Below are 57,671 nucleotides of genomic sequence, written 5' to 3'. Positions count from 1 at the left end.
AAGCGCTATACCACCGGGACTTTTACACCCAGGACCGCGGCCGGTGCCTCGGACGCCCTGGCACAGGTCCTTACCGAAAGAAGGAAGGAACTGGTGATGCGGGGTGAGCGGTGGACGGACCTGAGACGGCTCAATGCCCGTTTTCCCACGACCCTCACGAGGACCTTGCTGGGTGTCACCTATACGTTGCCCCCGAATGATGACCGGTATACGCTTGCCGTGCCGGACTATATCATCGCGGCGTCGAACGGGTCGATCACCCAGACCCCATAACATCATTTCTCATGTCTGTGCCGCCGTGTGTCTACATGGTGGATCTCTTAAACCAGGAATAAATTATATGGAAAAAACCGTTGTAAAAGTAGAGAACCTGTCGCACCGCTACGGGGGGAGCCAATGGGCTATCAAGGACATCAGCTTTGACATCCGGGGCAAAGGTGTGCTGGGGCTGCTGGGCTCCAACGGGGCGGGCAAGTCGACCACGATGAACATTATTTGCGGGGTACTCAACCAGACCGCCGGAAATGTATACATCAATGACATAGATGTCCGTCAACACCCGCTGGAAGCAAAAAGATACCTGGGGTTTTTGCCCCAGAAACCGCCCTTGCATCCGGACCTTACTGTGGACGAATACCTGACCTACACCGCCCACCTGCGGTCCGTGCCCGGGGACGAAGTAAAACGTGCGGTAGGAAGGGCAAAGGAGAAATGCGGGATCACCCATTTCAGCCAGCGCCTTGTCCGGAATCTTTCCGGGGGCTATCAGCAAAGAGTGGGCATCGCCCAGGCCATCGTCCATATGCCCCAGTTCGTGGTCCTGGATGAACCGACCAATGGGCTGGACCCCAACCAGATCGTGGAGATCCGCCACTTGATAAAGGAGCTCGCGACGGATCACGCCGTGTTGCTCTCCACGCATATCCTTTCCGAAGTACAGGCGACGTGCGACCACATCAAGATGATCGAACACGGTCAACTGGTTTTTTCCGGGACCACCCAGGAGTTTGACAACTATATAGAACCCGACGCTTTGGTCATGGGGCTGGAGACGCCTCCATCGCTGGAAGACATCCTGTCCATACCCGGTGTGAAAAGTGCCGAGCCGATAGAGCCGCCGTTTATCCGGGTAAAATTTTCCGGCTCCACCGACGTCGTCAAACGACTCGTGGAAAAAAGTGTACAGGACCGGTGGCAGCTCACCGAGATCCGGGTGGAAAGGAGTTCCATGGACGAAGTATTTGCCGAATTATCCAACAAAAAAAATAAGCCGAAGTGAAGAAGATACGCAAAATCGCCCTTACAGAACTCCAGACCCTTTTCTATTCCCCCATCGCCTGGCTAATCCTGGTGCTCTTTGCCGTTCAGACCGGGTTGATCTTTACCAATGGGATGAAGGGGCAGCTACAATCAGAAATGATGGGGCAGCACTTTGCCGATGTGACCGGCTGGGCTTTCCGGTTTAGCGATATGATCGGGTATTTCTATCTCTATATCCCCCTCTTGTCCATGGGGTTGATGAGCCGGGAATTCAGCAGCGGGTCCATCAAGCTTTTGTACTCGTCACCCGTCTCCAATACCCAGATCGTTCTGGGTAAGTACCTGGCGATGATGATCTACGGTCTTGTGCTGACGGGCGTGCTGGCCTGTTTCGGGATTTTTGGCTTCTTCACCATCAAGGACATGGATATACCGATGGTGGTGACCGCCCTGTTGGGCATGTACCTGCTGATCTGCATCTATTCGGCCATTGGGCTTTTTATGTCCTGCCTGACGTCTTACCAGGTCGTAGCGGCCATCGGCACCCTGGCGCTTTTTGCAGCGCTCAATTACATCAGCCATGTGTGGCAGGGGATTGCATTCGTCAGGGACATTACCTACTGGTTGTCGATCACGGGCCGCGTCGAAAATATGTTGCACGGGTTGATCAACAGCGAAGACATCCTCTATTTCCTGATCATCGTTGCTCTTTTTCTCTTCCTGGCGGTCTTCAAGCTGGACATGGACAAGGTTAAACGGTCCCGGGGATCAAACCTGGCGCGTTTTTCTTCCGTCGTGGTCATCGCCATGCTGCTGGGTTATGTCACTTCGCGGCCGGCCTTGATGGGTTTCTATGACGTCACCAGGACCAAGATCAATACCCTTACACCCAACAGCCAGGAGATTGTCAAAAATGTAAAGGGGCCATTAACCATTACCACCTATGTCAACCTTTTTGAATCGAATTTCGACCAGTGCGTTCCTGATTTTATCAACTTCGACCTGCAAAACTTCAGGGAATACCTGCGGTTCAAACCGGATATCCGGATGAAGTACGTCTACTATTATGCCCAAACCGACCAGTCGTCACCTATTGCGCACTATCCGGGTCTGAATGACCGGCAACGGATGGAACGTGCGTGTGCCATCAAGGACCTGGACCCGGACATATTCCTTTCCCCGGAGGAGCTCAAAAAGAAGATCGATCTTTCCGGGGAGCGCTTCCGATTCGTGCGCGTCCTGGAAACCGAAGACGGTCGAAAAGGCTTTCTGCGTCTTTTCAACGACCCCTACAAGCACCCAGGTGAACGGGAGATCAGCGCCGCCATGAAGCGGCTGGCCATGGACCTGCCTACCGTCGGGTTTCTCGCGGGACACGGAGCCCGGGACATCGATAACTTTGGGGACAAGGGCTATTTTGATTTCACCAACAGCGGTTATACCCGGAGCGCCCTGCTCAACCAGGGTTTTAACGTACGGGAAGTAAACCTCGCGGACAGCGCCGTTCCCACGGACATGAACATCCTCGTACTGGCAGATCTGAAAACACCCCTAACGGACGCCGAAGACAAAAAACTGGATGATTATATTGCGAGGGGAGGAAACCTCCTGGTCATCGGCGACCCGGGAAGACAAGCCTCTATGAACCCGATCGCAGGGCGTTTCGGGGTCAGCTTTCTCCCCGGCAGAATCGTTCAGCCCCATCCGTATTATGCTCCGGACTTTATCCTGGTGCGGCCCACCAAGGTGTCGGAGAAGATGTCCTATGAGCTGGGGGGGATCAGGAAAGAGGAAGGCGTGGTCGCCATGGATGGCGCCTGCGGGTTGAGTTATACAACGGACAAGGGCTTTACGGCAACATCCTGGTTCGGCACCGAGCCAACAGGCAGTTGGAATGAACTGGAAACGACCAATTTCGGAGACGACACCGTTGTCCTGAATCCAAAAGCAGGAGAGGTGGAAACCGCTTATACAACCGTACTCGCCCTTTCCCGAACGCAGAATGGCCACGACCAACGGATCATCGTCATGGGCGACGCAGATTGTGTGGACAACGCAAACCTGTCCACCGGCCGCAGGGGAATACGGCCCATGAACAACACGATGATCGATGGCCTGTTCTACTGGCTGTCCGGGGACAAGGTGCCGATCGACGTGCGCAGACCACCCATGACCGACGATCATGTCTATTTATCCCTAAGCGGCATGAAGTGGGTAAACCTGTCTTTCGTATGGATCCTGCCCGCACTGCTCGCGGTCTTCGGGACGGTTTTATTGATCAGGCGTAAACGGAAATAGAGACCATGCGATTTACTACGGACCAGCAGACCCTGGACGACCTCAGCCTCTTTGGCAAACGGGGCGGGGCCTCCGTATATGCGTTGTTTAACCGTACGGTCACCCTGGGCGGTGCCAAGGTGCTGGAGGACATGTTTCGTTATCCCTTGTCGGACGCGGAGGCCATCAACCGTCGCGTGGGTTTGATCCGGTACCTGTCAGGCGTGGCATTTCCCTTTCGAAGCGATTTGTTCGACGCGGTGGAACCGTACCTGGCGAACACCGACGAGCGGACAAAATTATCCGGAGAAGAACGCAGCCTGGGAGAACGCCTGACCAACGCGGTCGGGGCGGACATGGAGTTCAAGGCCATTCAAAAGGGGGTAGGAGCCTTGCTGGAGCTCCTTCATGGACTAAAAGCCTTTGCCGGTTCGAACCCGTATCCCGGGTTGGACGCGCTGTTGACGAATCCGGCCCTCGAACCGGTGTTCTCCGCCGGGAGCAAACTTCCTTATGCAAAGATCGCCGCACTCGACCTGCTGCTGCGGTTCAGGCACCGTGCACTCGTCCTGGACTTGCTCAAACAGCTTTATTACCTCGACGTGTACATCGCGGTGGGAAAAGCAGCCCTCGACCTGGGTTTCGTCTTTCCCACCGCACTGCCTGCTTCCGCGGGCAGCGTCCGGTTGGAGGCGGTTTATCACCCCTTGCTCAAAAACGCAGTACCCAATTCCCTGGAGATCACACCGGAAAACAATGTCCTCTTTTTAACGGGCGCCAACATGGCGGGCAAGTCCACCTTTATGAAAACCCTGGGCATCGCACTCTTCCTTGCGCACATGGGATTTCCCGTGCCCGCTCTTAAGATGGAATTTTCGGTCCTGGACGGCATCTATACCACCATCAACCTCCCGGATAACCTGGGGATGGGGGCCAGCCACTTTTATGCCGAGGTCCTTCGCGTCAAAAAGGTAGCGCATGAATTATACCGTTCCCGGAACCTCTTTGTCATCTTTGACGAACTGTTCCGGGGGACCAACGTAAAGGATGCGTATGAAGCGACCATTGCCATCACCGAGGCCTTTGCCGGGAAACGGAACAGCATTTTCGTGATCTCCACCCATATCGTCGAGGCGGCCGAAGTGCTGGGCAGGCGCTGTAACAACGTCCGCTTCGTCTACCTGCCGACGCGGATGAACGGCCACACGCCGGTATATACCTATACCCTGGAAGAAGGCGTAACCGCCGACCGGCATGGAATGGTCATTATTCACAACGAAAGGATTTTCGATGTGCTGAAGACGCCCGCCTCCCCGGGCTCAACCAAAAAAGGCTTTATCGCGGACAAACAAACCCTGGATGATTTGAACCTGCCCGGCAGGTACAAACCGCATTCGATATACAGTCTTTTTAACAAGGTACAAACGGTGGGGGGAGAACGGCTGCTGGACCACCTGTTCCGGCAACCCTTGTCCGACCCGGACGCCATCAACCGGCGAAGCGCTGTCTTCCGGCACTTTGCGGACCTGGCCCTGCGCTTTCCTTTTGACAAAGAAGCATTGACCCTCGTGGAAGACTACCTGGGCGGTGCCCAAGGAAATGCGCTGACTGCAAGGGTAGGGGCGCTCAGGAAAAGGATAACCGCCGCCATCATGCGGGACGAAGCCTATCACGTGTTAAAGACAGGCGTGGGTGCCGTCGTCAGGGTTTTAGAGGTGTTGACAAAATTTTTGCCGCTATTACCGGAGGAAGGGCCTTTTGGAGAGGAGGTCCGGTTCCTGAAGGAAATATTGGCGGATAAGCGTTTGGCGGCGCTGTCATTGACCCGGCTGGGTTCCCTCGATCATCTTTTCCGGAATGTGCTGCGCCCCGAATTGGAAAAGCTGCTGCAATGCATTTATGCGCTCGATGTCAACATTGCCGTCGGCAACGTCGCCCGGGAAAAAGGGTTTTCGTATGCCAAGGCGTTGCCAAAGGAGTGCCGGACTTTTAATGCCACCGCGTTGAGACACCCGGGTATCGACAAGGCCGTTGCCAATCCCCTGTCCCTTGACGGGGAAAACAATATGCTTTTCCTCACCGGGGCCAACATGGCGGGTAAGTCCACCTTTATGAAATCCTTTGGCATCGCGGTTTACCTCGGGCATATCGGCTTCCCGGTGGCTGCTGAAAACATGGTCTTTTCGGTCCGGGACGGTCTGTATTCCTCGATCAACGTCCCTGATAACCTCAGCCTGGGGTATAGCCACTTCTATGCGGAGGTCCTAAGGGTCAAACAGGTCGCGGAAGAAGTCAGCGCCGGTAAGGACCTGGTCGTCATCTTTGACGAGCTCTTCAAGGGTACGAACGTCAAGGACGCCTACGATGCCACCCTGGCCGTGACAGAAGCACTTTCAGCCTACCGGAACTGTCTGTTCTTGATCTCCACCCACATCACCGAAGTGGGAGAAACCCTGGGACAGCGCCTCGACAACCTGCGGTTCGTGTATTTGCCCACGCAGATGGACGGCCCGATCCCGCGCTATACGTATCGGCTGGAGCCAGGTATTTCGGCGGATAGACATGGCATGCTCATCATCGAAAACGAACAAATTTTAAACCTGATTACATGAAGAAGTTCTTCTGTTTTTTCTTCCAATTAGCCGTCCCCATGGCTTTATTTGCACAGACATTTACGATACACGGCACCCTCCGGAACATGACCGCCGGCGAGATTTACCTGCTCTATGCCAAGGACGGTCAGCGCACATTGGACAGCGTATCCGTAACAGATGGCGCTTACGTATTCCATGGGGAAGTGTCCGATGAAGGACCCGCCTATTTGCTCGATAGGTCTCCCAACCAGGGGATCCCGCTCCATGAACCCCATTTTGCACAAATCTACCTGACACCGGGTGTGTTGACGGTCGCCCACACCGATTCATTTTCCAATACTGCTTTTACCGGTTCAGAGCTCAACACCCAGTTCAAAGGTCTCCAGGATGCGGAAAAGCCTTACAGCCAGCGCGAGGCCGACCTGGTCACCCGGTACCAGGCCGCCCATGCCGCCGGGGACACCGCTGCCATGGCCGCCCTGGAAAAAGAAAACGAGCAACTGCGCGCGGAAACCAACACGGTATATGGGGCATTTGCCCGTCAACACCCGGCTTCCCCCCTGGCCTTGTATGCCCTCGGGCAATATGCCTCCCGGGATATGGACCCGGATAAGTTACAACCGATCTTCGATGGCCTGAACGCATCCATAAAGGGATCCAGGCAGGGAAAGGCCTTTGGGGAACGCCTGGACATCGCCGCAAAAACCGCCGTCGGCAAACCGGCCCCGGACTTTACCCAAAACGATACGGCGGGCAATCCGGTCACACTTTCTTCCTTCAAAGGCAAATACGTCCTGCTGGATTTCTGGGCCAGTTGGTGCAGACCCTGCCGCATGGAGAACCCGAACCTGGTAGGGGTCTATGCCCAATACCACCCCAAAGGTTTTGCGATCCTGAGCGTATCCCTCGACCGCTCCGGCGACCGGGATAAATGGCTCGCCGCCATTCAAATGGACCACCTTTCCTGGACACAGGTTTCCGACCTCCAATTCTGGAACAACGCGGTGGCGAAGCAATATGGGGTCAACGCCATCCCGCAGAATTTCCTAATCGACCCGCAGGGGAGGATTATCGGGAAGAACCTTCGGGGGGAGGAGCTTGAGAAGAGGCTGGCGGGGATTTTCTTGAATTAACTGTTTCTTGGCATAGGCACAACATCGGTTGTCCTATGTTTGCACCGTCAAATTATGAAGTCCGGCACGGCTGCAAGTGGCATTTTTCCGTTTGCTTCCGCGCCGGCACCATTTATAGCGTCCCATGGCTAGAAGGGCGCTAGCGCCAGTCGCCCGGTTTCCGTCAAATGACCACACCGGTAGATGGCGAAGCCTTCGCGGGGGTCGAGCCATGCATAGTAGAAGAGGCCAAGGACCCGCTTCTGCGCGATATATGGCCGGAGGTTGGACCGGGTCTCATTCACGAGAGCGATCTGATCCGTTTCGCGGGGAGGACAGGAGGTATCATGATTGGGGATGCCCCATTCGGTAATCCAGCAGGGCTTGCCGCCGGCACTGCCTGGTGGCCGGGTCACCGACAGGACATATTTCTGCAATCGATCCCGGCGTCCCGCCGCGGCGCTCGGATTTCCCGGGTTGTCCGTCCAGGGGTAAGTGTGCACACCATAGACATCTACGAGCGTGTCCAGACCGCCGGCGCGCATGAAATCAAGGGTCGCGGCTGCGCTGACGGCGTCCAGCCGCGCTTTACGGGGAGCGTCCGGAGCCTCGTTGAACACCAGGCCCGCGCTGACGATCAACGTATGCCGGTTGAGCTTTGATCGGGAGCGTACATCCTTGATGACCGCCAGCAGCTTGAGATATTGCAGGTAGCCCTTTGCCACCTGCCTGGCTTCGGGGTCATGAGAAAGATCCCAAAGGTTGAATTCTTTGGACTGGTTGGGGTTTTCAGCAGGCAGGCTGAAATCCGCATTGAACATGGGGGAGTTGATTTCGTTTCCCAGTTCGAAGCCGGCCAGTGTGACGCCGGCAGCATCGAGCTTTGCGAGCAGCGGCTCGAAGTACTTGCGGAATTGATCCGGATCGGCCGCAGAGAGGGGAGGTCCGCCCCACACGCTAAACGCATTGGGCCACGGCCGGCTGGGCGCACCCGGCCGATATTGCAACTCGACCAGCCAGTCGATTCCAATACCCTGCGCCTGAGCGCGCCGGGCAAAGTCGACACTCCTATCATCAGGCAGGATGCCCGACCGGATGTAACGAACGCCGGCAGCGTGCAGCTGAGCAAGAATGGCATTCTGCTGCGATACGCTCATGGAAGCGATAGCAGCATTCACACCGAGGATCAGATCCTGCGGCTGCTCTTGCACAGGCCGGGATCCGACGGGCAGGCAGAAGATACAAACTAAAATAAGAACACCAACGATGCGTTTTTTCATAGCCGACATGGCTTTCAATTTATCATATATTTGCCTATATGACCCGGAAATTCTTCGCAAAATTATCTCTCTCCCTTAGCTTCATCGGTCTAGTTTCCCTTCGGGCGGTGGCACAAGTGCCTGAGCCCGCCCAGGTAGGCTTGCCCTCAGCGGATGCCCTACACACCCTCCAACAGCAATTTGAAGACCTGCGTTTCGGGATGTTCATTCACTTCGGGATGCCCACCTATATGAACCAGGACTGGCCGGACCCGGATGCACCTGCATCCCTGGTCAACCCCACCAAACTCGATTGCAACCAGTGGGCAAAAGCCGCGAAATCCGCCGGCATGACCTACGGCTGTATCACCACCAAGCACCACAGCGGTTTTTGCATCTGGGATACCAAGACCACCGACTACAGCATCATGAGCAGCCCGTGCAAAAGGGACGTTGTGGGCGAATTTGCGAAGGCCTTCCGGGCCCAGGGGCTAAAGGTGTTTTTGTACTATTCCATCCTGGATACCCACCACAAAATACGCCCGGGTTTTATCACCCGAAAAGACGTGGACATGATCAAGGCCCAGCTGACGGAGTTGCTGACCAACTACGGCCCCATTACCGCCCTGATCATAGACGGATGGGATGCCCCCTGGTCGCGGATCTCTTATGACGAGGTGCCTTTCGAGGAGGTCTACCGGCTCATCAAGTCCTTGCAACCCGACTGTCTGGTGATGGACCTCAATTCCGCGAAATACCCCGCGGAGGCCCTCTTGTACACAGACATTAAATCCTATGAACTCGGCGCCGGTCAGCGGATCTCGAAAAGCTCGAACCGCCTTCCAGCCCTGACCTGTCTGCCCCTTCAGGAGAACTGGTTTTGGAAGACGGACTTCCCCACCAAGCCCGTCAAGGACCCGCAAAAACTCGTCAATGACCTTATCGTCCCGCTGAACAATGCCTGGTGCAACTTCATCCTCAATGTCGCGCCCAACACGGACGGCCTGATGGATGACAATGCAGTGGAAGCCCTGGCGTCCATTGGGCGCCTGTGGAAGAACCAGGGGCCCGTCTCCCCGGTGCCGGCCGGTCCCTATCCCGTCATTTCACCCAACATTGCCAAGCATCAACCGGCCGAAGGAAGTTGGAGCGATGACATGAACATCATGGATTTCGGGAACGACGACGATTTCCGGAGTGCATGGCAATCCAATCCGACCGTGAAGGCGCCCTGGTACCAGGTTGATTTTGGCAAGGACAGGTCGTTTAACACGATCGTCCTGACGGAAGCGGAGGCGCATACTTCGCACTATCGTTTTGAATACTGTGAGAATGGGGTGTGGCATCCGCTGCTCACGGGGGACCAGAAGGGGAGGGTGAAGATTCACCGGTTTGACCGGGTGTGGGGGGATAAGGTGAGGGTTTGGCTGGATGTGTTTGATGCGCCGCCGGCTATTGCGGAGCTGGGGGTGTTTGATGAGCGGAGATAGATTCTTATCTTTGTATCGTGTACAACAAGGATCAAATATTGTCCATTCTGAGTGCCAAGAAGCCTGACCTCCAGACGCGCTATCCCATTAGCGAACTCGGGCTTTTTGGGTCCTATGCCCGAGGGGACAATAACAGTGCAAGCGACATTGACATCCTGGTTGACTTCAATGGCCCCATAGGTATCCGGTTTATCCGACTTGCCCATGAGCTGGAGGATCTTTTTAACCAGAAGGTCGATCTTATTTCCCGTAAAGGCATTAAGCCCCGATATATGCCTTTCGTCGAGAAAAACCTGATTCATGTCTGAAAGAGATACGCCGTCACTTCTACAAGACATTCTGGAAGCCATTGGAAATATCAAGGCATTTACTCAAGGGCTAACGCTTGACACGTACAAGTCAGACTTAAAAACCAAGCATGCTGTAGAGCGAAACTTTGCCATTATTGGGGAAGCTGTGGCCAGAATCGATGCATCCTACAAATCCCTTCATTCAGACATCGACTGGCGTCAGGTTAAAGATTTCCGGAATATCCTTGTTCACGACTATTTTGGCATCGATGATGCCATCGTTTGGGAGATTATTCAGATGGATCTAAATATGCTGGATGCGCAGATTCGCGGTTTATTGCTATGACAGGCGGTGAGCGATCCTCGCTCCTGCTGCCGCATCGACCAGGATCTCGCAATTCGGATGCAACTGAACGACAGAGGCCGGTATATCCGTAGTCACCGGCCCCAGGATGGCTTTTTGGATGATCTCCGCTTTGTGGGCGCCCTTGGCGATCAATATCAGTTTCCGTGTGTGCATGATGTTCTTTATGCCCCGCGTCAGGCCGCCCAGGACGACGTGGTCGGGTACCTGCGTCTCCCTGCGGACCCTCGCTTCGAAGTCGGGGTCCATCGGCGACACCCATGTCTCGCGCTCAAATGGAGTGCCGGGCTGGTTGATGCCGATATGGCCGTTGAGCCCGATACCGAGCATCTGGAGGTCGGCACCGCCCCGGGAGGCGAGGCGTTGCTCAAAGAGCAGACATTCTGCTTCAAAATCATCCGACAGGGTAGGGGGCATAATAAAATTTTCCGGAGGGATGCCCAGGGGCCCGGCAATCTGGTTCTGGATCATGGTATAACAACTGCCGGCATACGATCTTGGGAGGTTGGTCAATTCATCGACATTGAAAAGGGTGATCCGGGAGACGTCGAAGGGGTATGCGGTATGAATGGCGGACACGATCCGGTGCATCTCCATGGTGGTTTGACCGGTGGACAGCCCTATGACGGCATCGGGTTTTTCGAGCATTTGGGCAATGATGCGCCATGCGGCCATTTGATCAAATTCCTGTTCGTTCCTGGCAATGGTGATTGTCATATATCGGCGAAAAATTTATCTAGTGCTGAGGCAGCCGTCTCTTCGTCTTCCCCTTCGATCAGGAGAGTGATGGTCTCCCCGCCTTTCGCGGCCAGCGAAAGGATGTTCAGCAGGCTGTTGAGCCGGACAATCCTGTCTCCTTTTTTCAGGTTGATCACGGATTGGAATTGTTTGGCCAGCCGGACCAGCCCTGTGGCCGGGCGGGCGTGTATCCCTTCAGGGGCGCTGATTACATACTCTTTGGCGATCATCGGTTTACCTCCTCTAAATAGTGGACGATGTCCCTTGAATTATCCATGGTCATTACTTTTTTGAATACGGCAACAGCCTCGGAACGGCTGGAATGCAGGATGATATTTTTGATCAGTGGGATGGACCCTGCGTTCATGGAGAACTCTTCCAGGCCCATCCCAGCCAGCAGCAAGGTGGCCAAAGGGTCGGATGCCAGCTCTCCGCAAAGACAAACGCCGATGTTGTGTGCATGGGCCTGCCCGATGGTGTAACTGATGAGCCTTAATACGGCCGGGTTATAAGGATCGTAAAGACCCTTGACCCGTTCATTCATCCGGTCCACGGCCAATGTATATTGGCAGAGGTCGTTGGTGCCGATACTGAAGAAATCCACTTCTTTGGCGAGCAGGTCGGCCATGATCGCAGCGGAAGGGATCTCGATCATGATACCCAAAGGGATATGGGGATCAAACCCGGTAACTTCCTTTTTTTCCGCCGCCAGGATCTCTTTGACCGCCCGGACCTCCTGTACGCCCGAAATCATGGGCAGCAGGATACGGAGCCGGCCAAACGCGCTGGCCCTTAAAATGGCCCTCAGCTGGGTGCGTAAAATATCCTTTTGGTCAAGACCGATCCGGATGGCCCGGTACCCCAGCACGGGGTTCTGCTCTTCCGGCAACGGAAAATAAGGCAACTGCTTATCCCCTCCGATATCGAGGGTCCGAATCGTAACGGGTTTGTTTTTTGACAGCAGTGCGATCCATTTATAGTACTCGAATTGCTCGTCTTCCGTCGGGAAAGCGTCCTTGCCCAGGAAGAGCAGCTCGGTCCGTAAAAGTCCGACGCCTTCCGCGCCGTGTTCAAGTGCGGGGGCCATATCTTCTTCCCGTCCGATATTGGCCATCAGGCGTATGGTGATCCCATCGGTGGTCGTAGCCGGGATATTTTTCAGGGATTGCAACAGCCGTTGTTTCTCGGTAAAAGCGGCATTTTTTTGTTGGTATTCGTCTACCTGGTCCTGGCTGGGATTGACCAGAATAAGACCGGTCTCCCCGTCCAGCAGGATGAGGTCATTGTTGGCGATACCCGCGAGGTCATCACCGCAGCCGACGACGGCGGGTATGCCCCTGGACAAGGCAATAATGGCCGTATGGGACGTTTTCCCGCCGGCATTGGTGGCAAACCCACGGATCCGGCTGGTATCTATCAAAATGGTGTCCGAAGGGGAGAGGTCCTCGGCAATAAGGATGGTGCCGGCGTCGAATGTACGGGGACCGGCATTCCCGGGGCCGTCTATATGCTGAAGGATCCGCTGACCGATATCCTGCACATCGGCCGCCCTTGCCCGGAAGTAATCATCATCCGTATTTTTTAGCAACTGGACGGCTTCCTGGATGGCCTCTACGACGGCATCGTGCGCGCTTTTCCGGTCCCGGCCTATTTTGGTGGTCACATCCGTTGCCAATTGAGGGTCATCCAGCAATTCAACCTGCATCTCTAAAATGGCAAGGCCTTCTTCAGGGATGGCCGAATTGACATTGGCAATAATGGCCTTCACTTCATGGATGGATGCCTCTACTGCCTGGTGGAACAGCACGACCTCTTCCTGTACGGCTTGGTCGGAGGTCAATACGATGCCGGTCCGGGCCATGGTATGACTCGCGACGACATAGGCCCTTCCGATGGAAATACCGGGCGAAACACCAATCCCTTTCATATAATTTTTTTTATCGTCATACAAGCCAGTGAAGCATGCTCCCGGCAAAGCCCAACGCCAGCAAGCCTAACAATAGATACGTTATTTTGACACTCTTTTTTACAAAATAATACACCAGGAATGTCAGGCCCAAAGGGATCATACCGGGCATCACCTGGTCCAATACGGCCTGTGAGGGCGCTTTGACGGCCATCAGTGTAGCCGGCATGGCGCCCACCACCATCAATCCCAGGATAGCGGCGCCGGTGGTCAGCTTCTCCATGACGTGGCCCTGGGCAAGCTTTTGCAGGAACCGGGTCCCGGTTTTGTACCCGATAAAAGTCAGTTCATAGCGAAGCCACAGGTGAGGAACGTTGAACAGCAGGATGAAAAGAACGGGACCGGCGATATTCCCTTTCAGCGCCAGGGAAACCCCGACACCTGCAGCGATCACCCTGAGGGTCCCCCAGAATAAAGAATCAAAAACGCCCGCCAGGGGGCCCATCAATCCCAGCTTGATGGAATTAATGGTGCCCGGGTCGACCTGCTGCTCTTCCATGGCAGCCGTTATCCCCAGGATCAGCGTAGATCCATAAGTGCTGGTATTAAACAGTTGCAAATGCCGCTGAAGGGCCGGTGACATCGATTCTTTTGTGGGGTACAATTTTTTCAGGACGGGAAGCATGGCAAAGGCAAAACCGGTATTCTGCCAGGTCTCGAAATTGAAATTCGCTTCAAGGAGCAAGGACCTGAAAAAAAGGTTCCGGATCGTGGCCTTTGCCAGTTGGGGTGTAAAAGGGTCCGGTTCTTCTTCCGCAGGAACGGGCTGGCCGCCTTGTGTGACCAGCAGGGCTATGATGACCCCCAGTCCTCCTACGGCGATCAGCGGCAGCTTTAGATAAGCGGCGAGCAGGAATCCAAGGAAGAAGTAAGGCGCCACCCGCCTGGTGAACATCAGGTTCATCAATAAGGCGAACCCCAGCGCCGGCAGCATATTTCCGGCCACTTGTAGTCCCTCATTCACCCAGGAAGGGATCCGGTCAAGCAGGGACTTCATGGCACCGGCCCCCAACTGAAGGGAGAGAAAGGTGATCAGCCCCATCGACAAAGGCTTTAAGAGGCCCGATAGAATGTGGAGCCGCTGTACCTTGTCAAACCTGCCGGCCCCGGCATACGCCATGAACTTCTTATTGAACGCGGACCTGGATACAAAGAGTGCGCTGAGCAGCATTTCCGCCAATATGGAAATGGGTATGGCCAAAGCCAGCGCTATGGCGGCGCCCTTCCCCGACAGGATGGCAAAAGCAGTGCCCAGGACGCCACCTGTGATCACATCCGGGGGGATCGCCGCGCCGACCTTGATATTGCCCATAAATATCAGCTCCAGGGTGGCTCCGATCACAAGGCCCTGGTGAAGGTCTCCAAGCACCCAGCCTACCAGGGGACCCAGGACAAGGGGCCTGCCTAAGAGGGTGGTCCCCAGGAAATCCTCCGAGTGACCAAATACAACGATTAGCGTAATGAATATATAGGACATCATGGTTACGAGGGAAGTAGCTTTTCCAGCATTTGTTTTTTGTCCGTGGGCACCTGCCGTACTTCGAGCTCGATCCCTTGCCCCAGCAGTTCCCGCGCGAGCAGTACATCGTCCCCGGTTAGGGCAACGGCTTTTGACAGAAGCGTGGCGCCCTCTTTTGCCCGGATACCACCGACATTGACCGAGCGGATGGCCGGCACTTCCTGAGACAGGGCATGCGCATCTTTTACGCTGTCTATGAGCACCAGGATCTTATATCCCTGGCTTTTTGTATCGTTCAGGAAGGCAGCCGCCTCCCGGACCGTCCTGATCAAAAGGGTAACCCCGGCCGGCTTGGCCAGGCCGAGTGCCATTTTCTGAAATTCGTCACCGGCCAGCTTATCATTGGCCACCAGCAGGCAGTCGATACCCAGGGCGGGTGTCCAGGTGAAGGCCACCTGTCCGTGCACCAGCCGGTCGTCGATACGGGTTAGTTTAATCATTGTACTACTTTGTTTACATAGACCAGTTGGTCCTTTGCCCTATTGACGGCCTGCTCCACCACCTCCACCAGGGGGGTGTCTGTATCGGACAGAAGCACTTCGATCAGCAGGGCCAGGTTGAACCCGGCCACGATATGAATGTTATCCAGGATCCCTTTTTCCGCAGCATATCGAAGGACCTGGTTGGTGATGCTGCCGCCGAGCAGGTCTGTAAAGACCACCCATTCATCTTCACACAGCCCCTCAAGTTCTTCCTCAATAGGCTTGTTTTCATGCAAGTAGGCCTGTATTAAAAATACGTTCTCTACCTGGCCCGTAATAAGATGCACGGCCGACAGGACGCCCTCGGCCATAGCGCCGTGGGTGGCGATCAGGAATTTTCTATTCACCGTACAATGCTCCGCCAAAGTCTGCTCAACCGCTAATTTTCAGCCACTACATTTCCCCTACAGCGTTGCCGGCCGGTTTTTTTGCGGGCCGTAGTGGCGATGTAGGGGCAGGAAAATAGCATGGGGTGGGAGGACGGATTAGATTGGGGGCCACGCATAAAAACTGCTCCAATGAGAAGATTGCTCCATCTTTTGCTATTCATCCCGTGCATGGCCATGGGAGCTTGGGCTGCCCCGGTACGGGGTGTTGTCCGGGAGACCACGGGTCAGCCCCTGCAGGGGGTGACGGTCAGTGTCAAAAACGCCCGAACGGCTACGCTCACCGATGCGGGTGGCCGGTTCTCCATTTCCGCCAAACCGGGCGATGTACTGGTATTTACGTTGATCGGATACGGTACGAAGGAAGTGACTGTGACGGTCATTGGCGAAGGCGAACTCACCGTGGAATTATCCCCCGAAGCAAGAAAGCTCGACGCCATCGTGGTCACGGCCCTGGGTATCCGGCGCTCCGAAAAGTCCCTTACCTATTCCACACAGCAAATATCCGGTTCGGAACTGACGAACGTAAAGACCGACAACCTGATGAATTCGCTGAATGGCAAGATTGCCGGGGTGACCATCGCACCCAGCGCCTCCGGGATCGGTGGTTCGGTGCGGGTCATCCTCCGGGGCAACCGGTCTACCAGCGGCAACAACCAGCCATTGTATGTCATAGACGGGGTCCCCATATCCAATGACGGAAATCCCTTCGGACAGCCGGCTGCCAACACGTATGGCGGCAATCCCGAAGGAAGCGACGGGATCTCCAACCTGAACCCGGAAGACATAGAAAGCATGACGGTGCTGAAAGGGGCTTCCGCCTCCGCCCTGTATGGCAGCCAGGCAGCCAACGGCGTCATCGTGATCACCACCAAAAAAGGAAGGGCAGGGAAGACCCTGATCAATTTCTCTTCGTCTCTTTCCATTGACACGAAAGCATATACACCCGAATTTCAAAGCAACTATGGAGAGACCAGCCCCGGGGCGGTCGATAGCTGGGGGCCAAAAATTACCGGGGCGCACGACAACCTGAAGGATTTCTTCCAGACCGGCGGTAACCTGACCAATGCCATCAGCCTTTCAGGCGGCTCGGATATAGCCCAGACCTATTTTTCCTATACCAATACCAGCGCCCGCGGGGTTACGCCTGAAAATTCGCTGGCCCGCAATAATTTCAATTTCCATGAAACGGCCCGCTTCCTGGATAACAAACTGACGCTGGATGGGAATGTCAATTATATTACCCAGACGCTGAAGAACAGCCCCCCCATCGGTTTCAATTCGAATCCGCTGACCGGTCTGTATTTTTTCCCGAGGGGACTGGACATCCTTCCCTATAAACGGCAGTTCGAACTGCCGCCGGTGTCGGGGGGAAACGGCGCGCCTACCCAGAATTGGCCTTTCCACGAGGACATACAGCAAAATCCCTGGTGGATCATCCACCGGAATACGAATGAGAATACCCGCAACCGCATCATGGTCAATGTCAGCGCCAAATACGACTTCACCAACTGGCTCAGCGTACAGGCCAGGGGAAATGTCGACCGGATCCAGGACATCGGGGATCAGAAATATTATGCGGGCACGTTGGCGCCGCTCGCCGCGCCCAACGGCAACGGGAGCTGGAACGGCTTCAATCATACCGTACAAAACCAATATGGCGACGTGCTGGTCACCTTGCATACGCCCGGTAACGGGGCCATCAAAATAGACGGAGTGGCGGGCGCCAGCATCTCTGATAATGTCACGACCGGCATCGGCTGGGGGCCGGGCGCGGGTCAGGGATTTGGTCTTTATTTTCCCAACTTATTTACCATTCAAAATATCGAAGTGGCGCCTGCCGTGCCACTGGGAAGCTCCAGCGGAACCTACGGCAGCAACGTGAGCACCGATCAGCCTTACCACAACCAGATACAATCGGTCTTTGCGAACGCCAACCTGTCTTACAAGGACTGGGCGTACCTGACGGTGTCCGGAAGGAACGACTGGTCGTCCAACCTTGCCTTTACGTCCACCGATCACTATTTCTATCCATCGGTAGGCTTATCTTTTATATTAAGCCAGATGATTCATCTGCCCGACGCTTTCACTTACGCCAAAGTCCGGGGAACCTATTCGCAGGTAGGCAACACCGTAGGACAATACCAGACGAACCCTGTGAACACCACTTCTACCAATTCGACCATCCTGAACCAGGCTGCGCCTTCCACCCTGAAGCCGGAACAGACCAAGACGTATGAGCTGGGTACCGACCTGCGGCTTTTCAAGGACCGGTTGAGCGTCGGCTTTACCTGGTATAAGACCAACACCTACAACCAGGACATCTCCATCGTTCCCCTGCCCGCGTCCGGTTATGCGTCCCAAAATATCAACGCGGGCAATATCCAGAACGAAGGGATAGAAGCCACCGCCGGCTACAATTGGGTAATTTCCCGGAACCTCAGTTGGAACACGATGGTCAACGCCTCCGAGAACGTCAACAGGGTCATCGACATCGATTCCAAGGACGGCGTTACCCTGGTGGACCTGACCCCCGGCAACAACAACTATGATACCTATGTGGCGAAGGGGGGCTCCTTCGGAGATATTTATGTGCAGACCCTGCAAACGGATGCCAAGGGGCGGCTCGTCCTGACACCGGACGGGAATGGCAATTATTTCCCGGTACAGGGCGGCGGAGAGTTGAACGGGTATAGCCGCGTCGGGAATCCGAATCCGAAATTCCAGCTGGGTTGGAACAACAGCTTTAGTTACAAGAATTTCTCCTTCAATTTCCTTGTGGATGGCAAATTCGGCGGACAGGTGGTGTCCGTCATGCAAGGGATGCTTGATTTTTATGGCGTATCAAAGGTGAGCGGGCAGGCCCGCGACAAGGGGTATGTCGCGATCAATGGGGTGGATCCCAACGGGAATTCCGTTTCAGAAATCAATCCCAAAAACTGGTACACCTTCATCGGCGGCCGGAATGCAACCCTGGGTGAATACGTATACAGCGCCACGGTCGTCCGGCTGCGCGAAGTAGCCCTCGGGTATAGCGTGCGCTTTGCAAAAAAGGTGTTGCGGCTTTCCTTGACAGGCAGGAACCTGCTCTATTTCTACCGGAAAGCGCCCTATGATCCGGAAATCGCCTCCTCCACCGGTAATGGCCTGGGCGGCGTGGATGTATTCAACCTGCCCGCCATGCGTACCTACGGACTGAAATTAAACCTGAACTTATAAACAGTAAAGCATGAAATCGATATATATCGCCGGTATCTTGTTCGTTCTGGCCGGGTGTACCAAAAACTTCAAAGATTATAATACGGACCCCACGGGGACGCCCAACCAGGACCTCAACGTAGCCACCTTATTTATTCCATTGGAGCAGGAGATCATGTATATCCAGGACGACGGCTATCAGACCGGTCAGAACCTGAATGCCGATGTCTATGCCGGTTATGCCATGCCGGACCAAACATTCGGCCAGGCCCTGGACAATGCCAACTACGTTTTTATCGATAGCTGGAATACGGAGGCGTTCAGCAGTATCTACACCAAACTGATCGGTCCTATCAAAAACCAGCTCGCAGCGACCGGGGTCAGCACCACCAATCCGGACTACTGGGCCATTGCACTCATCGTGGAAGTGGAAGCCATTGACCGGATCACGGACAAATTCGGGCCGGTGCCCTATAGCAAGGTAGGGACGTCCATGGTCAGCGTCCCTTATGACAGCCAGCAAAGCATCTATCAGCAGATGTTCCTGCAGTTGGATACGGCCGTGGCCAACCTCCAGGCATATATTGCCGCCCAACCGGGCTCGAAACCCCTCGCCAGCTATGACGCCATCTTCGGCGGCGACTATACGTTGTGGCTGAAATTCGCCAATTCGCTCAGGCTACGCCTGGCGATGCACCTGGTGAAAGTGGACCCGGCTACGGCCCAGGCCCAGGGACAAAAGGCGCTGAGCGCCGGCGGCGGGCTGTTGTCCGCCGCTACGGATGTCGCAGCCGTTCTGGCCAGCTCGGCCAACGGGAACGACTACTGGCAGATTACCGACAGTTATGGAGACAATTCCATGAACGCCTCCATACAGTCCTACATGACCGGTTACAATGACCCCCGCCTTCCCGTTTATTTTATGCCGGATACCAACGCCGGTCATACCAGTCAATATACGGGCATCCGCATCGGGTGCAATATCCCGCCGAAGCCTTTTTACTCCGGTTTCTCCAAATACAACTATAACACCACGTTCACCATTTCCGCGCCCGAGGTCATCATGACGGCCGCCGAGGTATGGTTCCTGAAAGCGGAGGCTGCGGTGCGGGGTTGGACAGGGGCCGGAGACGCAAAAACCGACTACGAAACGGGCATTCTTACGTCCATGACCCAGTATGGCGTAAACGGGGCCACCTACATCACGGATTCTACCAGCAAACCTGCCGATTATGTTGATTATCTTAACGCCACCAACAATGCACCGGCGCAGTCCACGATCACGATCAAATGGGACCCCACGGCTTCCAATGAAGTGCAGTTGGAAAGGATCATTACCCAAAAATGGCTGGCGATGTTCCCGGAAGGCCAGGAGGCATGGACGGAATTCCGTCGCACCGGGTATCCCAGGCTGTTCCCGGTCGTGGTCAACAACAGCGGAGGGACGATAGACACCAAAATCCAGGTCCGGCGCCTGGCGTATCCGCACAGTGAAGCCACACAGAATCCGGCCGGGCTAAAGACCGGGCTTTCCCTTTTAGGCGGTCCGGACAACGGCGGCACCCGTTTGTGGTGGGATATTGCAAAAGGTAATTTTTAACCATGATCATACCATTGTTGCTTTTCGTTGTGCATCAGACACTAGCCATAGGCGCTCCCGCGCCGGACTTTCATTTGCGGGGCGTAGACGGCAAGATGTACTCGCTGCAATCCTTCAAGGAGGCCAAGGTGCTGGTGGTCGTTTTTATGTGCAATCACTGTCCCACTTCGCAGGCGTACGAGGGCCGTGTCATTCAACTGACCAGCGATTATAAGGACAGGGGTGTACAGGTGGTGGCCATCAATCCCAACAACCCGAATGCCGTGCGGCTGGATGAACTGGGCTACAGTGACGTGGGCGATTCTTATGCGGAGATGAAGATCCGTGCCAGGAACGCCGGGTTCAATTTCCCCTATCTGTATGACGGGGCAACGGAGGTTGCCTCCAACAAATACGGACCGGTCTGCACACCCCATGTTTTTATTTTTGACAGCGCGCGGAAGCTGCGGTATAACGGCCGTATCGATGACACGGAAGATCCGAAAAAGACGCCCCATAGCCAGGATGCCCGTAATGCGATCGAGGCCTTGCTGAACAACCGGGAAGTCCCGGTGACCGTCACCAAAGTCTTTGGCTGTTCCATCAAATGGGCAGAGAAAAGTGTTTGGAAAGAGAAGGCCGCCGTCACCTGGGCCCAAGAGCCGGTGACCCTGGAATCCGTCGATACGGCTGGGGTCAGGGAACTGATCAAAAACCCTACGGGCAAATTGCGGCTGATCAACGTCTGGGCAACCTGGTGCGGTCCCTGCACAGCGGAGTTTTCGGACCTGGTCACCCTGAACCGGATGTACCGGGACCGGGGATTCGAGCTGGTGAGCATCAGTACGGACGATAGCGCGCACCGGGCCCAGGCGCTGCGTTTCCTGCAAAACAAACAATCCTCTTCACCCAACTTTATATTCTCCGGTAGTGATGTGTACAAGCTGATCGATGCCCTCGACACCCCATGGCAGGGCGCCCTGCCGTATAGCCTGCTCGTGGAGCCGGGGGGCAAAGTCGTGTACCGGCACCAAGGGATCATCGATCCGGAAGAAATGAAGAAGGTCATCTTTGACGATCCCTTTATGGGGAGGATCTACCGGTGACGTCAATCAGGAAATCGTACAGGTTGGTCTCCGTAGCGAGGTTGAATTTTTTGCGAATCCGGTACCGGCTGACCTCCACGCCTTTCAGCGAAATATTCAGCATTTGCGCAATCTCTTTGGAGCTTAAATTTAGCCGTAAGTAAGCACAGAGCTTAAGATCGGTCGCACTAAGGCTCGGGAATTTGGCTTTCAGCGTGGATAAAAAGTTATTGTGTACCTGGTCGAAATGGATGGCAAACCGGTTCCAGTCATCATCACTTTTTTCGGTATCGCTCATCAGCCTGAATACACTTTTGAACTCATGGGCCAGGCTGGAGATGTTGAGTCTTTTGATCACCGACAAAAGCTCTTCCTTGATCGTCAGTAATAACCGGCCGCGTTCGACCAGGTGCATGGTGACGGTAGCCAGTTCTGTCTCCAGTTTGGCCTTTTGTAAAGCGATAAGCTCCAGGCCGTGTAAATAATTCAATCGTTCCTGCTCCTCCTCATGCCGCTTCTGATGGAGGGCGAGTCTTGAGCGCTGTCTTTTCCGGACCCCCCAAACGACAAAAGCCGCCAGTGCTATATAGAGGAGCCAGGCCCAGGGGGTCTGATACCAGGCGGGCGCTATGGAGAACCGGTATTGGACGGGGGCGGAGGCATTCCCGAGGTTATTCCTGGCCCTTACATAAAAGGTGTAATCGCCAAAAGACAGGTTGGTATAGTCCTTCTCGGTCTTTGGGGACCAGTCCGACCATGCTTTGTCAAACCCTTCCAGCCTATAGCTGAATTCGACATTGTTTTCCCGGGCATATACCGGGGACGCATATTCGAAATTAATGGAATTCTTTCCCACGGGCTCAACGGTACTTAGCAGAACGGAGACTCCCGTGTCCGTCTTTATATATTGATTATAGTTTAGGTGGAACAGCCCGTTGTTACCACCTATAAAGATATTCTCGTCGTCATAGGGGTATATATACCCGGCTCCCTTTACCGTCTGCCCGTCGAGTTCCGGGAAATAGATGACGGAAGATTTGTTGAAATCGATGACACCCACCCGCTGATTGGAGATAAACCAGATATGGCCATGGTGATCTTCCGCGAGGTATTCGACGCTGTTGTCTCCGATCAGGGGTTTGAAAAAGGGGGAGGGCATGAACTTCCCCTTTAATGAATCGTACTCGTAGACTCCCTTCTCCGTGGCTATGACAATCTTATTCCGGATCCAAAAGACAAAATTGTTCAGATCCGAAGGCAAACCGTCTTTTGGGGTATAGTGTGTATAAGGGACATCCGCCTCTATTTTGAAAACGCCCCGGTAAGGGTGGGAGGCCCATACCGTATGATGTCCATCCATGGCGAGGCTGCTCAACGATTCATATAAAGGGCTGGCCCTCCCTTCTTCCCGGAATTCACCTTTTTCATAATGGATCCGCTGTAATCCCGTATAGGTGCCCGCTATAATATCAGTATCGTTCGAGGACGGGATAAAGGCGAACCCCCAGGCACCTTGCCCCGTCAGCAACGGGATGGCCCGGTCATGGCGGATGACAAAGGCTCCATCCTCGTGGCCGCACAAAAGCTCATGGTTGACTTCCGCCAGGCTCCATACCTGTCCTTTCGAGCCGGCCACTTCCGTGAATACGCCCTTCCCGGAACTGATATCGTCCTGTGCGGGGTCGAGCGGTACGCTGTACAAGCCGTTGGAGGTTCCGATAAAGAGCTTTTTATCGAATACGCTGACTGCATTACACATGATTTGCCTGTCCTTCACCGGGTAGATATGTTTGACCGCGGTGTTGTAATGGATGCAGGCCATCCCGTTTTTAAGACCCAACCACAGGTTTTTATCACGATCGGGGAAGATAGCAAGGATGCCATTGTTTGCGTATTGCTGGATCAGCCGGCCGGCATGATCGATCATATAGGCTCCACCGTCATTGGTACCAAGGACATACCGGTCATCCTCTATCTTAAAGGCAGTATTGACCAGGTCGCTGGCCAGCAGGTGATCGATGGCCGTTGGCTCTTTGGACAACGCGGACCCGTGCAGCAGGTATAGGCCACTCTTCAAAGTGGCAACCAGCAAGGTATCCTGTGCATATTCCATGATACCCGTTATATGTATCGGGTTTACTCCGCTTGCTTCCCATTGTCCGTTGTGAAAGACCTGTAACCCTTTTACCCTATCTTCGGCATACAGTGTGGAGCCGGCTTTGGCCAGGAACAGCCAGCCCCCGGGTGCGTCAAAGGTCTGTAGGGAATCGTCCTTCAGCTCGAAAATCGATTCAATGGTCCGGAAAAAAACGGCGTTTCCCAGGATAACGATACTCCAGATGTCGGCAAACTGCCGGGCGACCGGCGGAAGACGTTCTTTTAGGGAATGATAGACCAGCATCCCGGTCCCGCCCGGGTAGAAATAACCGATCTCGTCCTGGCCGCCGACAAAGATCTTACCGGAATCATCTATGGCCAGCGACCGGATCGCCGCTTTGTTGGGCAACGGAAAAAGCTTCCAGTAGGCGCCATCGAAGGTCAGCAGGCCGTCGTTATTGGCAAAATAGAGGATGTTGTGCTTATCCTGGCCGATACCCCAGATCTCGATCGCCGCGTGATAGTCGATATTGGTATAGTTTCGAATAGCCGGCAGGCCGATGGTAGACTGCCCCTCAGCGTCATTCATCAGGAAGCGGCACAAGATGACCAGGAGAAGAAACTTTCTCATATGGCAAAGATTAGCCGGATCGGCCCATCTAAAATTCTAAATTATTGAAAATAGGCGATGTAGTAGTAATGTAGGGGTGGGCAAATGGCCGCGATACGGTACATTCGGTCCTCATATATGAAGAAGCTGATTCTCATCTTAGGTGTCTTTTTGTTGTCCGCCGGACTCCGGGCGCAGTCCTTTAAGGTTTTGGTCGTTGCCTCCCGGGCCAAAGACCATCTGAAAATGATCGCGGCGGCCCGGCCGGTGTTGGAGCAGATGGCAAAAGACAATGGTTTTGCCCTCGACTTTACGGATGATACCTCCCGGATCAGCGATGCCGGTCTGGCCGGCTACCAGGTTTTTGTCATGCTGCACCTGGCGCCCTTTGATATGTCCTATAGCCAGCAGGCGGCCCTGCAGAAGTTTGTGGAACAGGGCAAGGGCTGGGTGGGGATCCATGCCGCCGGTCTTACCGGCCGGCAATTTCTGGGCACCGGTACCCGGTACTGGCAATGGTTTGAGGATTTTATGGGCGGGGTCACCTACTCGCCGCATCCCGCCTACCAGAAGGGGACCGTCCTGGTCGAAGACCACAACCACCCCGCTACCCGTCACCTTCCCCCGACATTCGACATTTCGGACGAGTGGTATGAATTTAATAAAAGCCCCCGGTCCACGGTGCGTGTCCTGGCCAGCGCCGATGAATCCACCTACCACCAGAACCGGCCGATGGGGGATCACCCGATTGTCTGGACCAATGAGCGCTACCGGCGGATGATTTATATCGGGGTTGGGCATGATCCTTCGGTGTTTGGCAATGAGAGTTACCTCCGGCTGGTGCGGGATGCCATTGTATGGGCGGGGTCTAACGATTATTCTTATGAAAAAGTGATTCCATCGTCTCTTGGTTTCGACCGGGCCCGGCAATGGCTCGCGGGCGGCCTGCCGGATTCCGGGTCCAGCCTGATCACCGCCGACAGGGCCGCTGGTCGTCTGAGCGGCACCGGCACGTTCCGGGTTGCTACCGGGGACTCCGGTAATTATTACCAGGTGACCTTCGACATTGATATCCGGGTCACGGACAGCAATTATTCCTTCCATGCCTCGCATTTTTATGAAAAGCCCGTTGAAAAAGGGATCACCAACGCGTTTTCGAAAATTGAATACAGGTGGTGGGACTACTGGCATGGTCATCCCTGGTCCTCCGAGGATTCGGCGCTTTTTAAAGGGATCGACCGGAATATAAGCGCTTTCACGGCTTCCCTGGCCAGCGGCGGACGCCGTTTCCGGGTACTGGCGTTGTATGAAAATGGAGGACATCACGTCGCGTTCTCCGCGCGTGCCCGGACCTGGCTGGACCAGTTGGCGCTCGACAGCAATTTTGCTATTGACTATATACAAAATACCGATAAGATCGACGAGGCCTATTTGAGCAACTACCAGCTGATCCTTCAACTGGATTATGCCCCGTATGCCTGGAAAGACAAGGCCGTGGACGCCTTTCAACAATACATCGAACAGGGTAGGGGAGGATGGGTCGGTTTTCATCATGCCACCCTGTTGGGTGAGTTCGATGGATACCCCATGTGGCAGTGGTTTTCCACCTTTATGGGTGGCATCCGCTGGAAGAACTATATTCCCGGTTTTGCCCAGGGCGAGGTGCGGGTGGAGGACACGCTGCATCCTGTCATGAAAGGTGTACCATCGACTTTTACCATCCCAAAAGAAGAGTGGTATACTTATGACAAAAGCCCCCGGGGCCAGGTCCACGTCATTGCCAATGTAGATGAGTCATCCTACACGCCCTCATCGGCCGTAAAGATGGGCGATCACCCCATCATCTGGACCAATGAACAGTACAAGGCAAGGAATGTCTATATTTTTATGGGCCATTCGCCTGTGCTCTTTGATAACGAGGCTTATAAGAAGATTGTAAGCAATGCGATATGCTGGGCCGCGAAGACGGCGCCTCCGCATTTCTTTAAGGCCGTTGCCTTCTATTCAACCACCGTGGAGCCTGACCATGTTGATTTTGCCCGTGATGCCATTCAATTTTATTCCGACCTGGCCGTTCGGAGGCACTTTGTTTTCGATACGACCTCCGACTGGGCAAATATGAACGATGATTTTTTAAAAAATTACCAGGAGGTGCTATGGCTAAACGATTTTCCGAAGACCCAGCCACAGAGAGCGGCGTTTGAAAAATACATGACCGGGGGTGGTGCCTGGCTGGGTTTTCATGTAAGCGGGTACAACGACAAAGACACGCATTGGCCCTGGTTTGTCCGGTTTCTTGGGGGCTCGGTGTTTTATACCAACAGTTGGCCGCCGTTGCCGGCGACATTGGTGGTTGATTCCTCCAACCATTCGGTGACCAGGGGCTTGCCTTCTTCTTACGTTTCCCCGTTGAACGAATGGTATGCATGGAAACCCAGTCCCCGCGAGAACAAAGATGTCAAGGTATTGCTCACACTGGATACGAGCAATTACCCCCTGGGTAAGAAGGACAGGATACCTGGCGGCGATGTTCCTGTCGCCTGGACGAATACACGCTACAACATGGTCTACATGAACATGGGGCATGGGGATCACATATTTACATCTTCCACACAAAACCGGCTTTTTGAGAACGCTATCCTGTGGCTCGGGGCCCCCAAGATCTATGTGAACCAGGTAGGGTTTGATAAGGACGGACCCAAAACGGCTGTTGTCAGTGCGGGTGGTTTTACAACTTTCAACCTCGTCGATGCCGGATCCGGAAAAGTCGTTTATACCGGCGCCCTTAGTGCCCCGCAGCGTCTCGACGAATGGGACCCCGGCAAGCTATTTTACCAGGCTGATTTTTCGTCCTTTAAAAGTCCCGGCAGGTACCGTCTTAGCTTGGGGGACTATAGCAGCGAGCCGTTCACCATCGAAGAAAATGCACTGGCCAGGCTTACGATCCCCTCCATCATCCATTATTATCATAAGCAGCGGGCCAATACGCCCCAGGAGCTGGCCGCCGATGCACACATGCGCTTATTCGGGAGCGACAAGACCGTCGACATCCGCGGTGGATGGTGTGATGCGTCGGGGGACGTCAGCAAATACTTTTCCCACCTTGCCTATGCCAATTTCATGTCCCCCCAGCAAACACCCCTGGTGGTCTGGTCCATGGAGAGCGCAGACGAAAGCATCCCCGGTCTGCTGACAAAATGGGGCATTAAAGACTCGCTGGAAAAAGAGGCGTTGTACGGCGCCGACTACCTGATGCGCGCCCTCTCCAAGGATGATTATTTCTATATGATCGTCTTCAGCTATTTCAATAAGGACCCCAATGCCCGCCGGATCGTGAGGCTTTTGGCCAACAGCGTCACCACCGATCAATACCAGGCCGCTTTCCGGGAAGGCGGCGGCATGGCCATCGCCGCGCTGGCGCGGATTGCCCGGTGGAAAAAGTATGGAGCGTTTACTTCTGAGGAGTACCTCTCCGCAGCCCAACGTGCATTTGCCCACCTGTTGGTCAATAATACCCGGTATGACGACGACGGCAAAGAGAATATTATTGATGACTACTGCGCCTTGATGGCCGCCACGGAACTATGGATTGCGACCGACAGTGCGCTGTACCGTGAGCAAGCGCGGTTGAGGATGCACCATCTGGAGGCTCGGATGACCCCTTTGGGCTATTTCATTGCAGACGATAACCATCGCCCGTTCTGGCATGCCTCCGATGCCGGGCTACCTGTGATTGCCCTTTCCCGTTTTCTGGACAAGGAAAAGGATAGGGGGGAGCGGCAACGCGCGCTGGCCGTTATCCGGAAGGCCCTCGATTATAACCTCCGCGTGACCCGTCGTGTGAGCAACCCTTTTGGCTATGCCCGGCAGACATTTTTGTATCATGGCGCTGTTCAAGACGGGTTCTTTATACCCCACGACAATGAGACCGGCTGGTGGTGGCAGGGGGAGAACGCCCGTTTAGCCTCGCTGGCGACCGCTGCGCTCGTGGGTGGAAGATGGGTAAATTCCGGACGCGTTAGCGATTCGCTCGCACGGTATGCGGCACAGCAGTTGTCCTGGATACTCGGGGGCAATCCATATTCCGTATGTTTCATGTACGGATTCGGTTATAGCAATACACCTTATATGCAGTCCAATTTTGGGCATGGTTCTGAAATAGGAGGGATCTCCAATGGCATCACCGGGGTCCACGCCGATGGCAGCGGGATCGAATACAAGCCCCATGACGAGGGCAACGAATGGCGGTGGACGGAGCAGTGGATACCGCATGCGGCGTGGTTCCTGCAGGCAGTGGCGGCGATGGCGCGGGAAAATCGGTGACATTTGTCCTTGTTTCCGGGGAGCACTATGCGCCAACTTTGTTCAAAAAAGAATATGCGCGTATTTGTTACAGGAGCCTCCGGATTTATCGGCTCAGCCGTTGTCAAAAATTTATTGGCGGCAGGTCACCAGGTGCTGGGTATGGCCCGCTCCGACGCATCCGCCCAAACCCTGACCGATATGGGGATACAGGTGCATAGGGGAGATGTGCATGACCTCGAAAGCCTGCGTAAGGGTGCTGCCCTTGCTGATGGGGTCATTCACCTGGCGTTCGTCCACGACTTTACCACTTACGTGGAAAATTGCGAAACGGACCGGAAAGCCATTGAAGCTATGGGTGCCGTTCTGGCCGGAACCGGTCATCCCTTGCTGGTTACCTCCGGCACCGGCGCCCCCGTTACGCCCGGCCAGCTCCGCGGTGAAAATGAACCGCCCGCCCCCTCCAAGGTTCAACCCCGCATGGCCACCGAAGAAGCGGCTTTCGCCGTTTCCCGGTTAGGTGTACCGGTATCGGTCGTGCGCCTGCCGCCTTCGGTACATGCCCGCGATCGTCACGGCCTGGTGAGCCAGCTTTTTAACCTTGCCCGCCAAAAGGGCTTTTCCGCCTATATCGGCGATGGTCTTAACCGCTGGCCGGCGGTGCACCGACTGGATGCAGCCCGGGTATTCCACCTGGCTTTGGAGAAAGGATCGCCCTTATTCCGGTATCATGCGGTAGGAGAAGAAGGCATCACCCTCAAAGACATTGCCGAAGCGGTCGGCCGGCGCTTGAATGTGCCCGTGACCTCCTTGTCCCCTGAAGAAGCGGTCTCTCATTTTACCTGGATGTCGTCTTTTGTCGGGGCAAATATACCGGCATCCAGCGCCCTTACCCAGGAACATTTGGGCTGGCATCCGGAAAATCAAGCTTCGTTGTTGGAAGACATAGCGCAGGCTATTTTACCACCTTCTGTTGCCTGAGTTGCGCCTGCCTGATGCGGCTCAGGGTTTCCCGGGTGACGCCCAGGTAGGAGGCGACCATGTGCAGGGGTACGCGCTGGAAAACGTCCGGGAAGGACTCCATAAATTCCCGGTACTTTTCCTCCGTGGTATAGCTGATATTCTCCAGGATGCGCTGGCGGCTAAGGTATAGGGTATTGACGATAAGCTTCTCAAAATAGGATTTCAGCGCGGGAATGGTCTCCAAAAGGCGGCCAAAATGTTCTTTGGTCCAAAGCAGCATGGTCGTATCCTCTATGGCTTCGACGGTAAGCCTGGAGGGAGTTTCGTCTTTCAAACTTTCGGGATCGGTGAACCAGGAATTTTCGGGGGAAAAGGCCAGGATGGACTCACTGCCGTCGCTTTTGAGACAAAAGGCTCTTAATAGGCCTTTCGCCACGAAGAGCTTGTGGCGGCAGACCTCGCCTTCTGCCCAAAGCGGCTGGCGACGCCGGAGTTCCTTCACCGTGGCAAGGGACCAGACTTGCTGCAGCTCTTCCGGGGTTAGGGTTGTTTCCCTGTCGGTGAAGGTTTTGAAATGGTCGAATATGGGGGGCATAAGTTTGCTACGGTGTAATTTAAATCTTTTAAATTTATCCAATGAAACTCGACTCCAGCTACATCGGCCGTCATGTATTGTCAATTTTAGCTTTTTCCCTTTATTTTTTTATACATCCTGCACCCGTACATGGACAGGCCGTTTTTATATCCGATGTCGATCATTTCTGGGGCGCATTTGACAGCATTCAAACTACGCATGATAAGGACAGGCAGATCCAGATCATGCAGTCTCTGTATATCGACAAGGGAACGTACGGGCTGAAAAAGTTTATGACACTGAGAAAATTTGACGCGGCCAGATTAGTGGAGTGCATAAACAAATATCCCGGGTTTTGGAAATCTATACGCCCCAATACCTTGACTATATGGCAGAATGAGCCGCTCATTGAATCTTACCTCAGAAAGTTCAAGATTTTATACCCGGATATGCGCACGGCCAACATCTATTTTACGATCGGCGCCATTCGCGCAGCGGGTACTACGCAGGATTCACTGGTATTAATCGGCTCCGAAATTGCCATGGGCGACAAAAACACGGATGTCTCCGAGTTCCCTGATAAAAGACTGGCAAATTTTTTCAATTCGAAAAATTCAGGCAATATTATTCCAGTAGTCATCCACGAATGTGTGCATACACAACAACGGCCTGAAGGCAAGACCCTCCTGGCGGAGTCCATTTATGAGGGCGCCTGTGAATTTATTACCGAGCTCATACTGGCAAAGCCCTTGGAGAATTCTTATTTAGTCTATGGGAGAACGCATGAAAAGGAGCTAAAGCAGCAATTTAAAAAAGACATGTTTTCCGAAGATCTTTCTCACTGGTTGTACAATGGGGCAACGTCAAAGACGATGGGGGATTTGGGGTATTTTATGGGCTATAGCATCTGCAAGTCGTTTTATAGTCATGCTAAAAACAAGAACACGGCCATAAAAGCGATTATCAATTTGAATTATCCGGATTCGGTGGCAGTGAAGGAGTTTTTGAAGGAATCAAGATATTATTGATAAAAGCCGTAGTTTCACCCGATCATTTTATGACCGATATGAAAAATCTATATTTATTCGCATTCATCGTCAGTCCTACCTTTCTTTTGGCGCAGCAAAAAGACAACACTTTAACAAAAAAGGAAAAAAGAGAAGGCTGGCAACTTTTGTTTGACGGCAAAACCACCCATGGCTGGCACACCTACCTGCGCGACACCGTCGGCTCAAGATGGCAGGTAGAGGACGGACAAATCGTGTTTGACCCGACCAAGCCAAAAGAGGGCGGTGGCTACCTGGTCACCAACAAGGAATACGAGAACTTCGAGCTCCGGTTACAATGGAGAATATCCAAAGGCGGCAATAGCGGGGTGATTTTTGATGTACAGGAAGACCCCAAATATGCCCAGCCCTATGTCACCGGCCCGGAAATGCAGGTACTCGATAATATCGACGCCGCCGATAACAAAAAACAAAATCACCTCGCCGGTTGCCTGTATGACATGGCCGGAGATACATCCGTGTCAAAACCCGTACCCGTCGGCGGGTGGAACCAGGTAAGAATTATTCAAAACAAAGGTCACCTGACCTTGTGGCTAAACGGCATACAAACCTATGACGGACAAATCGGAAGCCCCGAGTGGGATTCATTGGTCGCCAAAAGCAAGTTCAGGAATAAAGAATTCTATGCTTTTGCAAAGGTGGCAAAAGGAAAGATTTCGTTGCAGGAGCATCCGGGGGCGAGTGGGTGGAAGAATATTATGATCAGGGAGATAAAATAGCCTCCCGGGTTGATGCCGGGAGGTCTTTGTATTAGTTGTTGGGCGTCAGCTTTCGGATGACATTGTTGTAGGCATCCGAAACATATATATTTCCGCTGCGGTCTACCACCACACCGGCGGGTCGGCTAAAGGTGGCAACGCTTCCCGGACCATTGGCAGATCCCTGTTCTCCGGCAATACCGGCAATGGTCGCCACCGTGTCGGAAGGGCTGATCCTGCGAATAGTATTATTTATAGCGTCACACACATATAAATAGCCAAGTCCATCTATTGCTACATCCCAAGGTCCATCAAAACTGGCAGCAGCACCCGGACCGTCGGACGAACCGAGGGCGCCGGTACCCGCGATAGTGGTGACCACCGCAGCCGGCGTGATTTTACGGATTTTCTGGTTATTAGCATCTGCGAGGTATATATTGCCATAACCGTCCCTGCACATTCCATCCGGAGCGAAAAAACTGGCGGCGGCGCCTGTACCGTCCGCCGAACCAGTCGCGCCACTACCTGCAAATGTGGTCACTACAGCTTGCGGTGTAAGCTGGCGTATCTCAGGATAGATGGCATCAGACACATAGATATTGCCATTGACATTCACCGTGATTCCCAAGGGATCATCGAATTTGGCGGCGGTACCCGTGCCATTTACAGTCCCGGCGCCTCCGCCGGCGAAGGTCGTAACCACGCCGGCCGGCGTGATTTTACGGATCATATTATTGTACTTGGCATCAGTTACGTATACATTTCCGGTAGCATCTATCGCCAACCTAACCGGGTCATAGAATTCGGCTACAGTATCTACACCGTTAGCCGATCCACGCTGTCCATTGCCGGCAAAAGTGGTGACGACACCGTTAGGGGTGATCTTGCGTATTCTAAGATTTTGTACATCCGCTACATACAGGTTACCGCTGCTATCGATCGCGAGGCCCATGGGGTGGTTAAAACTGGCGGCAGTGCCCGTACCATCTGCGAACCCGGCGATACCGCTGCCCGCGAAGGTGGATACGGTGTACGAAGAGGCGGGGTTTTGGGCGTCGCTGGCAACCGCTTTTAATCCGGTGCCGGTTTGTTTGTTACAGGAGAATAGGAGGGCGCAGGCTAGCGCCAGGAACAATGATTTGGGAGTCATATTGGGATTGCTTTCCCGATACAACGGAGAGGGTGGGGCAAATAACTATCCTTAATAATTAAGTCATTTCCGGTGGACCACACTTTTTTTAAGAGACACCTCGCATTTAAAGTTTTGATTATCATTATTTTAATATTTTTTTCCATACTTGATTTGTTCGTTTATTTCGTTTATATAACTTTGTGATATAAAAATCAATGAGATGGACGCCTTAATAGAAAAGACAACCCGGGAAGATCAGCGCATTGCGAAAGGCTCCGTGAACCTTTTTAAAAAGCTATCTCGTTCACTTGGATCGAGTAAGAAAGTGGTAGAAATTTCCTTTCCGGAAAGCGATGAACCATTACGCCTGCCTGCAAAAGTGATTGCGATGATGGCCGAAATTTTATCGGGAATGTCCGTAGGAAGGTCAGTGGCTGTGATCCAAACCGAAATGGAAGTAAGTACCCAGGAAGCTGCGGACTTTTTGGAGGTTTCCCGGCCGCATGTTGTCCGGCTTTTGGAGAAAGGAGAGATTCCGTTTACTAAGGCCGGTACCCATCGTCGAATTAAAATAAGTGATTTGATCGCTTACCAAAAGACCTTGAAAGCTACCAGGAGAAAGCAATTGAAATTCCTTGCAAAACAAGCCCAGGACCTCAAACTGGATTATTGAAACAGGAAAAATGCAATTTATTACGGCAGTATTGGACGCAAATGTCCTGTATCCGCTTTCATTGAGAGATTACTTGCTAAACCTTGCGGTTGAAGGGTTATATGATCCTATATGGACCCCTGAAATACACGACGAATGGATCAGAAACCTTCTAAAAAATAGACCGGACCTCAAAAGGAAGCAATTAGAGGCCACGCGTAAGGCAATGGATAAGGCTTTTCCTGGGGCAAACGTAACAAATGTCCAATCCATCGCAAATCGCCTAGCGCTGCCTGACCCAGATGATCGCCATGTACTTGCCGCAGCCATTAAAGCAGGGGCGGAGGTTATAGTTACTGCCAATCTAAGGGATTTTCCTGAAGTAATGCTAGCCCAACATAACATCCGTGCTGAACATCCGGATAGTTTTATCTTATCCTGCATTGAACGGGACCATCAGAAGAGTGTCCGGGCATTTGAAGAACAGGTTGCAGTATTGAGAAACCCGACTATGACTGTAGACGAGGTTCTGAAAAGTATGGAGAAGAATAGAATAAATTAACTGAAAGCGTAGCCAAGCTGCGATTGCTTTTAACCCAATAAAGATCAAATAGCCAACTTATGCCACATTCAACTCGACAGGATATTCACGATCAACGAGAACAGAATAAAATGGGATTGGACACATATTTTTTAGATAAAAACAACCTTTTTGATCCAGCCATCGACAAACTGATAACTGATATAAAGACTCAGATGGAGACCATTTCGGATGAAATGGAAGGCTGGGACAGTATAAAAGAAGACGATCCAGAAAGATACGCAGAATTGGAGGACCAAATGGATCAGTCTGGAACGTCCATCCTTGAGCAGCAAAGAGATGCGACTATGGATATGATCTATCTTCAAGATCAACTGATTGCCCTGATGGAGATGAAGATTGTCTACGCCGTTAAAAGCCTTGAAATAAATATAAGTAGGCTATTGAGAGCTGCTTTTTACACAAATCAACGCTTTCATCAATGGACTGTTGTTGTTGAATTTATGAAAGGTAAGGGTATCCAAGTGAATAAACTTGACGGTTATACAGAAATCAATCAGTTGCGTAGTGTAAACAACGCCATTAAACACTCCGGCGAAGTAGACGAAAGCACTAAAAATATCCCTGAATTCGAAAGGTGGAAGGTATTCAGTTCACGATCCCTGGGGGACTTCTATGAAAGGATCTCTCGATATCCATCCATATTTCTTAAATCCTTAATCGCTGCTATTCATTCGGAACTATATGTCTTCAGCGACTCAAAGTTGGACGAAATGACGAGATCAATAGTGCTCAGGATGAATAAAGAGGACGCGTTGAAATTTGCAAGAAAGATCTTGGCAGAATATGGGGATCAGAAATAGGATAGCCACAATAATAGCTTTTTATTTTACAAGTATACGGTGTTGGGTGTTCATGAAAATGGAGACGTCTCCAAATATCTTTACTGAATAGGTCTTTCAGGTTCTTTGGAGACTGCAATAGGAGGGGAGCACGTTCATGAAATATGTTCATGAACAGCTAATGCTTGGGCATATTAGCCCACAATATTTACCTTAGATACCGTTTATTTTTAGCCCGTTTGCACGATTATTTTCCAGAAATTTTATTTAAAATATTAAATACCAATTACTTATTACTTTACAAGGGACCCAAAATGATGGCCGAGATTTTATCGGGAATGTCCGTAGGCAGGTCTATGGCTGTGATCCAGACCGTGATGGAGGTCAGTACCCAGGAAGCTGCCGACTTTTTGGAGGTCTCCCGGCCACATGTTGTCCGGCTATTGGAGAAAGGGGATATTCCGTTTACTAAGGCCGGCACCCATCGTCGAATTAAAATAAGTGACTTGATCGCTTACCAAAAAACTTTGAAAGCTACAAGGAAAAAGCAATTGAAATTCCTTACTAAACAAGCCCAGGAGCTTAATTTGGACTATTGAAGTAGGAAAAATGTACTTTACTGCAATCGACCACTTATGATGGAATTCCAACATTTTGCCCTAGCCCTTTCCCAATTTGCCGGCATCAGCGAGCAAGAAATTCAGCACGCCCAGCCATTTTGGAATATCAAGCATTTTGCCAAGGGTGAGTTCTACAACGTTCAACACAGTATCTGCCGGCACCTGGGATTCATCACTAACGGGGTTTTCCGGTCCTACATCATAGACGACAACGGAGAAGAAAAGAACATCTTCTTCTACTCCACCAACCAATTCGTCGTCACTTTCAAAAGCTTCATTAACCAAGCCCCCTGCGGCTACCATACCCGGGCCATGGCAGACGCCACCATCGTTTGTATAACGCTCGACAACCTACTCCAACTCTATAAAACCTCCCATGCCTGGGAGCGTTTCGGCCGGTTGCTGGCCCAGGAGGCCTTTAACGTAGCCATTGATCGGGCAGAGAGCTTTCTGTTCAAAACACCCGAAGAACGCTACATAGAACTCGTATCCAAACATCCAGGACTGATCCAGGAAATTCCGCTGTATCATATCTCCTCCTATTTAGGCATCCAAGGTCCATCCTTGAGCCGCATTCGAAAAAGAATCTCCCGGCGCTGAACCGTTTTTAACTCAGGTTAAAAATAGTGTGTGGCCCAATGGACAACTTTGTTGATCAAAAGCCAAACATATGCGTCCATTCGTCACTACCATGCTATTATTCGTCCTTTTCTTTTCATTGAACACTACCACCTTTTCACAATCAACAGACAGCACCATGCCCCGTGCCGCCATCACTTCAAAGACCATCGTCTTCATCCACGGTTTGTTTGTCAACCCCCAATGCTGGCAAGAATGGAAAGCCTATTTCGAAGCCCGTGGCTATACCTGCATCACCCCAGCCAATCCCTATCACAGCGGTCATCCCGCCGACCTGCGGGCTCATATCGATCCCAGGTTGGGAAAACTGAGCTTTGAGGAAGTCGTCAACAACATCGCTAAACTCATCGACTCCCTACCCGAAAAACCCATTATCATCGGCCATTCCCTGGCAGGACTTGTCGTTCAGAAACTCGTCGAAATGAACAAAGCCGCCGCCGGCATCTGCATTGACGGCGCCACCCCTAAAAATGTACTCCCCGGTCTCCGTACTTTCAGAACCATGTGGCCTGTGATCAATCCGCTCAAAGGAAACAGCACCTTTGTCAGCAGTAGAAAATGGTTCCACCGATCCTTCTGCACCACCCTCACCCTGGATGCCAGCAACCAGGTCTATGATTCCCTGTGCGTCCCGGAAAGCAGGAATATTCCCCGAAATACCCTTTTTAAATCCTTTGCCAAAGTAGACCTCAAAAAGCCCCACAACCCCTTGCTCTTTATCGGCGGAGAAAAAGACATCATCATACCAGCCAAACTCAGCAGGAAGAACGCCCACGCCTACTGGGACAAAAACAGCATTACTAATTTCAAAGAATTCAAAGGACGGTGCCACTACATTTGCGGCCAGCAAGGATGGCAGGAAGTAGCCGACTATGTACTGGAGTGGCTGAAGTAAGCCATAGAAGCACTTAAAAAATTAGCCCTGTAAACACCAGCTTTACAGGGCTAATTCACCAGAGGAAGGCAAAAACTATTGAAGATCTACGGCTCCCTGCGAACCACCGAGTTCATTTGGTTTCTAACCCTGCTGATCCGCTCATATACGATCTTACGCATACGATTGACAACACCCAAAGGCCGGTGCTCCACTATGGCGTGCCAGACGTTGAAGGACAAAGTTTCACCCAGACGATTCAACTCTTCGGTGTCAAAATCCTGTTTGGGTAGGATCAACCGGGCAACTTCGCTGAAGGGAGCCACCGATTCCGGCCATTCGTGCGTGCAATCCTCCACACTAAGATCCTCCGAGGTCTTTGGCTGTATCATAAAACTCAATACCACATCTTCCTTACTTAGGGTATTCTTCATTACCTCCCGCAAAAAATCATCCCCCGGATGATGGGGCATCGGGTCCTTCGCATCGGACAGGGGCTTAATGGAAAACTTAACGGCCAAGCGATCCTTGCCAACCCCATGTTGAAAAGCTGACGCCGAGAAATACTGCACTTGAAATGGATTAGCTATTTTACTACCGGTCATTTCCGCCAGCAGTACTGTGCTTCGTAAACCCAACGCAACCGGTATCGTCAGCTTTGAAAACAAGTTCCCGCCGGCCTTTTCAAAAAGGGTCAAATAGGTCTTGGGATCATTGACAAAAAAAGTCGGCTTATTAATCATCACAAAATCCTGTGTCCTGGCATCTTTATCGGTATCCAACAGCTTTTCTCCCGGAATGTCCAGCACCTTGACGGCCAACCCGCGGACATCACCATGGCTGTCCGAAAGTTGCTTGGGCTCCCCGGAACCGTTTGAAAAACGAACGATGGCTTCATACATCCTACCCGGAACAAAAATACCCTGGGCCAGGTTTGCAGGGATATCCTCATTCATTTGTAAAACAGCCCGCATACATCCAGTCGCCTTAATGTGTACGTCCCGCCTGGCATTCCCTTCAGAATACTGTGTGCGGATATTGTGCTCCAATAAATCGGCAATTTGCGTGGTCAGTGCCGCTTCGTCAGGAGAAGCATGCTCCCCCAATGCTTCATCGATAAAAGGATAGGTAATGTCCACCGGTATTGACTGGTCAAAATTTTCAGGCATGTTCATATAATTTTTTGATGTTTATTATCCTAAATGTCCACCAGTTAATCTGCTAAAATTTTAACCCGGGTTAAAATCCGGTGCCTCCACCTGCAACGAGAGCGGTGCCTTGGCGAAAGTCGCCTTTTTTATCATGAACGGCCGATTGGACGACGCGAGGACCTTTTTCTCATTAATTCGCTCTGGAAATGTGGAATATCTCCGGCCTGTGTCTCATGACGTTGCTATTGCGAGGAAGAAGCAGGAAATTACGCATAGAAGGGAAGGGTTTGATGAAGGGTATTGCGAGGGAATATGAACATTGGGTGCGTTGATTATTACTTAACATAATATTAATTATAGGACCAAAATACAAACCCTTCCTAAAGCCCACCTATAATGAAAATGCCAGCCTTTGCTTGACATTCTTCTTCTCACTATCAATGATTTCCCTATGATGCTTCAATTCGTATGCCCGGTCCTTTTCCAGCAATCTGAACCACATTAATGCGGGAAAATTTCTATTGGAGTGTATTTCCAGCCTAAAAATGAGTTTTTCCGTAGGCTTGCGTCGTTTATTGATCACCTGGCTTAGCTCCGCGGGGTCAACATTTATTTCCTCGGCGAATTGGTTATTTTTCTTTTCCAGACGACTAATGTATTCTTTTAGAAAATATCCGAAAGTATACTCCTTGCTCAGATGATCCGATTTTATATAATCCTCGATCAGATACTTTAGTTGCAGCAGTTGCGCAATAAGCTTTGTTCTTTCTGATTGCTTTTCAGAAACTTTTTTCCTATGCTCACGAAAAGCTTCCAACATTGCATCCCGTTCCGGTGAAGCTTTAGGACCGGGGAAGACAAATGATTCGGCAATCTCTTCGGGGGTGTATTCTTTTTCGATGTTTTTTGACGATTTCATGCTTTAACGATTTGCAATTAATTGCCTTAGTCAATATATCGCTTGATCAGTCGAAGAGAATTGTTGGTATTCAATTCCATAATTCCTTCGGGTTGGCTTGGTGTTTTAATGGGCACCCAAACAAATCCGTATTTTGACGAATAATGTTCCTTCAGGTACGTCTTTGGCTTCAAAAAGACCCATCCTTCATACCCTCGTTTGAATGACTCCCGGCAGGCAAAAGCAATCAGGCAACCGGCAATAAGGGCAAATTTCCTATTGCCTCGCCGGTTTTCCAGGCTCACTTCCAATAATTCGATCTCTATAGCGTCTATTCCTTCTCCGGGATGATCCGTGAGGCACATAAGCCCCAAAATAGTCTCATCACTAACAAGCCTGAGCTTGTAGACCTCCCTGCTTTTATACGCATTCCAGTTAAATGAATCGAATCGCGACTTGTCTCTTTTGATGACTTTGAAGTCATTGAGGTTCAGTGGCTCAATAGTTGCCTCTACTTGTTCCCCGCTGGAAATCTCCTCCAAGACCATTGATCCCGTGATTTACCAGGCAAAAATACAAAAAAATAATTGACAAAATTGTCAATTATTATCAAAAATGTAAAGCAATTAAAAGACCTAATGCGTCTCCGAATACACCTTATCCAGCCTAAAACACTTCTGCTTCTTGTCATAAGACGCCAGATCCCGGTCTGACCGGAACTGGATCAGCGCGTCGTCGAACTTTTTATTGTCGGCAAAGGCGTCGCGGAGGTTGTCGACGGTTAGTTCCTGGATATCGGCGGCGGCGTCCTTGCTAAAGAAATACTTGACGATCGTGTAATCGCCCTTGCCCGAGGAGCCGATGGTGACCTTGTACATCGGGATGCTGCCGCCGGGGTTTAGAAGCATGTAGGTTCCGCCCTGGAATATCCTTACGATATTGCCGTTGCAGCATTTGACGGCATAGATGGCGGCCATTTCGGTTTCGTGGAGCTGGCCGGACAGGTCTACCAGGAGGCGTTTGCTGCCGAGGAGGTCTTCGCCGTTGCTCCAGGATTTGCCCCTGAGCGTTTTGGCGGGATAGGCTTTTCCGGCGAGGTAGTCGCTTGAGGTGAGGTACACGCCCCCGCATTCGTTTTGTGCGCGGGCCGAAGAAAGGATGAGGGTGAAAAGACACCCTATCCAGAGAGAAAGAGTTGACTTTTTCATAACGGAGCATTTCTAACCTAAAGCTAGCAAGGATTCTGCCGGATTCCAGTTAGAATGCTTTAATCCTTTTACAGCGCGAATTTAACGGTCGCGGTCAAATAAAACAGGTTTTGGCCGGGTTCGCCCAGAAGGTTTTGCGGGAGCACATACGCGGGTGAAAGAATTAGATAGAATTTTTGGTAGCGGAAGACGACGGGCAGGCTGAATTCATACGCCAGCACATTAAATTGGCTGCTTTGGGTCGTGATTTGTTGGTCGGATACCGGAATAAATAGAAAGTTCTTTTGTTCGTAATACGTCTGGGTGAAGTGTTGGGTGCCGGCGTAAACATAAGCGGATGGATCGAGGACGAGGATCCCCTTCCCGAATACTTTCTGGAACCTGATGATGTGGTCGAGACCGGCCTGGGCACCGGGATCGACCTGGCTGCTCCATTTGGCGTTGATGCCGACGGTGATGTCGACGATCTTGTTTAGGTTGGTGAGGCTGGCGGTGGCCATTTCATGGATGACCGATTGCACGAGGTCGGTGCCGGGCCGGTAAAAAAACTGGGAGGCAGATAGGTTTCCTGCCCAGTGGCCGCTGTGCCCGGTAAAGTTATACCCGGCTTCGAGTAAGGTGGCGGCGTATTCGGACTGGACACTGTTTTGGATAAAAACAAAGGTGCTGTGCATGTATAAACCGTTCCTGAAGTCGATCCCGACGAAGGGGAGCACGCCTTTGGTGTGGAGGCTGTCTACACGGCCGTAGTAGTTGAGGCCGGAGTTGTAGGTGACGCCCGCGATGACGTGGGTCTTTTCCTTATGAGTGGTATCCTTGCTTTGGGCAAAGGTGGCCTGGCTAAGCAGGATCAGGAACAGGAGGTATATGAAAGTACGCATGTCTATGAATTTTTGATAAATGAAGGGCCGCCCTTGACGGGCGACCCCTGTGCTTTCATAGGTTGCTAGCGTAAACGGCTAGTGTTGAACACTAGTGTTCGTCGAAGCCTTAACCTGTAATCCTGCGTGGGCTGCTGTTGTGCTTTGCCCGGCCTGACTTTGCCCAGTCTGGCCGGAGGCACCGGCGGAAGCGGAAACAGAGGTCTTCGTCGATATAGTAGATGTGCTTGCCTGCGAGGTAGCGCCGGCTACTTTGCCGGAGGCGGCGACAGCGGCTGTCTGGCCGGTCTGTACGGTGGAGCTAACGGCCTGTTTGCCGGCCTGGACGGTGGTCGCAGCGGCTTGCTGACCGGCTTGAGCCGTGGTAGCGGCAGCGGCATGAGCGTTTGCGGCCGTGGTAGCGGCAGCGGCATGAGCGGTAGCGACCGTTGCGTTAGTCGTGGCGGCCGTGGTGTGAACGGCAGCGGTGCTTTTCGTGGCGGCTGCGGTAGAGCTTGCCCTCAGCGCGTTGCTGACGCCTGCCGAGTTAACGGCGGCGGAAGAGGTCAAACGGGCGGAACTGGCGACCCCCAGGCCAAGCTGAGCGGAGGACACGTTCGAGACGGCGAGTCCTGCGACAAAGACGATCGAAAAAAAGGCATAACGTTTCATAATTCCTGGTTTTGATTGTTAAGTGATCAGGCCGCGAGGCCCTTTGTTACTATATCAACCAGACCGGGATGTTGTTACCCCCTTTTTCCAATAAATTTATTCCAGCTTGGCGTTCAACTCTTTAGCCTTTGCCGACAGGGAGGATCCTTCGGGGATCCTGGACAGCCATTGAAGGGCGGCGGGACGATCGTTCTCCGCGGCATAGCTTAGCGCCATGTAGAACGCTGCGTCATAACGCATAAGGGACTCCCCGGCATAGACCTTTTGCCAGTCGGCACGGGCCGCGGCGGTACCACCGGTCTTCCAGGCGGCTACACCTCTATAGAATAAGGCGAGCTGGTTGCTGGTGTCGGCCCGCACGGCCTGGTCGAGGACGGGTAAGGCATGGGAGAAGTCCTGGCGATTAAAATAGACAGCAGCTTTTTGCAAAAGCGTATCGGTATTGTTGCCGCGCTCGGCCGTGCCGATCATCTCGGTACGACTGAGGCGGTCGATGGTGTCTTGCCGGCTGGAGGGCCACAGCAGCACGGAAACGATGCCGATGACGGCGGCGGCGGCGACCCCGGCGACCCAGCGGGTGAAGGGAACGATACGGGAGCGGAAATACTGCGGTCTTAGGGAGGTCAATGTCGCCCTGAGGCCGCTGGCGGAAGCATCCGGCGCCAACCGTTGCCTGAGGCTTTCTTTCAGCTCCCGATACAAGGCGACCTCGGCCTGCAGGGCCGGGTCCTGCCGGAGGTCGGTTTCGAACCACCGGCTTTCCTCCTCCGGAAGCTCGCCGTCTACATAACGGATGATATATTCACGATCGTAGGTCGCCATGTTTTACAGTTTCAGGGATTGAATATGAGACAAAAGGGTCGCCATGCATTCGGTCTTCTTTTTGCGGAGATAACCATAGCTAACGCCCAGTGCTTCAGCGATTTTCTCCTGCCGTTCCCCGGTAAGAACGCTTCTCAGGATCTCGCGGCAGCGCTCCCCCAGCCTATCGAACGCTTCCCGGAACGCCCGGTGTCTGTCCTCTTCGGAAGCCACCCTCTCCGCGGCTGCGAAGGTATCTTCTCCAAAATCAGATACGTCTTCCGCGGGTTTTGTTACCGGGCTGTGCCCCCTTTTCTTTAGTTCATTTAGCCATTTCCGTTTACAGACGAGGAGGAGGAAAGGCTCGAAGGGGCAGGTCAACTGCAACTGCCGGTGCCGGGCCTGGTTGTATATGTCGATGAGGGACTCCTGGAAAATATCGGCGGCGTCGCCGGTGTCGCCGCCGTTTTTGAGGACGTAGTTCCTAACGGTGGCGGAAAAACGCCGGTAGATGTCCTCTATGAGGTTCCTGTCGTTGTGGAGCAACGCGTCAACATATTGTTGGTCCGGGTGGATCGCCATGCCGCGAATTTCAGCGAATATCTCCAAAAAAAAGAAGGGGGGTAACAAATGGGTAGTCCCATTGATCTATTTTTACAAGACAACCCATGCAAAAGACCATTTGGGTCATAGTATTCCTACTGGCCGGAGCGAAAATGGGCCTGTCCCAGGACACCCTCCCCGCGCAGGTAAGGGTGATGGAACAAGGGGACAGTATCCGTCTGTCCGCCGGCCTCCGGCCGCTCCGGCAAATGGCAGGGGCGCCCGCCGCATTTTACACGTATTTCTGGGAATTGGGGGACGGGCGGTTCAGTTTTGACAAGGAGCCTGTCTATGCCTACCGGGACACGGGTACCTACCGGGTCCGGTTATATGCCACCAACAATTACGACGACGGCAAGGCGCCGCCCACCCGGCCCCGGCCGGTAAAGGTTCGAAAGACCCCGGCGGGGAGGAACGCCTGGGCGTCCCATTTCTTTCATGGAAGCGGGGAGATCGAGTTAAAGGTCAACCGGTATCCCCGGCCGGGCGAGAACTTCGTAACGGTCGTCGGTTATCGCAACCAGGGCGCGGATTCGCTGAGCGGATCGATCGTCCTTTTTTACAACGAACGGATGATGGACCGGGAAGGCTTTGCCCTGGCGGACGAGCGCTGCTATAATGCAGAGCAACGTTCTTCCCTTTCGGACCTGGCGATAGCGCTTCCGCCCACCTGGAATGGACAAGGGGGGGTGGTTGCGGCTTTTACGGGGGACTTCTCCACCCGATCGGCGACCCTATCCATGCTCCGGTCCCTGCAAAACCTTTATACCAGGCATACCGTCCTCCACTTTTCGGGGATGGCTCCGGGGGAGGAAAAATTCATTTTCCTGGAGATGAATACGCTTCCGGGCATGCTGCAGGACACCAACGCAACCGTTAGCTTCAGCGCCATGCTGGTGCCGGATAACACGGCCGCTCCTCCCGGCAGGTACCAGTTGGACATGCCGGTCGTTTCCTCCCATGATCCCAACCGGTTTATGGTCAAAAGCCGCCGGATCAACTATCGCTTTTTCCGTCAGAAAAAGCCGGTGGTCTATCGCGTCCAATTCGAAAATACCGGCACGGGGCCGGCCAGAGACGTGTCGGTGGGCATCCGCCTGCCCAAACAGCTTGACCCGAACTCGCTGGTGCTGACGGCTGTCAGCCCTCCCTGCCCCTTGTGCGATTCCGCGGGTTCCGGGCAAAGCTGCGTGGACACCGTCCACCGGGGCGACAGCGTTTTCTTCCGCCTCCATCACATTTACCTCCCGGGTATACAGCAGCGGATCGCGGACCCGGATTCGAGTACGGGTTTTATAGAGTACGCCGCCCGGTTCAGGAAGAAACCCCCAAAGATCCCCTTCGGTACCCAGGCCTCCATCAGCTTTGACGGTCACCCTCCGGTGACGACCAACAGGGCGACGGCTCGCTTTATCAAGGGGCTTTCGCCGGGGATCATGGCGGGTTACAGCGTCCTCCCGTCTCCCGGGGGCGGGTATTCCGCCACGGGTCCCCTTCAATTCGGCTACGTCCTTGCACCGTACGCGCCCGTACGCCCGTATTTCCAGGTCGAAGCCTTTGTCGGGCTGCTCCAGCAAAACGTCCTTACCGGGCCGGTGGTGCAGGACAACCGGGACACCCTGATCGGCGGCCTGCCATTTTTGATCACCGGCCACAGGATCAAAACAACCACCCACTATAATAGCTTCGAGGTCACGCCCCTGCATTACCGGTACAACATTGGAAAATATGTGGGCGTTGGTCTGGGCGCCATGGTGCAGGTGGATATCTCGGAGCAAACGACGGTGGAACAAACCAACTATTTTACGGCACAAGGGATAGCAACGACTTCCGTGTCCCGCACGACATCCGCCGTCAAGTACCTGGGGGATTGGAATGCCGCTCCATTTGCCGACGTTCAATTCGGCCTGGTAAAAGGCGGCCCGTTCATAGGGGCGCGGTATATCCGGCTCCTGAAAGGGAACCTCACCGATCGTTTTTTCTTTTATCTTGGCGTCAAGTTGTAATGTTTGCACGCCCCATCATCCTCCTGTTGGCCCTCTTCACAAAGGCCGCGGCGCAGCCGTCCGATACAACGCTGCTCCGGTACCAAAAACAGAATGACCTTTCGGATTGGATCTATACCCAGATCCAATGGGTAGCCGCAGCCCCGGCCCAGCGAGCCTCGCAGCTCCAGGAAGCCACGCACAAGGCCTGGCGCGCCCCCCGGACGGAGGAAGAAATACAAGCCTGGCAGGACCTGCTCACCAACGAGGGGTATATGTGGTTGTTGAACGGAGCGGTCGTCCCCTCCACGGACGCTTATACCGCCGCCTACGACTGGGCCCGGGCGCACCCGGAGCTGGCAGACGACCACCTCGTCGTGGACAATATCCTCAAACCGCTGGGCAATAACTATACACGCTTAGGCGACTACGGGCAGGCGATATTCATCCATGAACAGGCCCTCACCATCGCATTAAAGGAGAACGACCCTTTCGTGCTCGCGGGGGTCTACAGCAACCTGGCCGGTGATTGCTCCGACAACGGGCAACCCCTCCAGGCACTGGCGTACTGCCGCAGGGGCCTCGCAGTGGCGGGTCGAACCCCTTCCCTTCGCGGATTACTGTTGTCTGAGCAAGCCGACGCCTTCCAGGCACTCCACCGGCAAGCGGAAGCCGCCTCCAGTATCCTGGAAGCCATCGACCTGCTCAAAAAGGCTTCCGCCATTGATTGGCTGCTAACGGCCTACCAGCAGGCCGGCGATATCTTTGCAGGGGTTCCGGAAAAGGCGCTTTCTTTTTACAAGGAAGCGCTGGCCCTCAAAAAAGGCAATATCCGGGAGCAGGCCAAGCTCCTGCAGCGGCTGGGCGCGCTTTATCTACGGCTCGGCCTGCTAAGGACAGCGGACGATTACCAACAAAAAGCGCTGGCGGTCCTCCGTCCGGGCACGACGTTTTCCAGTCTTCGCCCCTCGGACGCTTACGCGGAGTATACGTTTGAAGACCTGTTGTACGACCGTGCCCGATGGGCGCTGGCATCCGGCCAAACCGACGACGCCCTCCGGCTGTTCGGGCTGAGTTTTGCGACCGGTACCCGGCTAAGACAAGAGCTCGTCACCGGTACATCACGTGAACAATGGGCCGCGGACGCCCGGGAGCGGTTCGAGCAGGCCATTTCCACGGCCTGGACCGCATGGAATCAATTCCCCAAGCCCGTATACGCGCAATACATCCTTGATTTCATGGAGAGCAGCAAAGCACAGTTGTTGCTGGAAGAGATACGGCACCACCAGGCGGATGACCGGCGGCCACCCGACAGCGTGACCCGGCGGATCCGTCTCCTGGAGGGAGCCATCGCCTATTATAACCGGGAGGCCATTACCGAAAGCGACAGCGTCCGTCTGGGCGCCCTCTCCGCCGCCAGGGCCGCCGGCTGGGAGCTGGCCAGGTTGCGGAAAGCACCGGACAGCAGCGTTTTATCCGGCGGCGTTTTATGGAAGGACGCCCTTGGAGGCGGCCTGGTAGCGCGTTCGTATTTCGTAGGATCAAAAGCCCTTTATACGGTGGAATGTACCGCTTCCGCCATCGACTATGTCGAATGCCTGCCCGGCGCCTGGCAGGACAGCCTGAAATCATTCACCGGCCGCTGGTTCGCGGGTGGTGCGGAAGCCATGATCAACCATCCCCGCCGGTATGGGGAAGAAGCATATTCGATCTATCACCGGCTTTTTGGAACCCATCCCCTGGAACCGGGGAAATCATACATACTCTTACCCGACGGCTCGTTAGACCTCCTTCCGGTCGAAGCCCTGCTCACCCGCCCAGATTTCCCGGAGGACCCTGCTGACTGGCCGTTCGTGATCCGGCAGGAATCGATCTGCTACAATTGGTCCTTGGAAACGTTGCGGCAGCAAAAGCTCGACCGGAACCAGGGAAAGGGGTTTTCCGGGTTTTTCCTGCCGGATGCGCATGGTTCCTCCCCCGTTTTGAACGCCATTGCGTCGGAGGAAACGGGGATACGGCGTTTTGTCCCTTCGGGGAACTGGTTTACCGCCGGCCAGGCCACCACGGCCGCGTTCCGGCATGCGCTTTCTTCTTCCGAAATCGTCCACCTGAGTGCGCACGCATATATCCAGCAAGACAGCCTGGCGGCGCCCCACATCGCGTTGTACGACGGCCCGTTTTATTTCTTCGAAGCCAGTGGACATCCGGCACTCGTCGTGCTCAGTGCCTGCAAAACCGGGGACGGGCGGGCAGTAACCGGCGAGGGGGTGCAAAGCCTCTCCCGGGCATTCACCGCAGGGGGCGCCAGGGCGGTCATCTCCGGTTGGTGGAACGTCAATGACGAAACGGCCGCGCGGTTGATGATCCAATACTATGAAAAACTGCGGGAACCCGGTGGCGCTGCCCAAGCCCTTCGCGCCTCCAAGCTCCGGTGGCTGGATGACCCGGAGGTATCTTCCATACAAAAGCTTCCTTATTTCTGGGCAGCCCTACAATACCAAGGCGACCCCGATGCGCTTACCGGCCGGTCGTCTCACCGGCTGTGGTGGCTGGGGTTGTTGTTGATTGTCGCGGCCGGCATCACCTGGCGCCTCACGCGAAGGCCTTAATGCCACTGGATCCGTGAAACCACCGTCGCTCCAATACGCGTACCCATGTCATTGCCCTCCACACAACTATAGTAGTAATGGATGCCGCCGTAGAACCGGGATACCATGGTTTCCTTCGCGGCGTCACGGAAGGAAGTATAAGACCGGCTGGGTATGCCGAATTCGAGTTCCGTGGTGTCCGTATAGGCGAAATGATCGCCAAATTGATGGCTCAGGGCTTCGGAGGCAGCAGCGGAAATGGTACAGTGCCCACAAGTATATTCAGGAAAAGGCGGTGTTTGCAGGTGGGGTCTCCAGTTGGGATCGACGTATTTGTCGATGACGGATTCGGGTCGTATCGTGTTGTAGGTATACTTGACGTTCCAGCATTGGATAAAAGCATCGAAAAGGGCGATGGACGTTTCGGCATAAGCGGCGGCAGCCTTGGGGAAATCCGCCCCGGATTTCAGGACGGCAATACCGGTAATGCCCATCCAGTGACCGGGGGGCGAGAATTTTTTGGTAGCGTATTTGAGGTGTCCGTAGACGTTTAGCCGGAACGGGTTGTCATCCCAGAACTCCGCGATGGCCTTTTGATCGGGGGTAAGACTGTCGGTCGAGGCTTTGATCTTTTTGACCTCCTGGTAATACGCGCTTTTGGGATCGGTCACGTTGAAGGCATAGGGCGGCGGGGGCATGATTTCGGAGGGGCTGTCCAGCACCAGGCAGCGGATCCGGTTCCAGTGGGGCTCGGCAGCCACCGAATACGCGGGAGGCGTAGGTTGCCAGCGGCCGGCCGAGTCTTTGACGACGTATTGCGGCGCACGTCTTGTTTCGAGGTAATGGTCTTTACGGCTCCAGCGCATGATGTTGGCCGCGACGGTATCAGCGTATGCCAGCGTCCGATCGTACACGTCGGTGGGCATACCGTGGTCTCGCGCCATCGTTTTGAGGCTGTCCATCAGCTTTTCCATGGTGCCTTTCGGAAAGGTCACCGCCTGGCCGAGCTGGCAATAGGCCAGCAGGGACGCCAGCTCGACGTCGATCGAGTCGGTTGGAGTGGGGATCTTTTGCAACCCGCTCAATTGTCCGGCGAGGCTTTTGTATTGTGAGGGGTAGCCGGCCGCGATAACCTCGTACCCCGCGACGGCGGCGTACATATAATTCCTGGAGGCGACGATGGGCGAAAAATTATTCCCCATGACGACCCGGTTCAGGTCATGCACCACGGAACAATACAGCCGCGGGTCTTTAAAAATCGCATTCCAGTCATGCGGGTGGCTGCAAGAGGTCAAAACAATCAGCGTAAGCAATACATTTACTCGACATCTCATGGACGATGGTTTTCTGTTTGGTAGATCGATGTGATCGTGGTACTATCCAGGGCAGCCTGGAATAATTCAGGGGACGCCACGAGCCCCTCAAAGACCCGTTCCCCGGGGAATTCGGCGTTGCGGCCAATCATCCAGGGCGAGCCGGTGAAGGACAAAGATACTTCCTGCAACGCAGTGAACCCCTTCAACCGGCCATCAATATAGACCCGCAATCCATCGGGTCCGCATACCCCGGCGATGTGGTGCCAGTGGCCCACCCAGTCTGCGGGCAGGTCGACCGTGCAGTCGCCCCTTCCCCAACCACCGGCAAAAAATGTGAGCGAAGAACGGCCGGACACCTGGAGGACGTTGAAGTCTCCTTTTGTAAAAATATCCATCAACCCTTCGTGGTCCGGTTCTTTGGGGAAGACCCATATCATCATCGTCAGCGTCTTCCCGAGTCCATCGTTACCGAGGTCGGGCACGCTGGTTTCCAGCGCCGTCCGGTATACTTTCACCGGCCGGCCCAGAACAGTATGCATCCCCGGGCTCATCGGTGGTAACGCCAGGTCGACGGTGCGCTCCTCTCCCGGGTGCAACCGCAACGGATGGCCGATTAGGGAGACAGTCCGGGTGATCCAGCCTCTATACTGCACCCGGACACGGATCCACACGCTATCCCCTACCCTCACGAGCGGGGGCACCGTCGCCTCCAGGACGGCGGCGGTGTCCGGAAGCGGGCCTGCGGGTGGTACGACCCGGATCCCGCCGCTATCCCGGTAGAGGGTGCAGGTGACCGAATCCCGCAACACGGCGCCCGAGGGTACAAAACAATTCTTAACCCCCAACACCTGTAGGGTGCCGTCGCTCCCGGTATTGGACAAGGTGAACGGCAAAGTAAAAGGCACCCCCGCGGTAACGGTCTTGGGTATACGCAGGTAGTGGAGGGTGATGTGGGGGGCCTTTTCGCTCGGTTTGCCGGCCGGCAGATGCAGCGCCCGTACGGTTTTGACTAAAGGAGACCCCACCACATAGTCCGGCTTTCCCGGGCAAAACGGGTAAAACCCGATGGCGCTCCATACATACCAACTCGACATGGCGCCCAGGTCGTCGTTGCCGGGCAAACCACCGGGTTTGTCCTGGTAGCGGGTTTCCATGATCCGCCGCACCCATTTCGCCGTAAGATCCGGATAACCTGCTACGCTAAACAGGTAGGGGATCTGAAGAACGGTTTCGTTGTCGAAAGGGATAAGACCGGCGGATAAGATGGAATCCAGCCGCGCGGCGAACAAAGGCCCCTGGCCCAGGTAATTGATCAGCCCCGCGGGGTCCTGGGGCACAAAATAGGAATACCCCCAGGCATCGCCCTCTTTGTACCCGGCGTTGCCCGCACTGCGCAACACCGAATCGCCCTTCCGGGGCAGCAGCAAAAGGCTAACGGGGTCGAACAACCGCCGGTAGGCGCGGCTGCTGCTGTCCAGCATTTCGCGATAGGGGCCGGGCAGGCGCGCCAGGCAGGCGTCGTCATACGCGTATTCCAGCGTCCTGGATACCGATTCCGGGTAGTCGAAAGGAATATACCCCAGGCGGCGGTAAATAGCCATGTCGTTTTGCAAAAACGGACCTTTGACGATGCTTTTGGCCATGGCCTCATAGGCCAGGGCGGTGTCTATGCACGGTACGCCCTTGACAATGGCGTCGACGATGATGGGGATGGCGTGATTTCCGGTCATACTTTCCGTGGGCAGGTAACCCCGCTGCCGGTAAACATCCAGCATCGAGCGGACGATGTCCGATTCTTTTTGCGGGAAAAAAAGCGCCAGCAGGGGATGGAGCGTCCGGAAGGTGTCCCAGGGGGAAAAGCCCCCGTACTCGGTCGTGGCGGACCGGTGCAGCTTCCCGTCCGCGCCCCGGTACCAGCCATCCACGTCGCTGATGATCCAGGGCAGGAGCAAAGAATGATAAAGGGCGGTATAAAATATCCGGTCGTGTTTTTTGTCGGTCCCCTCTATTTGTAATGCCCCCAAAGCTTTCGTCCATGCGGCTTGTGTGCGGTGGCGCAGCGTGTCGAAGTTGTCGCTGCCCTCTACGGCGATGTTTCTCCGGGCGCTTTCCGGGCCGGCGGTGGAAACGCTCACCCTTAGCAAGAGGGTATCCGTGGGTGCGAAGGTGAGCACGACGCCTTCTTGCGCCGGTTCGCGGCTGACGCACGGCTGGCTAAAGAGATACGCGGCGTCTGAGGTGTCGCCGATATAGATTCGCGGCTGCGTGCCTTTTCGGAAAATAAACCGGAACATACCGGTCCTTGGCGTGGCAACGGCCTCAACGAGCGTGCTGTCGTCGCTGAAACGGACGCGGTAATAACCGGGAGACGCGACCTCATCGCGATGCGCAAAAGGATGGGCGCCGCCCACCATCACATAAAAGTGCCCCGCGGACCCACCGGGAAACCCGCTGTAGTGGCCGGTGCAGCTAAATCTTAAGATGTGGTTATCCCGGTAGTCATACCCCCCACCCCTGGTCTCCGGTGTCAATTGTATAAACCCGGACACCGCCACCGCACCCGGGTACACCCCTCCTTCGTTACCCCAACGGGTATCCACCGCGCTCACCGTGGTGCCGATAAACGGATCTACCCAGTGGAGCTGCGCCGCGCCGGCCAGCGGGATCACCAAAGACAAGACCAGGAGCAGCCGTTTCATAATACCCCTTCCGCCAGCCAGGTGCCCCGGACGCGTGCTTGAATTTTGGCAAAAGCAATGGCCCTCGACGTTGACGTATCGTCTGCAAAAGGAGAAAAACCGCAGTCGTCCGTTGTCCCCAATTGACGCGCGGGAAGCACAGCGGCAGCCTCCAGGATCAGGTCCCGTACTTCCTCCGGCGTCTCTACCCGTGGGTTGAGTACGTTGGTCACGCCAAGGAAAATCCTGGCCGAAGGACGGGCGTGTTTTTTGATCGATGCCAGCACGGACGGCTTGTCGGGTTCTGCCGCATATTCCAGGTAAAAGTTACCCGCCTGCAGTTGAAAAAGGTAAGGCAGCAAAGCCCCATACGGCACATCGGCGCTATGGGTCGAATCGTGGTCACCGCCCGGACAGGAATGGATGCCGATGCGCCGGCGTTCTTCCTCTGTAAACCGCGACAGCACCTGGTTGTTGAGGTCGATAAAGGACTGGAGCAATGCGCCGCTGGGATCGAGTTTCAACGCGAGCCGGCCCTCCGTAAAGTCGACCTGGACGACGTGCGCGGCCCGGTCCAGGCAACGCCGGATGTCGGTCTCCGCCTCACCGGCCAGGTCTTCAAGAAATTGCGCGCGGTCATAGCCCTCGATGCCCTCCTGGGGATACAAAAGGCTCAGGGCGGACACCGATATGACCGCCTGTTTGATGGGCATCCCGGAAAAGCGTCTTGCCTTTTCCAGGTAGCTGCTGGCGTAGGTCCGGTAACGGAACGGTCCCCCGGTAAGCGCCGGCAGCTGGCGCTGGTGTCCGTCGGCAAAAGAAATCACCACGCCGTTGGGGTTCAGACCCGGCAACCCGGCAATAGGATAGGTCGCAAAGCTGGGTTTTGTTTGCTCTCCGTCGGACAGCACCGGTGATCCCGTTGCTTCCAATTGCCGGAGTGTGTCTTTCAACGCCGATTCAAACAACCGGTCCAGCTCCTTGTCATCGATCAAACCGGAAGCATGCGCGTGCATCCCTTCCAGGAGGACAGCGGGACGCGGAATGCTCCCGACAGGTTCAGTGGGTATTCTCATACAACGATTATGGCTTTTGCCATAGGATACGGTTCCGGCTGGCGGCGGCTTCCAGGCCGATCGTGACCTGTCGCGCGTCCCTGCCGTCTTCGTCAAAAACGACGAGTTCGTTTTGTGTATTCCTCAACCAACACGAGGGCACAAAAAGCCCCTCCACAGGTATTTTTTCCGGATAGCGGCCGAGGTGGTGCCCGTTCACCCAGATCGAGCCATGGCCCAGGCCTTTGGGGATAATCCGCCAGACAAGGGCGGGGTCGGGCGAGGCGTCGAAGGTGGTGCGCCACCAACAGGGGGTTCCCGGAACGGCCGTTGCTTGCGCCGTGGGTCGCGTTGTTGCTCGCGCCGCGGGTCGCGCCTTTGGTCGCCATTGTGGCCGCAGGCCCGTGCCCCCTTGCATGCGCCAGCCCGTCACCAGGACCGGCGCCGAGAGTGCGCCCTCGCGCACAGGCTTGTCAATCCCCCCTTCGTTTGAATAGTTCTCCACAAACACGCTCAGCCGCACGGGTCTTGCTAACGTATCCGCGTGATCGATGGTCACGCTAAAAGGTTCGTTCCACCCCTCGTGACGATACACGCGGCGGCCGTTTATAAAAACAGTGGCGTTCTCATCCACGCTGGCGAAATCCAGTCGTATGGTGGGCGCGGCCGGGTCCGGCAGGTCCACTTGGAACCAACCGAAGCCTTGCTTTTTGTCAAAGGCATCCTGCCCGATCGTGTATGGCTCCCCCATATCCTTTGGAGGACCCTGCTTCATGTCCGTGGCCTTGACCATCCGCCATCCCTGGAGTTCGTGGAAGGGCGGAGGTCCCTTGACCAGCAAGGCCTGACCAAATAGCCCTTTCCGGTCAGCCTTGTCGATGGGGCCCAAAAAGCCCGCCAATTTATCGCGGCCGTCGTGTGCGGTAAAAATTTCCAGGTCGTGGGGGCCCTTCCCGAGCACGAGGGGGATCTGTCCGTCTTTTATGTTGAAGGAGTCTATGGGCTTTCCGTCCAGGAAGGCGGTGGCGCGGTCTGCGCCTTGTACGAGCAGGGTGTACGGGCCGGCCGATGGGGCAAAGACTTTCGTGGAATACCAGGCGTCGGCGGTGAGGTCGCCGTCGGAGCCCATTTGCTCGGGCGCTGGCGCGGAGGCCATTTGCGCGGCCGCTACCGCGGAGGCCTTTGACATAGGCGCCGTTTTCAACGGCGACCGGGCATCCGCCCCTTCCCAGGGCCCCGGGGTTATATGCGCGACCGCAGGCGTTGCCGTGGGCGCGCCGGCTTTCCACGCGCGCACCGCGCCCTCTGTGTACACCCACACCGGGGCCACGGGCGCGCCCAGCGTATCCTCGGTCTCCAGGCTATCGGCGGTCATACGCCCGACGTACCGCGGTCCGACGACCAGGTCATGGCCGACGACCCAGGTCCGGTCGGCCCAGTCGCCGTTCATCACCAGGACCCGGACACCCGGGAATCCACAAGTGAAGGGTTCGGTGCTCACGGTCGTGTCTATGCGCAAAGGGCCTTGGGGCAAGGAAAAATCAAGACGTATCCTGCTGCCCGGGTCACCATAGGTGACGATGGTCACCTCTTTACCTTGATGGACCAGCGTCAGGATCCTGCCCTCGCAGCTGTCGAGGCGAATACCCGGGTTGAGCGTGTAGGCTTCGACGGTAGGAGGCAGCGTGTCGGCAAACCGGATCCGCCCCGCAGGGCTGACCCGGTAGCCACCGGCACCGGCCGTGCTGTTTTCCAAAATATCCTGAAAGCTGCGGGCAAAAAGGGCCGCCCGCTTCATGGCGTAGTACACGGGCCGGAGGTCTCCCCCCTGCCCAACCGCCGCCCCGTAGTCGTAGGAGGCGGCGTCCTCGTCGTTGTTGGTGTACCCGAAGTTGCTGCCGCCGTGCGCCATATAGTAGTTGTAGCCGTTACCGCCCCGGGCGATGATCTTCCACGTCCGGTAGGCGTACGTACGCGCGTCCTTCTCCGTGGAGCCATACCCGTTATACCAGACGCACCAGAATTCGGTGGACATCCAGGGGTTGGGGCGCGTGGGGTCGTCGAGTGAAGGCCGGTCCCCAGCCGGGTCGCTGTCATGGTGTAGACCGCTAAAGAAATACGGCACTTGTATCCCCAGTGACACCGCCTTATCCTTAAGAAACGTGAAATAGGTGTTGGGCATCGCGGTCCCCCAACCGAGGTTGTGTTCATTTTCCAGTTGCACGAGGATCACGGAGCCCCCGTGGTTGACCTGGTTGGCGGCCACGATGGGGATCAACCTGTCGAAAAACCGGCCGGCATATTTTTCAAAGGGCGCGTTGGGCTCCCGGACACGCACCCCGGGTTTGAACCGCAGCCAGAGCGGGTATCCACCGTTGTCCCATTCCGCGCAATAGTACGGACCGACACGGACGATGGCATACATATCCATCCGGTGAACCAGTTTCAAAAAGGCGTCCAGGTCGTGGTCCCCCTTGAAGTCGAATTGTCCCTCGTGGGGCTCGTGCCAGTTCCAAAAGGTATAGATCTCCACGCAGTTGAACCCCGCACGCCTCAGGCGGAGCAGCCGGTCGGACCAAAGCTGGTGGGGAACGCGGGCATACTCGATCCCTGCGGATACGATAAAGGTGCGCCGGCCATGGATGAGAAAGCCTTTTTTATCAAAGTCGATATAGGGCCTGGCCGCAGGAGCGGCAGGGAAAATATGATCGTTTACCTGCGCTTTCGCTCCAGCGAACAAAAAACAGGCGAGGACGAGGGCGATATACTTATTGGTCCACAAGGGGCACATATTTTTTATACAAAGCCTTGACGACGGCCACGGGATCACCCGAGGGCTTCTCCGGGTAGGTAATGTCGTGCGCATTGACCCAATTCCATTCCCAATCGCGGATGCGCCGGTCGACGTCGTCGGTTTCCATCCGGGCGCCGGTGATTATTTTTCCCCGTACATCTGCAAAGTACCATGCCCAGCGGGGGAGGTAAAAACTCCAGATGAGCCCCGACCATTGACGGCAGGAATACTCGTGCAGACCGCTTTCTTTGTCGCCCCAAAGGGTGATGAGGTCGCGGGCATTTTTCTCATAAAGATTGGCCTCGGCGGTGTCGGCGCCGCAACGACGGGCGTCGCCGATCCAGCGCCCCAGCAGGAATTCCTTGCGGGTGGACAGCAGGGAGTCCATATCGGACATCAGTGCGATGAATGCGTCGGAATAGCGGTCGAAGGCGCTCAGGTCGTGTTGCAGGTAAGCCAGTACCCATTTTTGCTGAAGCGGGGTGGCATAATTCGCCAGCACCTGCCGCGTGACGTCGACGAGGTCATATTGAAAAGCGTCGTTGGCCCCCAGTGAATCCGACGCCGCGACGAGCATCGACCAGGCGCGTACAAGGTCGCGGGGCTTATAGTCGAGCTTGGTGCGCACGCGGTCGGCCCAGACGTCGGTGGTGGGTCGGGCAACGATGATCGATTCGGGTCCACCCTCCCCCAGCCCGCCGTCGTAGACGGTCGAATCCAGCAAATGCCACGCGCGGCGCGCCTGTTCATTGTACTGCCCATAGCGTTGCAGGGCATAGGCGTCCAGCCAGGCATGGAGATCGATCGCGCTGTCGGTCCAGACGTTGTCGAGCATGAGTTGATACAACGCGGGGTTCTGCTCGATCCCCTCCATCGTCAAGCCGATCCCGGCCATTTTGCCGGAAGCCGCGGAGGCCCCGGAGCCCGCGGCATGCGGCCCGCCCGCCACCGCGGACATCCGCCCCCAAAGGGAGATATTCCCACCAAAGTTGTGGAGCATATTCCAGATCCAGGGCTTGCCGTAGTAGGCGTCGGTCCGGTTCCAGACGGGATGGCTTTCGCTATAGAGGTCGAGTAAGATCATCTGGTCGTCCGGCACGGCCCGGAGAAGGGCCTGTATCTGGGGTTGTCCCCAAAACGAGGCATTGTAGTGGAACATCCAGCCCTGCATCACCCAGACCGCGGCGGGGTCCGCCCCGGCCATGGAGGCATAGACCTTTTTGCTCATCGCGCTGAGGTAGGCGGAGTCGTTGGTGGGCGGCACGTTTTCGTTGAACGAGTCGGCGGAATACAGGTGATCGGTACCGTAGGCCCGGGTTTGGGTCTCGATGAATTTCCGGCCGATCGATTCAAAAAGCGGATCTGACGGATCGAGGATGCACACATCATCAAACCCCGCCCCCCAGTTGGTTTTTTTCACTTTGGCTCCCGGGAAGCGCGACGCAAAAGAAGGGGGTACGTGCCCGGTGAAGGCCGGTAACACGGGGGTCATACCCATGGACCGCTCGGCTTGCAGGATCTTTTGCTGGAGGGCCTTGTGCGTCACCATCCAGTGGGCCGGCAAGGGCCCGCCCCAGGCGTCGATGTTCCCCATCCAGAACCAGGAGAAATAAGCCGGCCCGCAAAAGAAGCGGTCCAGCTCTTCGCGGGTAAAACCCATGTCCGTATAGACCTCGTCCCAGATGGCTTCTTCGCCGGTCAGCGCCAGGGGCATATTGATGCCGTTGAGCGCCATCCAGTCTATCTCCTGTTGCCAGCGGTTCCAGTCCCACCAGGCCATGGAATAGTTGAAGGTGCAATAGTTCAGGTAATACCGGTAGGTGTAGGGAGTCACCCGGTGCACGCGCTGCGA

Annotated in this window: 46 protein-coding genes (2 of these 46 running past the window's edge); 23 read left to right on the top strand and 23 right to left on the bottom strand. The window is 54.6% G+C overall.

Translation table 11 applies throughout. The features are described 5' to 3' along the window. The 5 genes from EDB95_RS26290 to EDB95_RS26270 all read left to right on the top strand — a co-directional run. Positions 1-273 carry the 3' end of a RagB/SusD family nutrient uptake outer membrane protein gene (locus EDB95_RS26290; RefSeq protein ID WP_133999757.1) on the top strand. 1,122 nt of this gene lie to the left of the window's left edge, so only the last 273 of its 1,395 coding nucleotides appear in the window; its start codon lies off the left edge, out of view; its stop codon occupies positions 271-273. Between the two features lie 67 nt (positions 274-340). Beyond that, positions 341-1,279, top strand: a complete 939-nt coding sequence (locus EDB95_RS26285; protein ID WP_133999754.1) for an ABC transporter ATP-binding protein — start codon at positions 341-343, stop codon at positions 1,277-1,279. Further along, the gene (locus tag EDB95_RS26280; protein ID WP_133999751.1) at positions 1,276-3,558 is read left to right on the top strand and encodes a Gldg family protein; all 2,283 of its coding nucleotides are present in this window, start codon (positions 1,276-1,278) and stop codon (positions 3,556-3,558) included. The genes EDB95_RS26285 and EDB95_RS26280 overlap by 4 nt, the downstream gene beginning before the upstream one ends. A 5-nt stretch (positions 3,559-3,563) precedes the next feature. Beyond that, positions 3,564-6,149, top strand: coding sequence for a MutS-related protein (locus EDB95_RS27835; RefSeq protein WP_246073790.1), 2,586 nt, complete (start codon positions 3,564-3,566; stop codon positions 6,147-6,149). Further along, positions 6,146-7,264 (top strand): TlpA disulfide reductase family protein, encoded by a 1,119-nt coding sequence (locus EDB95_RS26270; RefSeq protein ID WP_133999748.1) that lies wholly within the window; start codon positions 6,146-6,148, stop codon positions 7,262-7,264. Before EDB95_RS27835 ends, EDB95_RS26270 begins: the two co-directional genes overlap by 4 nt. Before the next feature lie 128 nt (positions 7,265-7,392). Here EDB95_RS26270 and EDB95_RS26265 read toward each other — a convergent pair whose 3' ends face one another. Then, positions 7,393-8,523 (bottom strand): glycoside hydrolase family protein, encoded by a 1,131-nt coding sequence (locus EDB95_RS26265; RefSeq protein WP_133999745.1) that lies wholly within the window; start codon positions 8,521-8,523, stop codon positions 7,393-7,395. 38 nt (positions 8,524-8,561) lie between these two features. Here EDB95_RS26265 and EDB95_RS26260 point away from each other — a divergent pair, with 38 nt between their 5' ends. The 3 genes from EDB95_RS26260 to EDB95_RS26250 are packed head-to-tail and all read left to right on the top strand — an operon-like array spanning position 8,562 to position 10,628. After that, positions 8,562-9,992 (top strand): alpha-L-fucosidase, encoded by a 1,431-nt coding sequence (locus tag EDB95_RS26260; RefSeq protein ID WP_133999743.1) that lies wholly within the window; start codon positions 8,562-8,564, stop codon positions 9,990-9,992. A gap of 17 nt (positions 9,993-10,009) precedes the next feature. Beyond that, positions 10,010-10,300, top strand: a complete 291-nt coding sequence (locus EDB95_RS26255) for a nucleotidyltransferase family protein (protein ID WP_133999740.1) — start codon at positions 10,010-10,012, stop codon at positions 10,298-10,300. Continuing rightward, positions 10,293-10,628, top strand: coding sequence for a HepT-like ribonuclease domain-containing protein (locus EDB95_RS26250; protein WP_133999738.1), 336 nt, complete (start codon positions 10,293-10,295; stop codon positions 10,626-10,628). The genes EDB95_RS26255 and EDB95_RS26250 overlap by 8 nt, the downstream gene beginning before the upstream one ends. On the opposite strand, the gene EDB95_RS26245 is transcribed toward EDB95_RS26250, so the two are convergent. From EDB95_RS26245 to EDB95_RS26220, 6 genes are read right to left on the bottom strand one after another with little or no spacing between them, the layout of a single operon-like run. Next, a complete protein-coding gene (locus EDB95_RS26245) occupies positions 10,623-11,363 on the bottom strand; it encodes a 6-phosphogluconolactonase (RefSeq protein ID WP_133999735.1) in 741 nt (246 codons plus the stop codon). The two genes, EDB95_RS26250 and EDB95_RS26245, sit on opposite strands and share 6 nt — an antisense overlap. Further along, entirely contained in the window at positions 11,360-11,614 is a 255-nt protein-coding gene (locus tag EDB95_RS26240) for an HPr family phosphocarrier protein (RefSeq protein WP_133999733.1), read from the bottom strand. The genes EDB95_RS26245 and EDB95_RS26240 overlap by 4 nt, the downstream gene beginning before the upstream one ends. Next, the gene (gene ptsP, locus EDB95_RS26235; protein WP_133999730.1) at positions 11,611-13,311 is read right to left on the bottom strand and encodes a phosphoenolpyruvate--protein phosphotransferase; all 1,701 of its coding nucleotides are present in this window, start codon (positions 13,309-13,311) and stop codon (positions 11,611-11,613) included. Before ptsP ends, EDB95_RS26240 begins: the two co-directional genes overlap by 4 nt. 16 nt (positions 13,312-13,327) lie before the next feature. Next, the gene (locus tag EDB95_RS27605) at positions 13,328-14,830 is read right to left on the bottom strand and encodes a PTS system mannose/fructose/sorbose family transporter subunit IID (RefSeq protein ID WP_133999727.1); all 1,503 of its coding nucleotides are present in this window, start codon (positions 14,828-14,830) and stop codon (positions 13,328-13,330) included. A 2-nt stretch (positions 14,831-14,832) separates the two neighbouring features. Then, positions 14,833-15,309: a PTS system mannose/fructose/N-acetylgalactosamine-transporter subunit IIB gene (locus EDB95_RS26225; RefSeq protein WP_133999724.1), complete on the bottom strand. Its 477-nt coding sequence runs from the start codon at positions 15,307-15,309 to the stop codon at positions 14,833-14,835. Beyond that, positions 15,306-15,698, bottom strand: coding sequence for a PTS sugar transporter subunit IIA (locus EDB95_RS26220; RefSeq protein WP_133999721.1), 393 nt, complete (start codon positions 15,696-15,698; stop codon positions 15,306-15,308). The genes EDB95_RS26225 and EDB95_RS26220 overlap by 4 nt, the downstream gene beginning before the upstream one ends. 171 nt (positions 15,699-15,869) lie before the next feature. Here EDB95_RS26220 and EDB95_RS26215 point away from each other — a divergent pair, with 171 nt between their 5' ends. The 3 genes from EDB95_RS26215 to EDB95_RS26205 are packed head-to-tail and all read left to right on the top strand — an operon-like array spanning position 15,870 to position 21,620. Beyond that, positions 15,870-18,956 carry a SusC/RagA family TonB-linked outer membrane protein gene (locus EDB95_RS26215; RefSeq protein WP_133999718.1) on the top strand — a complete coding sequence of 1,029 codons (3,087 nt, stop codon included), beginning with the start codon at positions 15,870-15,872 and terminating at the stop codon, positions 18,954-18,956. A gap of 10 nt (positions 18,957-18,966) precedes the next feature. Then, on the top strand, positions 18,967-20,535 hold the full coding sequence (locus tag EDB95_RS26210) for a SusD/RagB family nutrient-binding outer membrane lipoprotein (protein ID WP_133999715.1): 1,569 nt from the start codon (positions 18,967-18,969) through the stop codon (positions 20,533-20,535). A 2-nt stretch (positions 20,536-20,537) separates the two neighbouring features. Next, positions 20,538-21,620 (top strand): redoxin family protein, encoded by a 1,083-nt coding sequence (locus EDB95_RS26205; protein ID WP_133999712.1) that lies wholly within the window; start codon positions 20,538-20,540, stop codon positions 21,618-21,620. On the opposite strand, the gene EDB95_RS26200 is transcribed toward EDB95_RS26205, so the two are convergent. Next, positions 21,598-24,327 carry a ligand-binding sensor domain-containing protein gene (locus EDB95_RS26200; protein WP_133999707.1) on the bottom strand — a complete coding sequence of 910 codons (2,730 nt, stop codon included), beginning with the start codon at positions 24,325-24,327 and terminating at the stop codon, positions 21,598-21,600. The two genes, EDB95_RS26205 and EDB95_RS26200, sit on opposite strands and share 23 nt — an antisense overlap. Before the next feature lie 117 nt (positions 24,328-24,444). On the opposite strand from EDB95_RS26200, the gene EDB95_RS27600 reads away from it, so the two are divergent. Next, entirely contained in the window at positions 24,445-28,629 is a 4,185-nt protein-coding gene (locus EDB95_RS27600; RefSeq protein WP_162852803.1) for a ThuA domain-containing protein, read from the top strand. A 54-nt stretch (positions 28,630-28,683) separates the two neighbouring features. Further along, on the top strand, positions 28,684-29,589 hold the full coding sequence (locus tag EDB95_RS26190) for an SDR family oxidoreductase (protein WP_133999702.1): 906 nt from the start codon (positions 28,684-28,686) through the stop codon (positions 29,587-29,589). Here the strand turns inward: EDB95_RS26190 and EDB95_RS26185 are convergent. Further along, positions 29,564-30,166 carry a Crp/Fnr family transcriptional regulator gene (locus EDB95_RS26185; RefSeq protein WP_133999699.1) on the bottom strand — a complete coding sequence of 201 codons (603 nt, stop codon included), beginning with the start codon at positions 30,164-30,166 and terminating at the stop codon, positions 29,564-29,566. The two genes, EDB95_RS26190 and EDB95_RS26185, sit on opposite strands and share 26 nt — an antisense overlap. 41 nt (positions 30,167-30,207) lie before the next feature. Here EDB95_RS26185 and EDB95_RS26180 point away from each other — a divergent pair, with 41 nt between their 5' ends. Both EDB95_RS26180 and EDB95_RS26175 read left to right on the top strand, forming a co-directional pair. Continuing rightward, the gene (locus EDB95_RS26180; RefSeq protein ID WP_133999696.1) at positions 30,208-31,173 is read left to right on the top strand and encodes a gliding motility protein GldB-related protein; all 966 of its coding nucleotides are present in this window, start codon (positions 30,208-30,210) and stop codon (positions 31,171-31,173) included. 38 nt (positions 31,174-31,211) lie between these two features. Beyond that, on the top strand, positions 31,212-31,931 hold the full coding sequence (locus tag EDB95_RS26175; protein WP_133999693.1) for a 3-keto-disaccharide hydrolase: 720 nt from the start codon (positions 31,212-31,214) through the stop codon (positions 31,929-31,931). Between the two features lie 31 nt (positions 31,932-31,962). Here EDB95_RS26175 and EDB95_RS26170 read toward each other — a convergent pair whose 3' ends face one another. After that, positions 31,963-33,060: an NHL repeat-containing protein gene (locus EDB95_RS26170; protein WP_133999690.1), complete on the bottom strand. Its 1,098-nt coding sequence runs from the start codon at positions 33,058-33,060 to the stop codon at positions 31,963-31,965. A gap of 202 nt (positions 33,061-33,262) precedes the next feature. Between EDB95_RS26170 and EDB95_RS26165 the strand changes: the two genes are divergently transcribed. The 6 genes from EDB95_RS26165 to EDB95_RS26140 all read left to right on the top strand — a co-directional run bounded on the left by EDB95_RS26165 (position 33,263) and on the right by EDB95_RS26140 (position 37,231). Further along, the gene (locus EDB95_RS26165; protein WP_133999687.1) at positions 33,263-33,715 is read left to right on the top strand and encodes an excisionase family DNA-binding protein; all 453 of its coding nucleotides are present in this window, start codon (positions 33,263-33,265) and stop codon (positions 33,713-33,715) included. Then, positions 33,678-34,256 carry a PIN domain-containing protein gene (locus EDB95_RS26160; RefSeq protein ID WP_211352225.1) on the top strand — a complete coding sequence of 193 codons (579 nt, stop codon included), beginning with the start codon at positions 33,678-33,680 and terminating at the stop codon, positions 34,254-34,256. Before EDB95_RS26165 ends, EDB95_RS26160 begins: the two co-directional genes overlap by 38 nt. A 59-nt stretch (positions 34,257-34,315) precedes the next feature. Beyond that, the gene (locus EDB95_RS26155) at positions 34,316-35,098 is read left to right on the top strand and encodes a hypothetical protein (RefSeq protein WP_133999684.1); all 783 of its coding nucleotides are present in this window, start codon (positions 34,316-34,318) and stop codon (positions 35,096-35,098) included. Positions 35,099-35,316: 218 nt separating this feature from the next. Next, positions 35,317-35,676, top strand: coding sequence for an excisionase family DNA-binding protein (locus EDB95_RS26150; protein ID WP_133999681.1), 360 nt, complete (start codon positions 35,317-35,319; stop codon positions 35,674-35,676). Between the two features lie 36 nt (positions 35,677-35,712). After that, the gene (locus EDB95_RS26145) at positions 35,713-36,297 is read left to right on the top strand and encodes a Crp/Fnr family transcriptional regulator (protein WP_133999679.1); all 585 of its coding nucleotides are present in this window, start codon (positions 35,713-35,715) and stop codon (positions 36,295-36,297) included. 70 nt (positions 36,298-36,367) lie between these two features. Beyond that, the gene (locus EDB95_RS26140; protein WP_211352224.1) at positions 36,368-37,231 is read left to right on the top strand and encodes an alpha/beta hydrolase; all 864 of its coding nucleotides are present in this window, start codon (positions 36,368-36,370) and stop codon (positions 37,229-37,231) included. A gap of 86 nt (positions 37,232-37,317) precedes the next feature. Here EDB95_RS26140 and EDB95_RS26135 read toward each other — a convergent pair whose 3' ends face one another. The 8 genes from EDB95_RS26135 to EDB95_RS26100 form a co-directional block, all read right to left on the bottom strand. Continuing rightward, positions 37,318-38,379, bottom strand: coding sequence for a catalase family protein (locus tag EDB95_RS26135; RefSeq protein ID WP_162852802.1), 1,062 nt, complete (start codon positions 38,377-38,379; stop codon positions 37,318-37,320). A gap of 373 nt (positions 38,380-38,752) precedes the next feature. Continuing rightward, positions 38,753-39,280 carry a hypothetical protein gene (locus EDB95_RS26130; protein WP_133999673.1) on the bottom strand — a complete coding sequence of 176 codons (528 nt, stop codon included), beginning with the start codon at positions 39,278-39,280 and terminating at the stop codon, positions 38,753-38,755. A 26-nt stretch (positions 39,281-39,306) separates the two neighbouring features. Then, the gene (locus EDB95_RS26125; RefSeq protein WP_133999670.1) at positions 39,307-39,807 is read right to left on the bottom strand and encodes a hypothetical protein; all 501 of its coding nucleotides are present in this window, start codon (positions 39,805-39,807) and stop codon (positions 39,307-39,309) included. A gap of 87 nt (positions 39,808-39,894) precedes the next feature. Continuing rightward, a complete protein-coding gene (locus EDB95_RS26120) occupies positions 39,895-40,467 on the bottom strand; it encodes a hypothetical protein (protein ID WP_133999667.1) in 573 nt (190 codons plus the stop codon). 68 nt (positions 40,468-40,535) lie between these two features. Further along, the gene (locus EDB95_RS26115; protein WP_133999665.1) at positions 40,536-41,348 is read right to left on the bottom strand and encodes a hypothetical protein; all 813 of its coding nucleotides are present in this window, start codon (positions 41,346-41,348) and stop codon (positions 40,536-40,538) included. Positions 41,349-41,426: 78 nt separating this feature from the next. Beyond that, on the bottom strand, positions 41,427-41,999 hold the full coding sequence (locus EDB95_RS26110; protein WP_133999662.1) for a hypothetical protein: 573 nt from the start codon (positions 41,997-41,999) through the stop codon (positions 41,427-41,429). A 96-nt stretch (positions 42,000-42,095) separates the two neighbouring features. Next, a complete protein-coding gene (locus EDB95_RS26105) occupies positions 42,096-42,821 on the bottom strand; it encodes an anti-sigma factor (protein ID WP_133999659.1) in 726 nt (241 codons plus the stop codon). A gap of 3 nt (positions 42,822-42,824) precedes the next feature. Beyond that, the gene (locus EDB95_RS26100) at positions 42,825-43,382 is read right to left on the bottom strand and encodes an RNA polymerase sigma factor (protein WP_133999656.1); all 558 of its coding nucleotides are present in this window, start codon (positions 43,380-43,382) and stop codon (positions 42,825-42,827) included. 86 nt (positions 43,383-43,468) lie between these two features. Between EDB95_RS26100 and EDB95_RS26095 the strand changes: the two genes are divergently transcribed. Both EDB95_RS26095 and EDB95_RS26090 read left to right on the top strand, forming a co-directional pair. Further along, on the top strand, positions 43,469-45,409 hold the full coding sequence (locus EDB95_RS26095; protein ID WP_133999653.1) for a PKD domain-containing protein: 1,941 nt from the start codon (positions 43,469-43,471) through the stop codon (positions 45,407-45,409). After that, positions 45,409-47,997: a CHAT domain-containing protein gene (locus EDB95_RS26090; protein ID WP_133999650.1), complete on the top strand. Its 2,589-nt coding sequence runs from the start codon at positions 45,409-45,411 to the stop codon at positions 47,995-47,997. The genes EDB95_RS26095 and EDB95_RS26090 overlap by 1 nt, the downstream gene beginning before the upstream one ends. Here the strand turns inward: EDB95_RS26090 and EDB95_RS26085 are convergent. The 5 genes in view from EDB95_RS26085 to EDB95_RS26065 are tightly spaced (at most 7 nt apart) and all read right to left on the bottom strand, a layout consistent with a single transcriptional unit that may run on beyond the window. Next, entirely contained in the window at positions 47,994-49,310 is a 1,317-nt protein-coding gene (locus EDB95_RS26085) for a vanadium-dependent haloperoxidase (RefSeq protein ID WP_133999647.1), read from the bottom strand. The two genes, EDB95_RS26090 and EDB95_RS26085, sit on opposite strands and share 4 nt — an antisense overlap. Beyond that, the gene (locus tag EDB95_RS26080) at positions 49,307-51,991 is read right to left on the bottom strand and encodes a GH92 family glycosyl hydrolase (RefSeq protein ID WP_133999644.1); all 2,685 of its coding nucleotides are present in this window, start codon (positions 51,989-51,991) and stop codon (positions 49,307-49,309) included. Before EDB95_RS26080 ends, EDB95_RS26085 begins: the two co-directional genes overlap by 4 nt. Continuing rightward, positions 51,988-53,046, bottom strand: a complete 1,059-nt coding sequence (locus tag EDB95_RS26075; protein WP_133999642.1) for a cobalamin-independent methionine synthase II family protein — start codon at positions 53,044-53,046, stop codon at positions 51,988-51,990. Before EDB95_RS26075 ends, EDB95_RS26080 begins: the two co-directional genes overlap by 4 nt. Positions 53,047-53,053: 7 nt before the next feature. Continuing rightward, positions 53,054-55,807, bottom strand: a complete 2,754-nt coding sequence (locus EDB95_RS26070) for a beta-galactosidase (RefSeq protein WP_162852801.1) — start codon at positions 55,805-55,807, stop codon at positions 53,054-53,056. Further along, on the bottom strand, positions 55,794-57,671 hold the 3' portion of the coding sequence (locus EDB95_RS26065) for an alpha-N-acetylglucosaminidase (protein WP_246073789.1). The gene runs 465 nt beyond the window's last position; the window shows 1,878 of its 2,343 coding nt (coding positions 466-2,343); the start codon falls outside the window, past its right edge — the gene reads right to left on this strand; its stop codon occupies positions 55,794-55,796. The genes EDB95_RS26070 and EDB95_RS26065 overlap by 14 nt, the downstream gene beginning before the upstream one ends.

Source organism: Dinghuibacter silviterrae (assembly GCF_004366355.1).
GTDB classification, from domain to species: domain Bacteria; phylum Bacteroidota; class Bacteroidia; order Chitinophagales; family Chitinophagaceae; genus Dinghuibacter; species Dinghuibacter silviterrae.
This window is presented reverse-complemented; position numbering and strand designations above follow the sequence as displayed.

Bases quoted from the DNA above. Each gene is read 5' to 3' on its own strand.
- EDB95_RS26265 (WP_133999745.1), bottom strand. From the start codon at position 8,523: ATGAAAAAACGCATCGTTGGTGTTCTTATTTTAGTTTGTATCTTCTGC.
- EDB95_RS27605 (WP_133999727.1), bottom strand. From the start codon at position 14,830: ATGATGTCCTATATATTCATTACGCTAATCGTTGTATTTGGTCACTCG.
- EDB95_RS26260 (WP_133999743.1), top strand. From the start codon at position 8,562: ATGACCCGGAAATTCTTCGCAAAATTATCTCTCTCCCTTAGCTTCATC.
- EDB95_RS26100 (WP_133999656.1), bottom strand. From the start codon at position 43,382: ATGGCGATCCACCCGGACCAACAATATGTTGACGCGTTGCTCCACAAC.
- EDB95_RS26120 (WP_133999667.1), bottom strand. From the start codon at position 40,467: ATGAAAAAGTCAACTCTTTCTCTCTGGATAGGGTGTCTTTTCACCCTC.
- EDB95_RS26135 (WP_162852802.1), bottom strand. From the start codon at position 38,379: ATGCCTGAAAATTTTGACCAGTCAATACCGGTGGACATTACCTATCCT.
- EDB95_RS26285 (WP_133999754.1), top strand. From the start codon at position 341: ATGGAAAAAACCGTTGTAAAAGTAGAGAACCTGTCGCACCGCTACGGG.
- EDB95_RS26140 (WP_211352224.1), top strand. From the start codon at position 36,368: ATGCGTCCATTCGTCACTACCATGCTATTATTCGTCCTTTTCTTTTCA.
- EDB95_RS26240 (WP_133999733.1), bottom strand. From the start codon at position 11,614: ATGATCGCCAAAGAGTATGTAATCAGCGCCCCTGAAGGGATACACGCC.
- EDB95_RS26155 (WP_133999684.1), top strand. From the start codon at position 34,316: ATGCCACATTCAACTCGACAGGATATTCACGATCAACGAGAACAGAAT.
- EDB95_RS26090 (WP_133999650.1), top strand. From the start codon at position 45,409: ATGTTTGCACGCCCCATCATCCTCCTGTTGGCCCTCTTCACAAAGGCC.
- EDB95_RS26215 (WP_133999718.1), top strand. From the start codon at position 15,870: ATGAGAAGATTGCTCCATCTTTTGCTATTCATCCCGTGCATGGCCATG.
- EDB95_RS26165 (WP_133999687.1), top strand. From the start codon at position 33,263: ATGGACGCCTTAATAGAAAAGACAACCCGGGAAGATCAGCGCATTGCG.
- EDB95_RS26250 (WP_133999738.1), top strand. From the start codon at position 10,293: ATGTCTGAAAGAGATACGCCGTCACTTCTACAAGACATTCTGGAAGCC.
- EDB95_RS26075 (WP_133999642.1), bottom strand. From the start codon at position 53,046: ATGAGAATACCCACTGAACCTGTCGGGAGCATTCCGCGTCCCGCTGTC.
- ptsP (WP_133999730.1), bottom strand. From the start codon at position 13,311: ATGAAAGGGATTGGTGTTTCGCCCGGTATTTCCATCGGAAGGGCCTAT.
- EDB95_RS26210 (WP_133999715.1), top strand. From the start codon at position 18,967: ATGAAATCGATATATATCGCCGGTATCTTGTTCGTTCTGGCCGGGTGT.
- EDB95_RS26200 (WP_133999707.1), bottom strand. From the start codon at position 24,327: ATGAGAAAGTTTCTTCTCCTGGTCATCTTGTGCCGCTTCCTGATGAAT.
- EDB95_RS26130 (WP_133999673.1), bottom strand. From the start codon at position 39,280: ATGAAATCGTCAAAAAACATCGAAAAAGAATACACCCCCGAAGAGATT.
- EDB95_RS26175 (WP_133999693.1), top strand. From the start codon at position 31,212: ATGAAAAATCTATATTTATTCGCATTCATCGTCAGTCCTACCTTTCTT.
- EDB95_RS26145 (WP_133999679.1), top strand. From the start codon at position 35,713: ATGATGGAATTCCAACATTTTGCCCTAGCCCTTTCCCAATTTGCCGGC.
- EDB95_RS26245 (WP_133999735.1), bottom strand. From the start codon at position 11,363: ATGACAATCACCATTGCCAGGAACGAACAGGAATTTGATCAAATGGCC.
- EDB95_RS26190 (WP_133999702.1), top strand. From the start codon at position 28,684: ATGCGCGTATTTGTTACAGGAGCCTCCGGATTTATCGGCTCAGCCGTT.
- EDB95_RS26270 (WP_133999748.1), top strand. From the start codon at position 6,146: ATGAAGAAGTTCTTCTGTTTTTTCTTCCAATTAGCCGTCCCCATGGCT.
- EDB95_RS26185 (WP_133999699.1), bottom strand. From the start codon at position 30,166: ATGCCCCCCATATTCGACCATTTCAAAACCTTCACCGACAGGGAAACA.
- EDB95_RS26225 (WP_133999724.1), bottom strand. From the start codon at position 15,309: ATGATTAAACTAACCCGTATCGACGACCGGCTGGTGCACGGACAGGTG.
- EDB95_RS26105 (WP_133999659.1), bottom strand. From the start codon at position 42,821: ATGGCGACCTACGATCGTGAATATATCATCCGTTATGTAGACGGCGAG.
- EDB95_RS26095 (WP_133999653.1), top strand. From the start codon at position 43,469: ATGCAAAAGACCATTTGGGTCATAGTATTCCTACTGGCCGGAGCGAAA.
- EDB95_RS26085 (WP_133999647.1), bottom strand. From the start codon at position 49,310: ATGAGATGTCGAGTAAATGTATTGCTTACGCTGATTGTTTTGACCTCT.
- EDB95_RS27600 (WP_162852803.1), top strand. From the start codon at position 24,445: ATGAAGAAGCTGATTCTCATCTTAGGTGTCTTTTTGTTGTCCGCCGGA.
- EDB95_RS26110 (WP_133999662.1), bottom strand. From the start codon at position 41,999: ATGAAACGTTATGCCTTTTTTTCGATCGTCTTTGTCGCAGGACTCGCC.
- EDB95_RS26115 (WP_133999665.1), bottom strand. From the start codon at position 41,348: ATGCGTACTTTCATATACCTCCTGTTCCTGATCCTGCTTAGCCAGGCC.
- EDB95_RS26180 (WP_133999696.1), top strand. From the start codon at position 30,208: ATGAAACTCGACTCCAGCTACATCGGCCGTCATGTATTGTCAATTTTA.
- EDB95_RS26170 (WP_133999690.1), bottom strand. From the start codon at position 33,060: ATGACTCCCAAATCATTGTTCCTGGCGCTAGCCTGCGCCCTCCTATTC.
- EDB95_RS26125 (WP_133999670.1), bottom strand. From the start codon at position 39,807: ATGGTCTTGGAGGAGATTTCCAGCGGGGAACAAGTAGAGGCAACTATT.
- EDB95_RS26205 (WP_133999712.1), top strand. From the start codon at position 20,538: ATGATCATACCATTGTTGCTTTTCGTTGTGCATCAGACACTAGCCATA.
- EDB95_RS26080 (WP_133999644.1), bottom strand. From the start codon at position 51,991: ATGAAACGGCTGCTCCTGGTCTTGTCTTTGGTGATCCCGCTGGCCGGC.
- EDB95_RS27835 (WP_246073790.1), top strand. From the start codon at position 3,564: ATGCGATTTACTACGGACCAGCAGACCCTGGACGACCTCAGCCTCTTT.